Below are 57,671 nucleotides of genomic sequence, written 5' to 3' on the forward strand. Positions count from 1 at the left end.
GATGGCGCGGGCATCCTGACCCAGGTCCCGGACGCGTTCCTGCGCGCGAGCGTGGAGTTCGAGCTGCCCGCGGCCGGCGGCTACGCCGTCGGCATCGCGTTCCTGCCCTTGGACGATGAGGCCCGGTCCGAGGTGGTCCGGCAGATCGAGGCCATGGCGGACGACGAGGGGCTGACCGTTCTCGGCTGGCGCGACGTGCCCGTGGTGCCGGACCTCGTGGGGGAGGTGGCCCGGGACTGCATGCCGGCGTTCCGGCAGCTGTTCGTCGCCGCAGCCGGCAGTCGGCTGGTCGGACTGGGGCTGGAGCGGCTGGTCTACGCGCTGCGCAAGCGCGCCGAGCGTGAGCTCGAGGTCTACTTCCCCTCGCTGTCCTCGCGGACGCTGGTCTACAAAGGCATGCTGACCACCGGTCAGCTGGAGCCGTTCTTCCCCGACCTGTCGGACCGCCGGTTCGCCACCGAGCTGGCGCTCGTGCACTCGCGCTTCTCGACCAACACCTTCCCCTCCTGGCCGCTGGCCCACCCGTTCCGGATCATCGCCCACAACGGCGAGATCAACACCGTCCAGGGCAACCGGAACTGGATGGCCGCGCGGGAGAGCCAGGTGCGCAGCGACCTCATCCCCGGTGACATCTCGCGCCTGTTCCCGATCTGCACCCCGCAGGCCAGCGACTCGGCGTCCTTCGACGAGGTGCTCGAGCTGCTGCACCTGGCCGGCCGGTCGCTGCCGCACGCGGTGCTGATGATGATCCCTGAGGCGTGGGAGAACCACGCCGAGATGGACCCGGCCCGCCGGGCGTTCTACGAGTTCCACTCGGCATTCATGGAGCCGTGGGACGGGCCGGCCTGCGTCACGTTCACCGACGGCAAGCTGATCGGTGCCGTGCTGGACCGCAACGGCCTGCGTCCCGGCCGGTACTGGGTGACCGAGGACGGGCTGGTCGTGCTGGCCAGCGAGGTCGGCGTCCTCGACCTCGACCCGGCCACGGTGGTGCGCAAGGGCCGGCTGCAGCCGGGCCGGATGTTCCTGGTGGATACCGAGCACGGGCGGCTGGTCGGCGACGACGAGGTCAAGGCCGAGCTGGCGGCGCAGAACCCGTACGAGGAGTGGCTGCACGCCGGGCTGATCCACCTCGCCGACCTGCCCGAGCGCGAGCACATCGTGCACACGCCCGCCTCGGTCGCCCGACGTCAGCGCACGTTCGGGTACACCGAGGAGGAGCTGCGCGTCCTGGTGTCCCCGATGGCGTCGGCTGGTGCCGAGCCGATCGGTTCGATGGGCACCGACACCCCGGTGGCCGTGCTGTCGCAGCGGCCCCGGCTGCTCTTCGACTACTTCACCCAGCTGTTCGCCCAGGTCACCAACCCGCCGCTCGACGCGATCCGGGAGGAGCTCGTCACCTCGCTCGGCACCGTGATCGGGCCGGAGGTCAACGCGCTGGACGCCACCCCGGCGCACTGCCGGCAGCTGGTGCTGCCGTTCCCGGTGATCGACAACGACGAGCTGGCCAAGATCGTGCACGTCAACGCGGACGGCGACCTGCCGGGCTACGCGACGACGGTCGTCAAGGGTCTGTACGAGGTGGGCGGCGGTGGCGCCGCGCTGCGCATGCGGCTGCACGAGATCTTCGATGAGGTGTCGCAGGCGATCGAGGAGGGCGCACGGTTCGTCGTGCTGTCCGACCGCGACTCCGGGCGCGACCTGGCACCGATCCCGTCGCTGCTGCTCACCTCAGCCGTGCACCACCACCTGATCCGGGCGAAGACCCGGACCCAGGTCGGACTGCTGGTCGAGGCCGGCGACGTCCGCGAGGTGCACCACGTCGCCCTGCTGATCGGCTACGGCGCCGCCGCGGTCAACCCGTACCTGGCCATGGAGTCGGCGGAGGACCTGGCTCGCAAGGGCGTCCTGGGTGCGGTGTCGCCGGACACCGCGGTGCGCAACCTGATCAAGGCGCTCGGCAAGGGCGTGCTCAAGGTGATGAGCAAGATGGGCATCTCCACTGTCGCCTCCTACCGCGGGGCCCAGGTGTTCGAGGCCATCGGCCTGTCCAAGGAGCTGGTCGCGGAGTTCTTCACCGGCACAACCTCGCAGCTGGGCGGCATCGACCTGGACGTCATCGCCGCGGAGACCGCGCTCCGGCACGCCTCGGCGTACCCGGCGGACGGGGTCCGTCCCGCGCACCGCCGGCTCGAGGTGGGCGGCGAGTACCAGTGGCGGCGTGAGGGTGAGCCGCACCTGTTCGACCCCGAGACGGTGTTCCGGCTCCAGCACTCGACCAGGGCCCGGCGCTTCGACGTGTTCAGGCAGTACACCCAGCGGGTCAACGACCAGTCCGAGCGGCTGATGACGTTGCGCGGGCTGCTCGCCTTCCGCTCCGGCCAGGACGGCGTGCCCGGCCGAGCCATCCCGATCGACGAGGTCGAGCCGGTGAGCGAGATCGTCAAGCGGTTCTCCACCGGCGCGATGAGCTACGGCTCGATCAGCCAGGAGGCGCACGAGACCCTCGCCGTGGCGATGAACCGGCTCGGCGCGCGGTCCAACACCGGCGAGGGAGGCGAGGACGACGACCGGCTGCTGGACCCGGTGCGGCGCAGCGCCGTGAAGCAGGTGGCCTCCGGTCGGTTCGGGGTGACCAGCCTCTACCTGACCCACGCCGACGACATCCAGATCAAGATGGCCCAGGGCGCCAAGCCCGGCGAGGGCGGTCAGCTGCCGGCGCACAAGGTCTACCCGTGGGTCGCGCGCACCCGGCACTCGACGCCGGGCGTCGGTCTGATCTCTCCGCCGCCGCACCACGACATCTACTCGATCGAGGACCTCGCCCAGCTCATCCACGACCTGAAGAACGCCAACCCGCAGGCGCGGGTGCACGTCAAGCTGGTCGCCGAGGTCGGGGTCGGCACGGTGGCCGCTGGGGTCAGCAAGGCGCACGCCGACGTCGTCCTGATCTCCGGGCACGACGGCGGTACCGGTGCGTCCCCCTTGACCAGCCTCAAGCACGCCGGTGCGCCGTGGGAGCTGGGCCTCGCCGAAGCGCAGCAGACGTTGCTGCTGAACGGGTTGCGCGACCGGATCGTCGTGCAGGTCGACGGGCAGCTCAAGACCGGTCGCGACGTCTTGGTCGCCGCGCTGCTCGGTGGTGAGGAGTTCGGCTTCGCCACCGCGCCGCTGGTGGTCAGCGGCTGCATCATGATGCGGGTCTGCCACCTGGACACCTGTCCGGTCGGGATCGCCACCCAGAACCCGGAGCTGCGCGCGCGCTTCACCGGCAAGCCCGAGTTCGTGCAGACGTTCTTCGAGTACATCGCCGAAGAGGTCCGTGAGCTGCTGGCCGAGCTGGGGCTGCGCAGCCTGGACGAGGCGATCGGCCGGGTCGACCTGCTGGACACCCGCCGGGCGGTCCGGCACTGGAAGGCGTCCGGGCTCGACCTGACGCCGGTGCTGACGTCCGTCGAGCTGCCGGACGGCGCATCTCGCCGGCACACCACCGCCCAGGACCACGGGCTGGAGAAGGCGCTGGACCACACGCTCATCTCGATGAGCGCCGACGCCCTGGAACGTCGCGACCCGGTCCGGATCACGCTGCCCGTCCGCAACGTCAACCGCACGGTCGCCACGATGCTCGGCCACGAGGTGACCAAGCGCTACCCCGAGGGGCTCGCGGACGACACGATCGACGTCACGCTGACCGGCTCGGCCGGTCAGTCGTTGGGCGCGTTCCTGCCGCGCGGGGTCACGGTGCGGCTGTTCGGCGACACCAACGACTACCTGGGCAAGGGACTGTCCGGTGGCCGGCTGGTCGTCCGCCCGGACCGTTCGTCAGTGCTCACCGCGGAGCTGAACGTGGTCGCCGGCAACGTCGTCGCGTACGGCGCGACGGCGGGCGAGATCTTCGTGCGCGGGCTTGCGGGTGAACGCTTCTGCGTGCGCAACTCCGGTGCGACGGCAGTCGTTGAGGGTGTCGGTGACCACGCGCTGGAGTACATGACCGGTGGCACCGTGGTGATCCTCGGGGCCACCGGGCGCAACGTCGCAGCCGGTATGTCGGGCGGCACCGCGTACGTACTCGACCTCGCACCCGAACGGATGAACCCCACGGCGCTGGCCGCCGGTGAGGTCGAGCTGTCGCCGGTCACCGGCGACGCTGACGACAGGCTGCTGCGCGACCTGGTCGGTAGACACCTGGACGAGACGGGCTCAGCGGTCGCCAAGGCGCTGCTGGCCGACTGGCCGGGCTCACGCACCCGATTCACGAAGGTGCTGCCGCGGGACTACCGGATCGTCGTGGAGGTGCGCAGGGGGGCCGAGGACGAGGGGCTCGACCCCGACAGCAGCGAGGTCTGGACCCGAATCACGGAGGCTTCCCGTGGCTGACCCCCGAGGCTTTCTGAAGACGCGCGAGCGCGAGCTACCTGAGCGACGTCCCGTTCCGATCCGTCTGCTCGACTGGCACGAGGTGTACGAGCAGCAGCCCGCCGGACAGCTCAAGCGACAGGCCGGCCGCTGCATGGACTGCGGCATCCCGTTCTGCCACCAGGGTTGCCCGCTCGGCAACCTGATCCCGGAGTGGAACGACCTGACCTGGCGCGAGGACTGGCGCGAAGCCATCGAGAGGCTGCACGCGACGAACAACTTCCCGGAGTTCACCGGGCGGCTCTGTCCGGCTCCATGCGAGAGCGCCTGTGTGCTGGGCATCAACCAGCCTGCGGTGACGATCAAGCAGATCGAGGTCTCGATCATCGAGCGTGCCTTCGAGGCCGGGGGAGTGCAGCCCCTCCCGCCGGACCGGTTGACCGGCAAGACCGTCGCGGTGGTCGGCAGCGGGCCGGCCGGCCTGGCGACCGCGCAGCAGCTGACCCGGGCCGGGCACACGGTGGCGGTGTACGAGCGGGCGGACAAGATCGGTGGCCTGCTCCGGTACGGCATCCCCGAGTTCAAGATGGAGAAGTCCGTCCTGGATCGCAGGCTCGCGCAGATGGAGGCCGAGGGCACCAGGTTCCGGCCGGGGGTCGCAGTGGGCGAGCAGATCACCGGCCGTCAGCTGCGCGACCGGTACGACGCCGTGGTGATCGCGGTCGGCGCCACAGTGCCGCGCGAGCTGCCAGTGCCCGGACGTGAGCTCGGCGGCATCCTGCAGGCCATGGACTACCTGCCGCCGGCCAACCGTGCCGCGCTCGGTGAGGACGCCGAGGGTCTGGTCAGCGCGGAAGGTCTGGACGTCGTGATCATCGGCGGCGGCGACACCGGCGCCGACTGCCTGGGCACCGCGCACCGGCAGAAGCCGCGCAGCGTCACGCAACTGGAGATCCTGCCGCAGCCGCCACAGGAACGCGCCGAGGCGCACCCCTGGCCGACCTACCCGATGATCTTCCGGGTGGCCAGCGCTCACGAGGAGGGCGGCGAGCGGGTGTACGCCGTCAGCACCAGTACGTTCCTCGGCGACGATGCGGGACGGGTCCGCGCGCTGCGGCTGCAGGAGGTCGCGCTGTCCGGCGGCAAGATCACACCGGTCCCGGGCAGCGAACGCGAGATCCCGGCCCAGCTGGTGTTGCTGGCGATGGGCTTCACCGGCCCGGAGCAGGACGGCGTCGTGGCCCAGCTCGAGGTCGAGCTGGACGAGCGCGGAAACGTGCGACGCGACGTCGACTACGCGACCACGACGTCGGGGGTCTTCGTGGCCGGCGACGCTGGCCGCGGCCAGTCGCTGATCGTCTGGGCCATTGCCGAGGGTCGGGCCTGCGCCGCCGCCGTGGACCGCTACCTGACCGGGGCCACCAGCTTGCCCAGCCCGATTCGACCGACCGACCGTCCACTGGTCGTGTAGCCGCTTGACACACGGCCGCCGGCCGAGACGGGGCAATCTCTTCCACCCACCACGAGGAATAGGCTCGACACCATGCGCCGCGCAAAGATCGTCTGCACCCTGGGACCCGCCGTCGACTCGCCGGAGCAGATCCGCGCTCTGGTCGAGGCAGGGATGGACGTCGCGAGACTCAATCTCAGCCACGGCTCCTATGCCGACCACGAGAAGGTCTACCGGATGGTGCGGGAGGCCAGCGACCTCGTCGGACGCAGCGTGGCAGTTCTCGTCGACCTGCAAGGGCCGAAGATCCGGCTGGGCAACTTCGCCAGCGGTCCGCAGCTGCTTGCCCCCGGTGACGTCTTCACCATCACGACCGAGGACGTGCCTGGCGACAAGGACCTGGTCTCCACGACGTACAAGGGCCTGCCCGGCGACGTCCACCCCGGCGACCGCATCCTGATCGACGACGGGAAGGTCGCCGTCGAGGTCACCGCCGTAGACGGGCCGCGGGTCACGACCCGGGTGGTCGAGGGTGGCACGGTGTCCAACCACAAGGGGCTGAACCTGCCTGGCGTCGCAGTGAGCGTGCCGGCGATGTCCGACAAGGACGAGCAGGACCTGCGCTGGGGGCTGAAGCTGCGCGCGGACTTCATCGCGCTGTCGTTCGTGCGCAGCGCCGCGGACGCCGAGGACGTCCGCAAGATCATGCAGGAAGAGGGGGTCATGCTCCCCGTCCTGGCCAAGATCGAGAAGCCGCAGGCGGTGGAGAACCTGGCCGAGATCGTCCGGGTGTTCGACGGCATCATGGTCGCCCGTGGCGACCTCGGGGTCGAGCTCCCGCTGGAGCAGGTCCCGCTGGTGCAGAAGATCGCGGTCGAGCTGGCGCGGCGCAACGCGAAGCCGGTGATCGTGGCTACCCAGGTGCTCGAGTCGATGATCGAGAACTCGCGGCCCACGCGGGCCGAGGCGTCCGACGCCGCGAACGCGGTGCTGGACGGGGCGGACGCGCTGATGCTGTCCGGCGAGACGAGCGTCGGCAAGCACCCGATCGAAGCCGTCCGCACGATGGCCCGGATCATCGAGAACACCGAGGACCACGGCATGGAGCGGATCGCCCCGCTCGGTACCCAGCCGCGAACCAAGGGCGGCGCGATCACGCTCGCTGCCGCCACGGTCGGCGAGCAGCTCGGGGTGAAGTACCTGGTCACCTTCACCCAGGGCGGCGACTCGGCTCGCCGGATGGCCAGGCTCCGCTCGAAGATCAAGCACCTCGTCTTCACGCCCGAGCCGATCGTGCGCTCCCAGCTGTCGCTGACCTGGGGCACCGAGACGTTCCTGACGCCGTTCGTCACGCACACCGACGAGATGGTGCGCCAGGTGGACACGTTGCTGCTCTCGAACGGGCGCGCGCAGAAGGGCGACATGGTGGTCATCGTGGCCGGTTCGCCGCCCGGGATCCCCGGGTCCACCAATGCGCTCCGGGTGCACCGGATCGGCGACGCGGAGGACGGCGCGGCGCCCGCGTACCGCACCTGAAGGCCAGACCCTACCGGGATGATCTTGGTGGGAGCACACTGTGCCCCAGGCTGCGACTGAGCTCGACGACGCACGACGTCCACTCACTGCGCATCACCGGGGGCATCATGAGGTCTTGCACGTCATCGCGACACCGAGGGCGCAGAGCTCCAACACCCTCCAGGTCTCGGACGCCTTTCTCTCCTCGCTGTCGGCGGGCCACGAGGACCTGACGGTCGACACCATCGACCTGTTCCGCGTCGACCTGCCGCCCTTGATCGGCGACAACATCGAGGCGAAGTACATGTTGATGAGCGGTCAGTCGCTCGACCCGAGGCTGCAACGGTCCTGGCGGCGGATCGAGGAGCTGATCGACCAGTTCCTGGCCGCCGACCTGTACGTGCTCTCGACACCGATGTGGAACTTCGGGATCCTCCACGTCCTGAAGCACTACATCGACTGCCTGGTTCAACCCGGCTACGCCTTTGGCTTCAACGAGATAGGCATCCCGGTGCGGCCCTTCGACTACCAGCAGCCCTACCTGCGCGCGATCTTCGGCTTCATCGGGATCAGCGACCTGACGTTCGTCGACTTCCAGCCGACGGACCGGCACGCGTTTCGGGAAGCGGCTTACGCCCAGGCGATCGCGCAGGCCGAAGAGCTTGCGAAATCCAGCCGCTGGCGAGTGCCCGCCCAGCGGACCCCATAGGACCTTCCGGACGTCGACCTGGCTGCTGTTGAGCGCACGGCAACATCCGCCGGCGTCGAGCCCGAGCTGGCCTGACCGGGCACGTCGACGCCGGTCGGCTATGACTTGGGCCCGACCTGCTGGTCGAGCACCGCGACCGAGTCGGCCCGAGCGACCGAGATGTTCCTGGCGGTGGGGCGCCGGTGCTGGACGCCGAGCAGGTCGAGCGCCCAGGCGGCCAGCTCGAGGATGTCCTCCGAGGCGTTGGTGAAGAAGTACCGCGGGTACTCGTACCTGCGCCGCTGTCCACCTACGACGCGTGCTACCCGGTTGGTCACCCGGCAGCCGTCCGAGTGGATCAGGCCGCGAACGAATCGGCCTGGGTGCTGCTCGACGATCTCGCGCTGCCACGGCTCCAGGACGATCGGACGTTCGTGCTTGTGGCCCGGGCCGTGCTGAGGGAACAGGCACGGCCAGTGCTTGGAGTACGCCGTGACCTGGACGCACCCTGGCGCGGTCACCAGGCACACTCGCCGAGCCAGCACCGAGAGCATCGATCCTCTGCACTCGTCGATGAGGTTGGGATACCTGGCGTCGCACGAGATGCGCAAGGCGTAGACGTCACGTGGGTGTGCGGTCAGCCACCCGTCGCCGAGATACAACCCCAACAGGTGCGCGTAGTCCTTCTCGTCGAGCGGACGGCTCCGCGGGCACAGAGTCCGCGCGAGCTGACCCGGCGCGTACCCTCCCTGACGGGCTCTCCACTCGCGCAGCGTGGCCCGCGACACCAGCAGCTCGCGACCGACGTCGCTGAGCGTTCGTCCCTGTGCGAGCGCGGTGAGCGCCGCCTGCCGAGTGTCGGGTCCATACATTCGGACACCGTGTCAGGAGCATCCGACATTTGGGCGGATCCGTGCCCCGAGTGGGATTCGAACCCACACTGTCGGTGGTTTGAGCACCGTGTCTCTGCCGTTGGACTATCGGGGCGGCGACACCGAGCAGGTGCGCAACACCAGCGTAACGGGCCATCCGTAGACTGTCGTGCATGGCCTCAACCCCCCACCCTGCCGCTGCGAGTGGTCGTCGTGTCGTCGTCGCCGAGGACGAGTCGTTGATCCGTCTCGACCTCGTCGAGATGCTGCGGGAGGAGGGATTCGATGTCGTCGGTGAGGCAGGTGACGGCGAGAAGGCCGTCGAGCTGGCTCGCGAGCTGCTGCCCGACCTCGTCGTGCTCGACGTCAAGATGCCGGTGATGGATGGGCTCTCGGCTGCGGAGCAGATCGGCAAAGAGAGGCTCGGAGCGACCGTGATGCTCACCGCGTTCTCGCAGACCGAGCTGGTGGAGCGGGCCAGGGACGCCGGCGCGATGGCGTACGTGGTCAAGCCGTTCAGCAAGGCCGACCTGCTGCCGGCCATCGAGCTCGCGGTGTCCCGGTACGCTGAGTTGCGGGCCCTCGAGGCCGAGGTGGCTGACCTTGGGGAGCGGTTCGAGACCCGCAAGCGCACGGACCGCGCCAAGGGCGTCCTGATGAAGAAGCTCGGGCTGAGCGAGCCCGAGGCGTTCCGCTGGATACAGAAGACGTCGATGGACCGGCGGTTGAGCATGCGCGAGGTCGCCGACGCCGTCGTGTCGGGGATGGCCGACTAGTCCCGTCGCCGGCGGCGAGCGGCGCGGCCACTCACCTTCGTGACGGTCGTCAATGCATCACGAGACGGTTACGCGTGGCGTGGAGTGCTGGGTTCTGCTGGATCTAGGGTCTAGGGTCGTGACACCCCGTTGGGGGAACACCCACTGGCCGGTGCACGCCCGCACCCGCCCCTGGAACAGGAGGACCACGTGCGTTCCATCCTCAAGCTCGGCGTCCCGGTGGCCGTCGCGGCCCTCGCGCTGACCGCCTGCGGCGGCACGTCCAGTTCGGACAACGCCAGCAGCGCGCCGAAGGAGGTCAAGATCGGCTTCTTCGGTGCTCTGACCGGTGATGCTGCCAACCTCGGCCAGAACATCAAGAAGGGCGCTCAGCTGGCGATCGACCAGTACAACGCCACGAGCCCGAAGACAAAGATCACCCTGGTCGACTTCGACTCCCAGGGCGACCCGGCGCAGGCCCCGGCACTGGCCAAGAAGGCAGTCGACGACAAGAGCGTCATCGGCATCGTTGGGCCGGCGTTCTCGGGCGAGTCCAAGGCTGCGGACCCTCTGTTCAACGAGGCCGGTCTGGTGACCATCTCCGCCTCCGCGACCAACCCCGCACTGTCGACCAACGGCTGGAAGACCTTCTTCCGCGTGCTGGGCAACGACGCCTCGCAGGGCCCGGCCGCCGCCAAGTACATCCAGAACGTGCTGCAGGCCAAGAAGGTCGTCGTCGTGGACGACGCCTCCGAGTACGGCAAGGGCCTGGCCAACATCGTGAAGAGCACCCTCGGTTCGACCGTGGTGGCCACCGACACGATCCAGCAGAAGCAGACGGACTTCGGTCCGACCGTGACCAAGATCAAGAGCGCCAACGCTGACGCGGTGTTCTTCGGCGGCTACTACGCCGAGGCCGGCCTGATCAAGAAGCAGATGACGGACGCCGGCATCACCGCCAAGTTCGTCGTCGGTGACGGTGTCAAGGACGACGGCTACATCACCGCCGCCGGCGCCAAGGCCGCTGAGGGCACGATCATGACCTGCCCGTGCCTGCCCCCGGACAAGGCCGGTGGCACGTTCTACACGGACTACAAGAAGGCCTTCAACGCCGACCCCGCCACCTACGGCGCAGAGGCGTACGACGCAGCGTCGATCATCATCGCCGCGGTCAAGGCCGGCAAGACCAGCCGTGCGGACGTGGTCGCCTTCACCAAGGCCTACGACCAGCCGGGTGTCACGAAGCAGCTCAAGTTCGACGACAAGGGCGAGCCGACCAACGTGACGGTCTGGGCCTACAAGGTCGAGGGTGGCAAGATCGTCCCCGACCAGGAAGTCAAGTAACACCAGGCCCAACACGCACTGATCTGTGAGGTCCACGCGGCCGGGAGCGGTAGGCTCCCGGCCGCGTGGGGTGTCCAGGCTTCTGGAGGTCGGATGTCGTACCTGATCCACAACTTCGCCGCGTTGACCGGCACGGGCCTGATCAAGGGCGCGGTGTACGGGCTGGTGGCCCTGGGCTACACGTTGGTCTACGGCGTCCTGCGCCTGATCAACTTCGCCCACTCCGAGGTGTTCATGTGGGGGAGCTTCGCCGCGGTCTGGGCACTCACCGCGATCGGCGCCGGGCCGAACCCCTCTCCACTGGAGATTGCGATCCTCCTGCTGGTCGCTCTCATCGCCGCCATGGCGGTGAGCGGGGGGGTGGCCCTGGTCGTCGAGCGGGTCGCCTACCGGCGCCTGATCCGGCTGAAGGCGCCACCGCTGACGGCCCTGATCAGCGCCATCGGCATGTCGTTCGTGCTGGGCGAGATCATGGGCCTACGCGACAAGATCACGGGCTGGATCGGCCTGGACGGCACGCTGCATCTCTACGTGAACGGCGCCCGGGACAACACCCGGTTCGCCAACCCGCTCGAGTCCAGGATCCTGTTCAACATCGGCAACTACGGGGTCAGCAACATCGACCTCCTGGTGCTCGGCAGCGCGCTCGTGATGATGATCGCGCTCGACCAGTTCATCCGGCGAGCGCGACTGGGTCGCGGTATCCGCGCCGTGGCGCAGGACTCCGACGCCGCTGCACTGATGGGGGTCAACAAGCAGCAGGTCATCCGGGTGACGTTCCTGATCGGCGGCCTGATGGCTGGTTCCGCCGCGCTGCTCTACCTGATGAAGTTCGGCGTGACCCGCTGGAACGCGGGCTTCCTGCTCGGCGTCAAGGCGTTCACGGCCGCCGTCCTCGGTGGGATCGGTAACGTCCGCGGTGCGCTGCTCGGCGGTTTCGTCCTCGGGCTGGCCGAGAACTACGGCTCGGCGATCGTCGGCTCCCAGTGGCAGGACGTCGTCGCGTTCGTGCTCCTGATCGTCATCCTGCTGTTCCGACCTACCGGCCTGCTCGGTGAGTCCCTGGGGAGGGCACGCGCATGAGTACCACCACGGCCGCCCGCGGCCGCCCGCGGCAGCGCAACCCTCTGGTCACGGTGGCCGACGTGATCCGTCGCCAACCCAAGCCGGTACGCGTGCTGCTGGGTGCGCTGGGCATCCTCCTGCTGTACTTGCTGCCACTGATCAACCCGCCGCTGATCTCACCGAGCCAGAGCGACTTCGGCGCCGTGCTGTTCAACGTCTCGACCTACGTCCTGGTGGCGTTGGGCCTGAACATCGTCCTCGGTTACGCCGGCCTGCTCGACCTCGGCTACGTCGGCTTCTACGCGATCGGTGCGTACACGGTCGGTGTGCTCGGTTCGCTGCACGCGCACGTGCCGCTGCTGCTGCTTCTGCCGCTGGGTGCTCTGGTCGCCACGGTGTCCGGCATCCTGCTCGGCGCGCCGACGCTGCGGGTCCGCGGTGACTACCTGGCGATCGTGACGCTGGGCTTCGGCGAGATCATCCGGCTGACGGCCGTCAACCTGCAGTGGGTCGGCGCAGCCGCGGGCATCAGCAACATCCCACGCCCGCCGAGCATCGTGATCTTCAAGCTGCCGCACGTGAGCTGGAGCGGCTTCGTCGCCACGATCGACCTGGAGAACACGACCTCGTTCATCAAGTTCGGGGTGCTCGACCAGATCCCGTACTACTGGCTCGCGCTGACGGTCATCTTCATCATCCTGGCCGGTGAGAAGCGGCTCGTGCAGAGCCGGGTCGGCCGAGCCTGGGAGGCCACCCGCGAGGACGAGGACGCCGCCGAGCTGATGGGCGTGCCGACGTTCAAGTTCAAGCTGCTCGCGTTCTCCTGCGGCGCCTTCATCGGCGGTCTCTCCGGTGGGCTGTTCGCCACCCGGCAGGCGTTCATCAACCCCGAGTCCTTCCCGCTGCTGCTGTCCATCCTCTTCCTGGCCGCGGTCGTGGTCGGCGGCGCGGGCAACCGCTGGGGCGTGATCGTGGGCGCGATCATCGTGTCCTACCTGCCGGAGATCTTCCGGCCGTTCGCCGAGTACCGCGTTCTGGTCTTCGGGATCCTGCTGATCGTGCTGGCCAACTTCCGCCCACAGGGACTCCTGCCACCGAAGCGAACAGTTCGAGCCAGGCAGGCCGACGAGGAGCTAGAGGAGCTCGAGGAGGGGGCGGCACATGTCTGACACCCAGACGAGCGGTACCGCGGCCGCGCCGTCCTCGACCGGGGACGTGCTGCTCTCCCTCGAGGACGTCACGCTGCGGTTCGGCGGTGTGGTCGCGCTGGACGGCGTGTCCTTCGACATCCGCCGTGGCGAGATCCTCGGCCTGATCGGGCCGAACGGCGCCGGCAAGACGACCTGCTTCAACGCCATGACCGGTGTTTACCAGGTCACGTCCGGCCAGGTGCGCTTCAACGGCGACTCTCTCGCCGGTCTGCACAAGTTCGCGATCACCAAGCTCGGCATCGCCCGGACGTTCCAGAACATCCGGCTGTTCGGCAACATGACGGCCCTGGAGAACATCCTGGTTGGCGCTGACGCCCAGCACAGCACCGGGCTGTTCACCTCGTTGCTCAAGCTGCCCAAGCACCGCCGCGAAGAGGACCAGGGTCACGAGAAGGCGCGCGAGCTGCTCAAGTTCATGGGCTTGAGCAAGCGTGCGGACGAGCTGGCCCGCAACCTCCCGTACGGCGACCAGCGTCGGTTGGAGATCGCCCGCGCGCTGGCGACGAACCCGCAGCTGCTGTGTCTGGACGAGCCGGCGGCCGGCTTCAACCCGGCAGAGAAGCGCGACCTGATGGACCTGATCCGGCGCATCCGGGACCAGGGGTACACAGTCCTGCTGATCGAGCACGACATGCGCCTGGTCATGGGTGTCACGGACCGCATCGTGGTCCTGGAGTTCGGTCGCAAGATCGCTGAGGGGCTCCCGGCTGACATCCGTGACAACCCCGCTGTCATCGCCGCCTACCTGGGAGTTGACGAAGAAGATGCTTCTTGAGGTCGAGGGCCTGTGCGTCAACTACGGACGCATCGAGGCCATCCGCGACATCTCCTTCGGCGTACCCGAGAACAGCGTCGTCACCCTGATCGGGGCGAACGGCGCCGGCAAGACGACGACGATGAAGACGGTGTCCGGCCTGCACCCGGCGCGGGCCGGCAAGATCACGTTCGACGGCCAGGACATCACCACGCTGCCAGCACACCGGCGGGTCGAGCTCGGTATCGGGCAGTCGCCCGAGGGTCGAGGCGTGTTCCCGGGGATGTCCGTGATGGAGAACCTCGAGATGGGCGCCTACTTCCGCAAGGACCGCAAGGTGACGGTCCCGAAGGACCTCGAGCGGGTGTACGAACTGTTCCCGCGGTTGAAGGAACGGGCGACCCAGGCAGCAGGAACCATGTCCGGCGGCGAGCAGCAGATGCTGGCCATCGGTCGAGCCCTGATGGGCCGACCGAAGCTTCTGCTTCTGGACGAGCCTTCGATGGGTCTCGCGCCCAAGCTCATCGCTCAGATCTTCGCGATCATCCGGGAGATCCACGGCCAGGGCGTCACGATCCTGCTGGTCGAGCAGAACGCGGCGCAGGCGCTGAAGACCGCCGACCACGCCTACATCCTGGAGACCGGCGAGATCGTCCGGGACGGGTCGGGCAGCGAGCTGGCTGCCGATGACAGCATCCGTGCCGCCTACCTGGGCGGCGACGTCTAGGTACTGAAAGCGCAGCACACCCCCCGCCGGTGGTGTCGAGATCGACAGACACTACCGTCAGGGGGTGCAGAGGTCGTATGGTCTGCAACGGAATCAGTCGCCGTGCAGGCAGCCGGGTGGGGGCCCCGCCAAGAAGTCGTCAGGAGGACTTGTGGCCCCGTGTCAGGTCAGCGTTCGGGTGATTGACGCCGAGGAGTCAGTGGACATCGAGTCGCTGGCCGAGTTGTGGGTCGAATCCCGCCCGGTCGGGCGGGTGTCAGCGGTCGGTCGGGTTGAACGCAGCGGCTTGGCCCAGTCCCTCGGACGCGCCATCGCACGCGACGGCGTCAAGGCCTTCCTTGCGGCCCTGGACGGTCAGGACGTCGGTTTCGTGGTGCTCTCCCGCGGGCCCCTGCTGCCGTTGCTGGATGAGCCGAGCGTGGCCATCGAGCACCTGTTCGTGCACGAGGAAGCCCGCCGTCAGGGTGTGGGACGCGCACTGATCGCCCGCGCCACCACCTTCGCCGAGCAGGGTGGCGCGAGCCAGATCTCGACCAGCGTCCCGGCGGCCGGGCGTGACGGCCAGCGCTTCTTCGCCCGGCTCGGCTTCACGCCGTTCGTGGTGCGTCGGGTGGCGTCGGTGGCGGCCGTGCGTCGCCGGCTCGTGCCCGAGCCGTGCCTGGCCCGAGACGCGACGGTGCTGCGCCGCCGCTCCTTGCGGGCTCGGAGCATGGCCGGCGCGTTGCGCGCGCGCAGCAGCGCCTGACGCCGGGGACGGAGCTGTCGGCGGGCGGCCCTAGGGTGATCCCGTGAGCTCAGCCAACACCGCCGTCGACCGTCCTCGCCTGTTGCTGCTCGACGGGCACTCGCTGGCCTACCGCGCCTTCTTCGCCCTCCCGCCGGAGAACTTCTCCACCTCGACGGGCCAGACGACGAACGCCGTGTACGGCTTCACGTCGATGCTGATCAACCTGCTGCGAGACGAGCTCCCGACCCACATCGCCGTCGCGTTCGACGTGTCGCGACAGACCTTCCGCAGCGAGCAGTACGCCGAGTACAAGGCCGGGCGCGCCAAGACGCCGGACGAGTTCCGCGGTCAGATCTCCTTGCTGCACGAGGTTCTCGCCGCTCTGCGCATCCCGGTGATCGAGAAGGAGGGTTACGAGGCGGACGACGTCATCGCCACGCTCACCACGCAGGCCGCCGAGGCCGGCATCGAGGTCCTGATCTGCTCCGGCGACCGCGACAACTTCCAGCTCGTCTCCGACTCCACCACCGTGCTCTACCCGGTTCGGGGTGTCTCCGAGCTGTGGCGGATGAACCCGCAGGCGGTTCTCGACAAGTACGGCGTCCCACCCGAGCTCTACCCGGACCTGGCCGCGCTGGTGGGGGAGACAAGCGACAACCTGCCGGGGGTGCCGGGCGTCGGTCCGAAGACGGCAGCCAAGTGGATCACGACCTACGGTGACCTGCACGGCGTCGTGGCCAACGTCGACCAGATCAAGGGCAAGGCCGGCGAGAGCCTGCGCGAGCACTTGGACGGCGTGCTCCGCAACCGCAGGCTCAACGCGCTCGTCCGTGACCTCGAGCTGCCGCTCGGTCCGGCCGACCTCGCGCGCCGGCAGTGGGATCGCGACGAGGTCCACCAGGTTTTCGACGGGCTGGAGTTCAGGGTTCTTCGCGAGCGGTTGTTCGACTCGGTGGACGCACCGGAGCCCGAGGCGGAGTCCGGCTTCGACCTGGCCACCTCGCGATTGGGCTCGACCGACGTCGCGGCCTGGCTCACCGAGCACGCCGGGCCGGGGGTGCGCACTGGGGTGCACGTGGCCGGCAGCTGGGCCCGGGGCACCGGTGACGCCTGGGGGATCGCGGTCGCGGCGGCCGACGAGTCCGCCGGCTACGTCGACCTCACCGAGCTCGGCGAAGCCGGGCTGGCCGCCGTCGCCGACTGGCTGGCCGACTCGGCCCGCCCGAAGGCGCTGCACGACGCGAAGGGTCCAGCTCACGCGCTTCGTGAGCGGGGAATGCCGTTGCGGGGGGTGGTCAGCGACACGGCCCTGGCCGCCTACCTGGTGCGTCCGGACCAGCGCTCCTACGACCTGGCCGACCTCGTGCTGCGCCATCTGGGCCGCGAGTTGCGCCTGGAGGCGGAGGACGCGAGCGGGCAGCTGACGCTGGACACCGGTGACGGTCCCGGGGACGACGAGACCGCGATGGTGCGGGCCCGCGCGGTGCTCGACCTGGCCGATGCGCTGGACGCCGAGCTGCAGGCCCGGGGCGGGGCTGAGCTGCTGCGTGACGTCGAGCTCCCGCTCGTGTGGGTGCTGTCCGACATGGAGCGCCGCGGCATCGGCGTCGACGACGACCAGCTCGCCGATCTCGAGGCCGGCTTCGCGGGTGAGGTCAAGCGGGCCGCGGACGAGGCGTTCGCCGCGCTGCCCCAGCATCCGGACGGCTCGGCACGCACGCTGAACCTCGGATCGCCCAAGCAGCTGCAGGCCGTGCTGTTCGACGAGCTCGGCATGCCGAAGACCAAGCGCACCAAGACGGGCTACACCACCGACGCCGAGGCGCTCACGGATCTGTTCGTGAAGAGTCCGCACCCGTTCCTCGAAGCGTTGCTGCGCCACCGCGACGTCTCGCGGCTGCGGCAGACGGTCGAGGGGCTGCGAAAGACGGTCTCGGACGACGGCCGGATCCATACGACGTACAACCAGACCATCGCCGCGACCGGGCGGCTCAGCTCGACGGACCCCAACCTGCAGAACATCCCGATCCGCACCGACGAGGGACGGCGGATCCGTGAGGCCTTCGTGGTCGGGGCGGGGTTCGAGACGTTGTTGACGGCGGACTACAGCCAGATCGAGATGCGCATCATGGCCCACCTGTCCGGCGATGCCGGCCTGATCGAGGCGTTCAACACCGGCGAGGACCTGCACCGCTACGTGGGGGCGCGGGTGTTCGGGGTGGAGCCGGTCGACGTCACGCCGGCGATGCGTAGCAAGGTCAAGGCGATGAGCTACGGGCTCGCCTACGGGCTGTCGGCCTTCGGGCTCAGCCGCCAGCTGCGGATCGAGGTGGACGAGGCCCGTGGGTTGATGGATGAGTACTTCGAACGCTTCGGTGGCGTCCGGGTGTACCTCGACTCGGTCGTCGACGAGGCCCGTCGAAGTGGCTACACCCAGACCATGCTCGGCCGTCGCCGGTACCTGCCCGACCTGACCAGTGACAACCGTCAGCGCCGTGAGGCCGCCGAGCGAATGGCGCTCAACGCGCCCATCCAGGGTTCGGCGGCCGACATCATCAAGGTGGCCATGCTGCGCGTCGCAGCGGCACTGGAGGAGCACGGCCTGCGCTCGCAGATGCTGCTCCAGGTGCACGACGAGCTGATCTTCGACGTCGCGCCGGGGGAGCAGGACGCGCTCGAGCAGCTGGTGCGCGAGGCAATGGGGCATGCCGTCGAGCTGTCGGTACCGCTTGACGTGTCGGTGGGGGTGGGCGCCTCGTGGGAGGCCGCCGGTCACTGACCGGGGGCCGCGTCGCAGCGATAGCCGTGGCGGCCGCCGTCGTCCTGCTCGCGGCGTGCACGGGTTCCAGCAGCGCGCAGTCATCGGCTGCGAAGAGCGAGCATCCCGCCGCCTTCAAGCCCTGCACCCAGGTGGCGTGCGAAGGCGTGCTGGGTGGCGCGCGCTATCGCATCGTGTTGCCCACCACCTGGAACGGCACCTTGCTGCTGTACTCGCACGGCTACCGGTTCGCGCACCCGGTGCCGCCGCAGTTCGCTCCGCCCGCCACGGACGCCGTCCCGGCGCCGGGTGAGGACGTCGCTGACGACCTGCTCGAGCAGGGCTACGCGCTGGCCGGTTCGTCATGGTCCCAGAACGGCTGGGCGGTCCCCGAGGGGGTGGCCGCGGACGAGGCGCTGTACGCCTACTTCGCCAGGACCGTCGGGACTCCGCGCCGGGTGTACGTGTGGGGCGACTCGCTGGGTGGTCTGGTCAGCCAGACGCTCGCCGAGCAGGGGAACGCCTGGGTCAGTGGTGCGGCGCCGCTGTGCGGGGTTCTGGGCGGGACTAACGACAACCTCGACCTGGCACTGGACGTCGCCTACGCGGTTCGCGAGCTGCTCGTGCCGGGGCTCCAGCTCACCGGGTTCCGCAGCCACACGGCCGCGGTGCATCAGTGGCAGAGCGCCGAGCGTGTCGTGGTGACCGCGGCGGCAACCGGGGGGACGGCCGCCGCGCCCCTGGCCCTGGTCTCCGCCCTGGTGGACGCGCCGCAGCAGACCGCGCAGTTCGACGGCTCCACGCAGTCGTCGAGGACAGGCGCTGCCGCGGAGTCCGTTCTGACCGGACTGGGCTACGGCACCTACGGCCGCTACGACATCGAGCAGCGGGTCGGTGGCAACCCCTCGTCCAACCGCTCGGTCGACTATGGCAGCCGGGTCAGCATGCAGGAGCGGGCCCGCGTGGACGAGCTCGGCGGCCCCGGCACGACGGACCGGCTGCTCGCCGGGCTTGCGCGGGGGCGCCGGGTCTCGGCTAAGGCGTCCGCCCGGGCGGCGGCGGACCGGCTGGGCAGCCCCAGCGGTGGCCTGCGGGTGCCGACCGTGACCTTGCACACGACGGCCGACCCGCTGGTGCTCGTGCAGAACGAGCGGTTGTTCTCCGACCGTGTCACGCACGCGGGCCGTGCCGGGGACCTGCTCCAGCTGTACGTGAAGCCTCCGGCGAGCTATGCCGCGCCGGCGCCGTACGGAGGCGGGCACTGCGCGTTCACCGCGGCCCAGCGGGAGGCGGCCGTGGCCGTGCTGGACGCCTGGGTTCGCACGGGCCGACGTCCGGATTCGGCCCGGCTGGCCGACCTGCTGTATAACTCTCGAGGCGTCACGACGGACTATGTGGCCCCGGTGTGGCCTTCGTGACGATTTCGTAACGAGGGTGTTTGGCGAACGTTAGTGACCCGACAAGTTACTCCGTGGTATTAATTCGCAGCCGTGGTCACTCACCCGACGTGACTTCCAAACGGCATGCCCAGTCAGAGGTGGACATGAGGAAGAACGTCGTCGGTGGATTCATCCTCGCCGTGATGACAGCAGTTGTGATCGGACTCGGCAACCTGTTCGGTCTGGACCTCCAGCACGTCGCCCTCCTGGGCACCGCGCTGGGTGCCGTGATCGGCCTGGTGCCGGACCGCGCCCCGTGGGAGCGCGTGGTCGGCTTCCTGGCCGGCTTCGCGTTCGCGTGGATCGGGTTCGCGCTGCGGGCGGCGCTGCTCCCCGACACGGACGCCGGGGTCGCCGTTGCGGCGATCATCGTGCTGGTGGCCTGCATGGCGGTCTCGGTCGCAACCGCGACGCGGCTGCCGCTGTGGGCGATGCTCGTCGGGGTCGCCGCGATCGTCGGCGCCTACGAGGACACCTACTCCAATGCACCCTCGTTGTTCCTGCACGAGTCGCCGACCGCGGCGACGAACGTGCTGCTCGCCGTTGCCCTCGGCTACCTGGCCACCGCGTTCCTGGGCGCCTCCGTCTTCGCCAACCGCGCGCACGAGACGGCGGCGAACGGGACGAGCGCCAGCGAGCTCGACCCCGCCCAAGACGACCTCGTTTCGGAGAAGACCCTGTGATCCGTCAGCGCACCGCCTTCCGTATCGCCCTGATGGGCGCAGCCGTCCCCGCGGCACTCATGCTCTCGGCGGGCTCCGCGCTCGCCGCCTCCGACGTCACGGTGTCCAACACCGAGACGATCGAGGCGCACCTGGACGCGACCGGCAAGGTGCAGGACAAGCGCGTCTACGAGCAGCTCGCCTTCACTGGCAAGGGCAAGGTCGACGTGTCCAACCCCGTCTCCACGGATGGGCTGCGCAACCTTGACGGCTTCAAGGGCTACGACGTCAAGGACGGCAAGATGGTTGCCTCCGTGGACGTCGACGGTGACAAGCGCATGCGAACCGTCAGCAACTTCACCAAGGACCTGCCGCTGAACATCGCAGTCACCTACACCCTCGACGGCAAGCAGGTGCAGCCCGGCGACGTGGTCGGCAAGAACGGCATCCTCGAGGTGCACTACAAGGTCACCAACAACACCGGCAAGACCGGGACGGTGTCCTATGACGACGGCACCGGCAAGCAGGTCACCAAGGACGAGCAGATCACCATCCCGATGGTCGGTTCGCTGTCCACGACGCTGCCCTCCAGCTTCACCGAGGTCAGCTCGGACGAGGCCAACATGGCCGGCGACGGTCACGGCGGCACCTTGCTGTCGTTCACGATGACGCTGTTCGCGCCGATCGGGTCCGAGACCGCTGAGTTCGGCTACAAGGCTCGGATCAAGGACGGCGTCGTGCCGACCGCGTCGGTCTCGGCCCTGCCGGTCGACCCGCTGGCCAGCCCGTCCTTCAGCGGCGGTGCAGCCAGCTACAAGGGCGGCGCCGAGACCGGCGCCCAGCTCACCAGCGGCGCCATCCAGATCGACGAGAACCTGCTCAAGCTGCGCGACGGTTCGGCCAAGCTGCTGGCCGGACTGATCAAGCTCCAGGGTGGCGCGCACCAGCTGAGCGACGGCCTGAACAACGACGCCGCCCCCGGCGCCGCGTTGCTGGCCGACGGCGCTACCAAGCTCAACGCTGGCGTCGGTGTCCTGGCCAAGGGCACCAAGGACGCCAAGAAGGGTTCCAGCCAGCTGGCCGACGGTGCCGCCGAGCTGGACTTCCAGCTCGCCGTATTCCAGGGCGGCCTGACCGACCTCGCGGATGGCATCAAGGCGATCCCGAGCAACGCGGACTACAAGAAGCTGCTGGCGGGGATCGACAGCATCCAGGCCGCGATCGGTAACCCCGCGGATCCGACCACACTCCGTGGCGGTCTGACGTTGCTCAAGTCCGGCGTCACGGGCCAGCTCCAGCCTGGTGTCTCCGCCTTGATCAGCGGGATAACCACCCTGAAGGGCAAGATCGACGATTCGATCAGCTCGGACGTGCCGCAGTTGACGGCGCTGGCGACGACTGCCAAGTCGAACGTCCAGACCCTCGCCGTGGGCAAGGGCTGCATCGACGGAAGCGGACCGCACCCGGCCGCCAACGCCGACTGCCCCAATCTCCTGGCGGCGCTCCAGGCCGCAGGCACGCTCGTCGTAGCCATGGACACCCCGGTCGGCACGACGGGTGCTCCCGACGGCGGGCTCAAGCAGAAGCTGCAGGCTGCCTCGGTGGCGCTGGACAGCCACCTGCCCAAGACGTATGGCGCATCCGATCCCGGTGGAGTCCTCTACGGCCTTGGTTCCATCAGCGCGGGTATCGACAACCACGCGCCTGGCACCCACGGTCCGACCGACCCGGGCGGGCTGGAGTACGGCCTGAACAAGCTCATCGTCGGCACGGACACCCACACGCCCGGGACCTACGGCGCGACCGACCCGGGCGGACTGGCCTATGGCATGGGTGCGGTCAACGCCGGCGTCCAGCAGCTGGTGGACACGATCGTCGCCTCCCTGCTCGACAGCCTGGGCACGCCGTCCACCGACCCTGAGTCGACGGCGCGCGGCGCGGCCGCTGCGCTCAACGACGGTGCAGGCCAGATCGCCGATGGCGCGGACCAGCTCGACTCTGGTCTCGGCAAGATCAATTCGGGTGCGGGTCAGCTCGGCGACGGTGCTGGTCAGCTGTCGGACGGTGCGAACAAGCTGAGCAGCGGTCTCGGCGACGCCGCCAGCGGCTCGAGCCAGCTCGCAGCCGGTACGGACACCGCGGCCGAGGGCGCCCCAGCGATCACCGAGGGTGCGCAGCAGCTGTCCGACCAGGGCACCAAGGTGCTCATCGGCAAGGGCAAGGACACCGCCCAGACGTTCGGCGAGAAGTACGCGCTGATCGACGCGGGCGCCAAGCGCGCCCAGACGGAGTCCATGGCCTACGGGGCCCCGGAGGGTGCCACCGGCCAGACCGCCTACACGATGGAACTGGCGGGTGCGGACGGCGAGAGCGGCCGCAACTGGGGCCGCGGCCTCGGTGCCCTAGCCATCTTCGCCATCGCCGGCGGTGCGGCCGCGGCCCTCCGTCAGCGGTTGGTCTGAGGTCGGTGCCGCGCTAGCCAAGTAGTGACCCGTCGAGGTGGTCGTCCTTTGGGGGGGCCACCTCGACGGCGTTCAGGCCAGGTGGCTGACGAAGATCGCAGTACCGGGCACCAGCCGGCCGCGCAGCGGGCTCCAGCCACCCCAGGTCGCCTCGTTGTCGTCCGGCCACGCCGGCTCCACCAGGTCGTCCAGGACGAAGCCGGCGGCCACCAGCTCACGGACCCGGTCGCCCAACGTCCGATGGTGCTCGACGTACACCGCGTCGCCGTTCAGGCCCTCCTCGACGTACGGCGTGCGGTCGAAGTAGGAGCTGCGCACCACCAGCCCAGCCTCGCCGGGGTCGTCCGGCAGCGCCCAGCGCACCGGATGGCTGGCTGAGAAGACCCACCGCCCGCCCGGGCGCAGCACGCGGGCGACCTCCTGCATCAGCGCCGCCGAGTCCGCCACGAACGGCACCGCCCCGTACGCGGAGCAGGCCAGGTCCACGCTGCTGTCGCCCAGCGGGAGCCGGCAGGCGTCCGCCTGCACCATCGGCACCGGCGCGTCGGTCTCGATGGCCCGGCCCTGCCGGAGCATCCCGATGGACAGGTCCACGGCGACCGGGCGGGCACCCTGCCCGGCCAGCCAGCGCGAGCACTGGGCGGCCCCGGCACCCACCTCGAGCACGAGCCGCCCGGACACGTCGCCGAGCAGGTGCACGCCGGCTTCGTCCAGGCCCTCCGGTCCCCACACGAACCGTGCGTCGCCGAGGAACGCACCGTGCTCGGCGTAGTACTCCGGCGCCTCGGCGTCCCACCAACGACGGTTGGCCTCGGCGGTCTCCGCCAGGTCCGCGGCTCGGCGGCGGACGTCGCCCACCGGTTCGTGCGTCATCACCCCATCCTGCCCTGCCGGTGGACCAAGAGGCCTGGCTACTGCGTGTCACCACTGCACTCGATTACCGCAGAGAATTGTCAAGCTGGGGCCGGCATCTGCTCAAGACGGTGATTCTGTGTCACCATCCTCCGGGGCCCGCGTACTTGCAGGCCCCCTTCTGCGCACCGAAAGTGACCGAGGGCGACCGTCATGACAACCGACACGCTGACCCGCGCGCAGCTGCGATCGCGCCACCGGGCCCGCAAGTCCCGCCACCGGGCCCGCACCGTCGCGGGTCTCGCCACCCTGCTGATCATCGTGGTCGGCACCTCGGGCCTGGCCTGGTGGGGCTACCAGGCGCGCGGCGCAGCCAGCTGCGGCGCGAGCCCGGTCATCCTCCGGGTGGCTGCCTCGTCCTCTGTGGCGGACGAGGTCGTCGAGGAGGCGAGGGCTTTCGAGCGGGGCAAGCCCCAGGTGGGCGACGCCTGCGTCACCGTGGACGTCACGGCGATGGACGTGCCCAAGGTCAACGAGGCCCTTGTGTCGGCCGCGGCGCTGCGTCGCGACCCCGGTTTCGACGTGTGGATCCCCGAGTCGGCGACCTGGGCCAAGGTGCTCTCGCGCCGCCCCGAGGTGGACCGGCTGCTCCCCGACGTGTTCTCCGTGCTGGCCAGCTCTCCGGTCGTGGCCGCGATCCCCGAGCCGATGGCCAAGGCGCTGGGCTGGCCCAAGCGGCAGGCCGAGCTGGACGACCTCGTCGCGCTCGCCCAGGACCCGGCCGGCTGGGCCAGGTTCGGCCACCCCGAGTGGGGTCGGGTGCGCGTGGCCTGGCCGGACCCGCAGAAGTCCACGGCCGGCCTGGACGGTCTGATGACCCTGTTCGCCAAGCTGGACACCGGCAACGCCGAGCAGCTGCGCGGCGGCATGCTGCGCGTGCAGAACGCCCTCACCTCGCTGAACCTGGACGACAGCAAGGCGGTCGCGTCGCTGTCCGATGCGCAGCTGACCCCGGCCCAGGCACTCAAACAGTCCATGATCACGCCGTCCACCGAGCGTGAGGTGCGAGCCTTCAACGCGGCCAACCCGGTCGAGAAGCTCGCCCCGGTCACCGTCGGTGTCAGCGGCGCGTCGTCCAAGGTGGGCTACCTGCCGCTGTACGGCACCTCGCTGGACCGGGTGCGGGCGATGACGGCCGCGGAGTCCTTCGGGCAGTTCCTGACCTCGCAGGACGGCAGCAGGGCGTTCGCCCGGGCCGGCTGGCGGATCCCGACCGGGGAGTCCGGTACCGAGACCGGGCCGGCCACAGTTGGCTCGGGCGCCTCGGTGCACGAGGTGAAGCTGGCCACGCTCGAACTGTCTCAGCCGACGCTGCAGTCGATCACCCGCGCGCTGCAGTCCTGGTCCGCGCTGGAGCGCACCGGTTCCGTCCTGCTGGCGGTCGACGTGTCCGGTTCGATGAAGGAGCAGGTCCCGCGGCTCGGCCTGACCCGGCTCGAGCTCGCCCAGAAGGCGCTGACCTCGGCGATCGTGTCGACGTCCGACCGCTCGTCCATCGGGTTGTGGGAGTTCTCCCGCCGCTTGAAGGGCGACAAGGACTACCAGGTGGTGGTCCCGCTCGGTGCGGCGTCGGACGCCGTCGGCGCAGGCACCCGGCGCGATGCCGTCCGGGTCGGCATCGGCAGGCTCACCGCCCGTGGTGACACCGGCCTGTACGACACCACGCTGGCCGCCGTCCGCGACGTGCGCAGCAAGTGGCGTGCGGACCAGGACGTCGTGGTGATCCTGAGCGACGGCAAGAACGAGGACCCGGGCAGCATCTCGCTCAAGGGTCTCGTGGCGGCCCTCAAGAAGGAGCAGGACCCGGACAGGCCGGTGCGGGTCTACACCGTGGCGTACGGCGCCCAGGCCGACGCGGCGGCGCTGTCAGCCATCGCCAAAGCCACCGGCGGCCAGAGCTTCGTGGCCGCCAGCCCGGCCGACATCGAGCGCGTCCTGCTGGCTTCTTTGTCGGAGTGAGGCGAACGACACGGCTCTAGCACCTGACAACCACCCGGGCCCTGTGCTCGGATGTGCGGGTGTCGAAGTCCGATCCGCTGTCACTGGCAGCAAAGGTGCTCCACGAGCCGAAGCTTGCGACCGGCGGGTTCAGCGGCGAGACCTTCTCGGGAACGTGGTTCCGCGAGCGGGCCTTCGTCCGGCTCTACCTGGCCTCGCCGGGCCAGGCCACGCTCGACCTGGCGATCATGCGCCGGCTGTCCGGCGTGGTGCCGCTGCCGAAGATCCTGGCCGCCGAGCCGCGCGGGGTCGGCGCCTTGCCCCCGCACATCGTCACGGCCGGGGTGGACGGCAAGCGGGCGGACCACCTGCTGGACCGCGGCCTGCCGCTGCCCGCATCGAACGCGCTCGGCCGCCAGTGCGCGCGGCTGGTCACCCGGCTGCGGGCCGTGCGCTGCGATGGCCACGGGCCGTTCGTGGACGCCGACCTGCGGGTCGGCCAGTGGCCGGCCTACCAGGCTGACCTGGTTGCCTGGTACAGCCACCTCGAAGCCGGTCTGGCTGCCGGCGGTCTGGGCCGACGCAGCACCCCTGGCCTGCGGGCCGCGGTGGATGCAGCGGCGCAGCGGCTGGCGATGGGTCCGACTCGGCCGGCGTCCCTGGTGCACGGCGACCTGAACGGCAAGAACCTCATCGTGGACCCGAACACCGGCCGGCTGCGCGCGGTGCTGGACTGGGAGTTCGCGCACGCGGGGGAGTGGACGGAGGACGTGGGCAACCTGCTGCGGGCCGGTGACCAGGGAGCGGGCAGCGGCGACGTCGGTGCGGCCTCCTGGTCCGCCTTCCGGCGCGGACTCGTGGACGCCCTGCACACCGGCATCTACGAGGACGGCACGATGACCAGCGCGGGCCTGGGCGGCCTGGACGACGACTGGCTCCAGCGGGCGGCCGACTTGGACATGTTCTCGCTGCTCGAGCTGGGGGCCAGGCCGGAGCGCGGCGCCTCAGCACCGGCTCCGATCACGGTGGCCCGGACGGCGCTGCGCGGCCTGGCGGCGGTGCGCGGGCGTCGCTGAGGGGCCGCGTTGACCGGCCATAGACCTGGTCGATAGGGTGGGGCGTCGCACACGTGTGCGACAAAGCACTCAACACTGTCCACCACTCGACTCATCTGTCCGCATCGGAGCCCCCACTACATGACTGCCAGCACCACCGAGACGCGCGCCCCGCAGGTTGCCGTCAACGACATCGGCTCGGCTGAGGACTTCCTCGCCGCCATCGACGAGACCATCAAGTACTTCAACGACGGAGACATCGTCGAAGGGGTCATCGTCAAGGTCGACCGGGACGAGGTCCTGCTCGACATCGGTTACAAGACCGAGGGTGTCATCCCCTCCCGCGAGCTCTCCATCAAGCACGACGTCGACCCCAACGAGGTCGTCAGCGTGGGCGACGAGGTCGAGGCCCTGGTCCTCCAGAAGGAGGACAAGGAGGGCCGGCTCATCCTGTCCAAGAAGCGCGCCCAGTACGAGCGCGCCTGGGGCACGATCGAGAAGGTCAAGGAGGAGGACGGCATCGTCACCGGCACGGTGATCGAGGTCGTCAAGGGTGGTCTGATCCTGGACATCGGGCTGCGCGGCTTCCTGCCGGCGTCGCTCGTCGAGATGCGCCGCGTCCGCGACCTGCAGCCCTACGTGGGCAAGGAGCTCGAGGCGAAGATCATCGAGCTCGACAAGAACCGCAACAACGTGGTCCTGTCCCGTCGCGCCTGGCTCGAGCAGACCCAGTCGGAGGTGCGCCAGACCTTCCTGCAGACCCTGCAGAAGGGCCAGGTCCGCTCCGGTGTGGTCTCCTCGATCGTCAACTTCGGTGCGTTCGTGGACCTCGGCGGCGTCGACGGTCTGGTGCACGTGTCCGAGCTGTCCTGGAAGCACATCGACCACCCGTCCGAGGTCGTCGAGGTCGGCCAGGAGGTCACGGTCGAGGTCCTGGACGTCGACATGGACCGCGAGCGGGTCTCGCTGTCGCTCAAGGCGACGCAGGAGGACCCCTGGCAGCAGTTCGCGCGCACGCACGCGATCGGCCAGGTCGTCCCAGGCAAGGTCACCAAGCTCGTCCCGTTCGGTGCGTTCGTGCGCGTCGACGAGGGCATCGAGGGCCTGGTGCACATCTCCGAGCTGGCCGAGCGCCACGTGGAGATTCCCGAGCAGGTCGTGCAGGTCGGGGACTCGATCTTCGTCAAGGTGATCGACATCGACCTCGAGCGTCGGCGCATCTCGCTGTCGCTCAAGCAGGCCAACGACTCCACCTCGGCGCAGGTCACCGAGTTCGACCCCACGCTCTACGGCATGGCGGCCGAGTACGACGAGGCGGGCAACTACAAGTACCCCGAGGGCTTCGACCCCGAGACCAACGAGTGGCTCGAGGGCTACGAGGCGCAGCGCGAGGTCTGGGAGAAGCAGTACGCCGAGGCGCACACCCGCTGGGAGGCCCACAAGACGCAGATCGAGGAGGCGGCGAAGGCCGACTCCGAGGCTCGCGCCGAAGGTGACGCCCCGACGTCCTACTCCTCGGAGTCGACGGCCGACGACACCACCAGCGTCACCCCGGCCGACGCCGCCCAGGCGCAGGGCGAGGGCACGCTGGCCTCTGACGAGGCACTTGCCGCGCTTCGCGAGAAGCTCACCGGCGCCTGATCCACCGCTCGAGAACGCAGGAGCCCCGCACCGTACGGTGCGGGGCTCCTGCGCGTTCCGGCCCAGGTGCCGACGGCGCAGATGCTCAGTGCAACCGGACGCGCGGATCGAGCACGGCGTAGGCCAGATCCACCGCGATGTTGGCCAGCACGACCGCCACCGCGGCGACCAGGACGATGCCGACGATCACCGGCAGGTCCTGCTGGGTGATCGCGTCCACCGCGGTCTTGCCCAACCCGGGCATGCTGAACACCGTCTCCGTGACGACGGCGCCGCCCAGCAGCACGCCCACGTCGATGCCGAGCTGGGTCACGACGGGGGTCATCGCACTGCGGAGCGCGTGAACGCCGACCACCCGGCGTTCGTTGAGTCCCTTGGCGCGCGCGGTCCGGATGTAGTCCTGGCCCAGCACCTCGAGCATCGATGCCCGGGTCAGCCGGGTGTACGTCGCTGCGGAGACCAGGGCGAGGGTGAGCCAGGGCAGGATCATGTGCTGCAGCCACGCCGCCGGCCCCTGCAGGAAGGGCGAGTACCCGCCCGGCGGGAACGCCGGACGACCGGCCAGCGTGAGCCGGTAGTACAGGAAGTACAGCAGCAGCAGGCCGAGCAGGAACGACGGCATCGAGTAGAAGAACAGCGAGAAGATCGTCAGGCCGCGGTCGACCGCCGATCGCGGCCGCACCGCGGAGACGACGCCGTTGAAGACGCCGATGAGCAGCCAGAGCACGGCGGCACCAATCACCAGTGACGCCGTGATGGGCAGGGCGGCCGCGACGATGTGGGTTACCGGAACCTCGTGGTAGTAGTCGTAGCCCAGGTTGCCGCGGGCAGCGTTCCCCACGAACCGCAGGTACTGCCGCCACAGCGGTTCATCGAGGCCGAGCCGGTGACTGATCAGGGCCACGGTCTGCGGGGTTGCCTGCCGGCCGGCGAGCGTTCGAGCGACGTTGTTGGGCAGCACGTAGAACAGCGAGAACACCGCCATCGTGATGATCCACAGCACGAGCAAGCCAAGCGCCAGACGGCGGATCATGAAGCGCACCATCGGGGCCCTCCGGAGGTTGCTAGCGCGGACGGCGCGCGGCGCCCGGGTCGAAGGCGTCGGCCACGCCGTCGCCGAAGAGGTTGAACGCGATCGTGGTGAGCAGCAGCGCTGCACCCGGGAACACCAGGAACCACCACGCGGTGGTGTAGTAGCTCTGGGCCTCGCTGATCATCCCGCCCCAGTCCGCCGTGGGCGGCGTCAGCCCGAGCCCCAGGAACGACAGGGTCGCCTCGACGACGATCACCACCGGGACGAGCAGGGACGCGTAGACGATGACCGGGGCGAGCACGTTGGGCAGGATCTCGACGAACATCACTCGCGAGTTGCTCGCGCCGATGGACCTGGCTGCCTCGACGAACTCGGTCTCGCGCAACGACAGCACCTGACCGCGTACGATCCGGGCCACCGACGCCCAGCTGAAGAAGCCGATGACGACGATGGTCAGCAGCAGGCTGGGACCGACGATCGAGACCAGTGCGATCGCGACGAGCAGGAACGGCACGGACAGGATCACGTCGATGAGCCGGGCCAGCACGGTGTCGACCCACCCGCCGAAGAAGCCCGCGGCCAGGCCCATCACCACGCCGACGACCACCGTCAGGCCGGTGGCCAGCACGCCTACCAGCAGCGAGATTCTGGCGCCGTACGCGATCCTGACCAGGATGTCGCGGCCGAGGTCGTCGGTACCGAGCCAGAAGGTGGCGTTCGGGGGCCGGGGCAGGCCGTCCGCGGTGAGGCCGTCCACCCGGTACTGCTCGTTGGGCGGGTGGCCCGTCACCGCGGCGAACACTGGCGCGAAGACCGCCATCAGGACGATGAGCAGGATGACGCTCAGCGAGATCATCGCGACCCGGTCGCGCCGCAAGCGGTTCCAGGCGAGCGACCACGGGCTACGTCCCTCGATCCGTACGACGACGTCGTCCGTCGGGGCGGCACCGCCCGTGGTCTGCCGCGCCTGGAGTGGGCTAGTGCTCACGGGTCACCCTCGCCGACCTTGTCGGCACTGTCACCTCGTCAGCCACCTTGCTTGCCGCTGGACAGCCAGACGTTGGTGGGATCGAAGTTCTGGATGGCCGGCACGTACACCGCGCCGTGCACCTGGCTGGCGTGGTAGTTGGGGTTCAGCGGGTCGGTGATCGGGTAGAAGGCCGCATCCTTCATGACCTGCTGGTCGGCCTGTTGCCACAGGGTGACGGCGGCGGCCTCGGTCTGCGCGGCGGCCGCCTGGTTGATCAGCTCGGTCGTGGTCGGGTCCGAGTACAGCCCGAAGTTGCTGCCGACTGGCGGGAACGACGGCGAGCCGGCGAACAGCGGGCTGAAGAAGGACAGTGCCGCGTTGCTGTACCAGTCCGCGCCCCAGCCGGCCAGTGACACGTCCCAGACACCGCGCTTGGCCACCGACGGCACCTCGAGGTACTTGGTATAGAAGTCGGCGTTGGGTGACGGGACGCCGACAACCTTCACACCGACCTGTCCGAGGTCCTGCTGGATCGTCTGAAAGGCCTTGCTACTGCCCTCAGCGGCGTTGCGGTAAAGGAACTTCAGCGTCAGGCCATGCGGGTATCCCGCTGCGGCCAGCATGGACTTCGCCTTGCTGACGTCATTGGGGTAGAGGTCGAAGTCCTTGGAACCGACGATCTCGGGGGGCAGGACGTGCGTCAGTGCCGGGTTCAGCGTGGGACCGCCGAGGACCTGCTGGATGTGTGCTCGGTTGATCGCGTAGGACAACGCTTGCCGGACCGGCACCTTGCTCAGTGCGGCACTGTTGTTGGGAGACACCGTGTTGAACACGACATAGGGGTTGCTCGATGAGGTCGCGCCGAGGTTGAGGTTCGAGTCCTTCTTGCTGACCAGGCCGGGCAGCTGAGACGGCGGCGGTCCGGCATCGAACTCCATGTCGGCGCTCGGGGTGCCGGTCTGCAGCTGCTGCTGGATCGAGTCCTGGGTGGAGGTCTCGGTGATCTTGATCGTGTCCACGTACGCCTTGCGCACCGGATCGGTCGCCGGGTCCCAGGCGGGGTTGCGGCTGAACGTGATCGACTTGGTGGGGACGTAGGAGTCGACCCGGTACGGGCCGTCCGAGACCGTGTGCTGGGCGAGCGCGGAGCTGGCCGGTAGGTACTTCATGAACTCGACCGGCGCCGGTGAGAATGCCGGAAGGGTCAGCATGTCGAGGAAGTAACTGGCCGGTCGGGTGAGGTGGAAGACGACCGTGCTGGCGTCCTGGGCGACGACGCCCGCCAGGGGGTGGCCGTTGACGTAGGCGGCGATGGCGGTCGGGGTGTGTGCGACCTTCGCGAACCCGTTGCAATAGCTCTGCATGCCCTGGATCAGGCTCTCGTAGTCGGGCAGGCCGCCGAACGGCTGCACCGGGTTGCAGGTGCGCTTGACCCCGCGGACGACGTCCGCTGCGGTCACCGCGCGGGTCGGCGTGGTGTCCCACTTGACGCCGGGTCGCAGGGTCAGGGTGTACGTCTTGCCGTCGGCGCTGATCCCGTTGCCGGACGTGGGAACCACGGTCGCCAGGTCGGGTACCGCCGTGGTGGTCTTGCCCTGGACGGCGGGGTAGGTGAACAGCTGCCGGCTCCACATCCGCAGGCCCTGGTAACCGATGCTGTAGTAGCTGATGTTGGGGTCCATGTAGTCCACGTCCCCAGTGCCGAGCATGTTGAGCGTGCCGCCGGTGACGGCTGTTTCACTGCTGCTGCCAGCCGACGAGCTGGACGTCCCGGACGAGCCGCCGCAGCCGGTCAGGACCAGTGCCGACGTCGCACCGACCACGACCACCAGCGGAGTCTTGTTGCGCATGCCGCCTCCTCACGACGAGCTGGAACCTCGGCCACCAGCGGCGGCCGCCCGGTGACGGTAGGCACGTTCCGGCGGCCGGCACGGCATGGACGGCGGTACGTCACGGCACTGTCACATGGACGTCGCAGACGCGTCATCAGGTGACCTGCCGCCCGGTCTCGTGGTCGTCAGGTGAAGATTCGAGTCATCAGATGAAATCCCGGCCGAGGTCGGCGTCACGCCCGGCGAACGGGGTGACACTGGAGCCGTGGCCAGGAGTGTCCTGCTCGTCGAGGACGACGCTCGAGTACGTCGCGTGCTCCGCCTCGCCCTGGCCGACGAGGGCTACGACGTCACGGTGGCGGCCGACGGGCAGCAGGGCCTGGAGGCGCTCGAGCGGGAGGCACCGGACGTCGTCCTGCTCGACCTGATGCTGCCGGACACCGACGGGTTCTCCGTCTGTCGTCAGATCCGGCGGGTGTCCGCGGTTCCGGTGATCATGGTGACAGCACGCGCGGACAGCCACGACGTCGTCGCCGGCCTGGAGTCGGGCGCCGATGACTACGTCACGAAGCCGCTGGTGGCCAAGGAGCTCGCCGCCCGGATCCGCGCCCTGCTGCGTCGCACGGAGCCGGTGCGCGAGCCGGCGCACGCCGTGGTGCGCTCCGGCGACCTGTGCATCGGCCAGAGCGACGGACTGGTGACCCGAGGCGGCGAGCCGATCCCGTTGACCCGCACCGAGTTCCGGTTGATCGCCGAGCTCGCCTCGGCCGGTGGCGCGGTCTGCAGTCGTGAGCACCTCCTCGATCGCGTCTGGGGCTACGGCTACTTCGGCGACAGCCGGATCGTCGACGTACACATCCGCCGGCTCAGGGCCAAGGTGGAGCCGGACCCGGCCAGCCCGGTGCTCGTCGTCACCGCCCGGGGCATGGGCTACCGCTTGGTGCTGTAGTGCTGCTGCGACGCAAACCACTGACACGGCGCGGCGTGCGCGTGATGGCACCGGTCGCGCAGTGGCACCGGCTGGGCGTGCGTCGGCGGGTCACCCTCACCTTCGGCCTGCTCGCGCTGGCGCTCTCGGCGCTGCTCGCGACGCTCTGCTGGGTCGTGGTGTCCCGCAGCCTGCTCGACGGCAGAGCGACCAGCGCGTTGCGCGAGACCAGCGTCGACGCCGACGCGCTCTCTGTCGCCGTCACCCGGGAGCAGGCTCAGCTGCCCCAGCTGCTCGACGGTCTGGCCGACCCGCACGTGACCTCGTCGGTGCTGGACCTGCGCGGACGCTGGTACGCGACGTCCCCCTCGCTCGGCCCCGCCGAGCTGCCCGCGCCGCTGGTGGCCGCCGTGCGCAACGGCGGGGTGGCCCGCCAGTGGTTCGACGTCGCCGGCACGCCGTACCTGGCCGTCGGCACCCCGCTGAGCCAGTCCGGCGACCTGTACTTCGAGGTCTTCGACGGCAGCGACGTCGACCACACGCTGCACGTGCTGTCCGGCGCCCTGGTCCTCGCCGCGGCGACCACCGCGCTGCTCGGTCTCGTCGTCGGAAGGACCGCCAGTCGGCTGGCGCTGCGCCCGCTGGGGCGGCTGACGTCGGTGGCCGGCGCGGTCGCCGGTGGCGACTTGTCCGCCCGGCTGCCGGATGACGGCGACCCGGACCTGCGCGAGATCGCCCAAGGCTTCAACCGCACCGCCAGCGCGCTCGAGCAGCGGGTCATCGGCGACGCCCGCTTCGCCGGTGACGTCAGCCACGAGCTGCGTACCCCCTTGACCACGATGCTGAACTCGATGGAGCTGGTGCGAAACCGCGAGCAGGAGCTGCCGCACGCCGTCCGCGAACCGCTGTCGCTGCTGGCCGAGGAGGTGCAGCGGTTCCGCACGCTGGTGCTGGACACCCTGGAGATCGCCCGGCACGACGCGGGGGAGGCGATCGAGCGGGAGCCCGCGGTGCTTGGTGACCTCGTCCGCGCGGCCGCCGACCACGCCACGGGCAGAGCGGTCACCGTCGTCGACCCCGCCGTTGCAGCCTGCGTCGTCGCACTGGACAAGCGGCGCTTCGAGCAGGTCGTGGTGAACCTCGTGCGGAACGCGGACGTGCACGGGCGTGGCTGCACCCTCGTCCATGTCACCGGAACGCCCGCGGAGCTGCGGATCGAGGTGGACGACGAGGGGCCGGGAGTGCCGCCCGCACTGCGCGCACGGATCTTCGAACGCTTCTACCGGTCGGGTCAGGACGCCGGCGGAGTCGGTCTCGGGCTGGCCATCGTGCAACGTCACGTCCGCGGGCAGGGTGGCGACGTCGTCGTCCAGGAACGGCCCGGTGGCGGTGCGCGTTTCGTCGTCCGGCTCCCGGGCACCGGTGGGTGACGGCGTGAACCAGCGTTCACTCGTCGCTCTCGTCCTGCTCCCGCTGCTGGGCAGCGCCCTGGCCGGGTGCTCGGTGCCGGTGCAGGCCAGCCCGGTTGTGGTGCGCTCGGTCCGGCCGGGATCCTCCCCACCGTCGCCGGCGGGCAGCCCGCAACCGTCCGTCCGCGTCCAGGCCTACTTCGTGCAGGACGGACACCTGGTCGCGTTGGACCGCTTCGTCCCGGCGGCGGACGGCCTGGCACCGTCGCTGAGCGCACTGGCGCAACCGCTCACGCCGGCGCAGAGCGCGGCGGGGGTGCGCAGCGCGCTACCGACCCGGCTGCAGGGCTGGACGGGCCGCCTGCGCGACACCGTTGCGCAGGTGGCGGTTCCGACCGGCTTCGACCGGCTCAGCGTCCCCGAGCAGGTCCTTGCGGTGGCGCAGGTGGTGTTCACGGTGACGGCGAACAGCTATGCGAGCGGCGTGGAGCTGCTGCTGGGCGACCGCGTGGTGGCGATGCCCGACGAGGACGGTCAGCTCGTCACCGGTCCGCTGATGCGGGCCGACTTCGCGCGGCTCTCGCCGCCCTGAGGCGCCGGGTGGGTAAGGTCCATCCGTGCTGAGAGTGGGGCTGACCGGCGGAATCGGTGCCGGCAAGTCGGCGGTCGCGGCCCGCCTGCGTGAGCTCGGGGCCGTCGTCATCGACTCGGACGTCGTGGCCCGCGAGGTGGTCGCGCCGGGCACGCCGGGGCTCGCCGCGGTTGCCGAGGCGTTCGGTGCCGACGTGCTGCGAGCCGACGGCTCGCTGGACCGCGCGCGGCTGGGCGCGCTCGTCTTCGCCGACGACGCCTACCGCAGGCGGCTCGAGCAGATCACCCATCCGCTGATCGCCGAGCGCGCCGCCCAGCTCGCCCATGGGGCGGCGGCCGACGCCGTGGTCGTCCAGGACGTCCCGCTGCTGGTGGAGAAGGACATGGCCGGGCGGTTCGACGTGGTCGTCGTGGTCCAGGCTCCTCGGCAGGTCCGCCTGGAACGGCTGCGTGAACGCGGTCTGCCCGAGGCCGAGGCGACCGCCCGGATGGCCGCCCAGGCCAGCGACGACGACCGGCGGGCGGTCGCGGACGTGGTGATCGACAACGGGGGCACCCGCGAGTCGCTGCACGAGCAGGTCGACCGCTTGTGGGCGCGGCTGCGTAAGCGGTCGCAGGGCTGAACCGCCGGCGTTCGGGTGCTGGCTCGCACGTTGTCGGTGCCCGCGCCTACGGTTGACCCCATGAGGCCGACGACTGACCTGCAACGGCGGGTCGCCCCCTTCGAGGTGATCTCCGAGTTCACCCCGTCCGGCGACCAGCCCACGGCTATCAAGGACCTCACGGCCCGGATCGGGTCCGGCGAGCAGGACGTCGTGCTGCTGGGTGCGACCGGCACCGGCAAGTCGGCCACCACGGCCTGGCTGGTCGAGCAGCTGCAGCGACCGACGCTGGTGATGGCACCAAACAAGACGCTGGCGGCGCAGCTGGCCAACGAGTTCCGCGAGCTCCTGCCCAACAACGCCGTCGAGTACTTCGTCTCGTACTACGACTACTACCAGCCCGAGGCGTACATCGCGCAGACGGACACCTACATCGAGAAGGACTCGTCGATCAACGACGAGGTCGAGCGGCTGCGGCACTCGGCGACCAACTCGTTGCTCACCCGCCGCGACGTGATCGTGGTCGCCTCGGTGTCCTGCATCTACGGCCTCGGCACGCCGCAGGAGTACGTGGACCGGATGACCCGCCTGAAGGTGGGCGACGTGATCGAGCGGGACAACCTGCTGCGCCGGTTCGTCCAGATGCAGTACACCCGCAACGACCTGGCCTTCACCCGCGGCACGTTCCGGGTGCGCGGCGACACCGTCGAGATCATCCCGGTGTACGAGGAGCTCGCCCTCCGGATCGAGTTCTTCGGCGACGAGATCGAGCGGCTGTACACGCTGCACCCGCTGACCGGCGAGGTCGTGCACGAGGAGGACGAGATGTACGTCTTCCCGGCGACCCACTACGTGGCCGGACCGGAGCGGATGGAGCGGGCGATCGGTGGCATCGAGACCGAGCTGGCCGACCGGCTCGCCGAGCTCGAGCGGCAGGGCAAGCTGCTGGAGGCTCAGCGGCTGCGCATGCGCACCACTTACGACATCGAGATGATGCGCCAGGTCGGCTCCTGCTCCGGAATCGAGAACTACAGCCGGCACATCGACGGCCGCGGCCCCGGCACCGCGCCGAACACGCTCCTCGACTACTTCCCCGAGGACTTCCTGCTGGTGATCGACGAGTCGCACGTCACCGTCCCGCAGATCGGGGCGATGTACGAGGGCGACATGTCCCGCAAGCGAGCGCTGGTCGACCACGGCTTCCGGCTGCCGAGCGCGATGGACAACCGACCGCTGCGGTGGGAGGAGTTCCTCGAGCGGATCGGGCAGACCGTCTACCTGTCGGCCACCCCCGGCCAGTACGAGCTGGCCAAGGGCGACGGGGTCGTCGAGCAGATCATCCGCCCGACGGGCCTGGTGGACCCAGAGGTCGTCCTCAAGCCGACGAAGGGTCAGATCGACGACCTGCTGCACGAGATCCGGGAGCGCGCAGCGCGCAACGAGCGCGTCCTGGTCACCACGCTGACCAAGAAGATGTCCGAGGACCTCACCGACTACCTGCTCGAGCAGGGGGTCCAGGTGCGCTACCTGCACTCCGAGGTCGACACCCTCCGCCGGGTCGAGCTGCTGCGCGAGCTGCGGCTGGGCGAGTTCGACGTCCTGGTCGGCATCAACCTGCTGCGTGAAGGCCTGGACCTGCCCGAGGTCTCGCTGGTCAGCATCCTGGACGCCGACAAGGAGGGGTTCCTGCGGTCCGGCACCTCCCTGATCCAGACCATCGGCCGCGCCGCCCGCAACGTCTCCGGCCAGGTACACATGTACGCCGACCGGGTCACCCCGTCCATGCAGCTCGCGATCGACGAGACGAACCGACGTCGGGCCAAGCAGGTCGCCTACAACAAGGAGCGCGGCGTGGATCCGACCCCGCTGCGCAAGAAGATCGCGGACATCACCGACCTGATCAGCCGGGAGGACGCGGACACTGCAGCGCTGCTCGGCGGGTCCGGGCGCAACCAGTCCCGCGGCAAGGCGCCGGTTCCTGGGCAGGCCTCGCGCGGGGCCGGCGAGGGCCGAGCCCTCGCGGCGTTGCCGGCGGCCGACCTGGCCGATCTGATCCAGCAGCTGTCCGACCAGATGCACTCCGCGGCTGCGGAGCTGCAGTTCGAGCTGGCCGCCCGGCTGCGTGACGAGATCGGTGACCTGAAGAAGGAGCTCCGCGCCATGCAGGGTGCCGGGCACGCCTGACACGATGACGACAGAGCGCGCAGAGCTGACGGCCCCAACCGCCAGGGTCGGTATCGCCGGCTGGACGTATCCCGCTTGGCGCGGTGACTTCTACCCGGCCGGGTTGGCGCACCGCCGAGAGCTGGAGTACGCCTCGAGCAAGCTGTCCACCATCGAGGTGAACGGGACGTTCTACGCCATGCAGAAACCGGCCAGCTTCCGCTCGTGGGCTGAGCAGACGCCGGACGACTTCGTCTTCTCGCTCAAGGGCGGTCGCTTCATCACCCACATGAAGCGGCTGCGTGATGTCGAGGTGGCGGTGGCGAACTACTTCGCGACCGGACCTCTCGCCCTGGGTCCCAAGCTCGGCGCGGTGCTGTGGCAGCTGCCGCCGAACTTCGCGTTCGACGCCGACCTCGTCCGCGCCTTCCTGCGCCTGCTACCGCAGGACACCGTCCAGGCCGAGGCCCTGGCGGCGCGGCACGACGAGCGGGTGCCGGAGCCGGCGTCCGCGGTCGGCCCGCCGCGCCGGGTCCGGCACGCGGTCGAGGCGCGGCACCCCAGCTTCGGCAGCGCGGAGTCGGTCCGGCTGATGCGCGAGCACGGCGTGGCGTTGGTCGTCGCGGACTCCGCAAAGCACTGGCCGATGCTCGAGGAGGCCACCGCCGACTTCGTCTACGCCCGGCTGCACGGCGACATCGAGCTCTATGCCAGCGGGTACTCCGCGTCCGCGCTGGACGTCTGGGCGCAGCGGGTCCGTGGGTGGCTCGCCGAGGGTCTGGACGTGCTGCTCTACTTCGACAACGACGCGAAGGGCTACGCCCCGCATGACGCCATGGCGCTGGCGGAGCGGCTGTCGCCGACCGGGTAGGCTTGTCCCGTTCGACGGAGGGGAGTATCCCCTGACGGCGTCCTCGTCATCACGGTCCAGCGCAGACGCGCTCCGGGCCCGGGGAGCCGGCCCGCTCACGGGTGGGAGAGACCTCCGGCAGCAGCGCGTTCCCGACATCGGGGCCGCGTCTCGACTGACCGGAGGACTGTACCCGTGAACGTTCCCACCTGGGTCTGGCTAACCACCGTCGGCGCAGCGATGCTCTTCCTGCTGGTCGACGTCCTCGTGATCGGACGCCGCCCGCACGAGCCGTCGACCGGCGAGTCCGCCCGCCACCTTGCGTTCTTCATCGGCTTGGCGGTCCTGTTCGGCATCGGGGTCTGGGTTTTCGCTGGCGCGCAGTTCGGTGCCGAGTTCTTCGCGGGCTGGCTGACCGAGTACAGCCTGTCCGTGGACAACCTCTTCATCTTCATCATCATCATGTCCAAGTTCGCCGTGCCGAGGCAGTACCAGCAGACGGCGCTGCTGATCGGGATCATCTTGGCCCTGGTGTTCCGCGGCATCTTCATCGCGGTGGGAGCGGCCGCTATCAACAACTTCAGCTGGGTGTTCTACCTCTTCGGTGCGTTCCTGGTCTACACCGCGATCCACCTGGCCCGGGAGGGGCAGACGGGCGACGAGGACTACCACGAGAACGCGCTGATCCGCTGGACTCGCAACCACCTGCCCGCGACCGACCAGTACAACGGGGTCAAGCTGACGGTCGTCGAGAACGGCAAGCGGCTGATCACGCCGATGGCGATCGTGCTGGTCGCGCTGGGGACGACCGACCTGCTGTTCGCGCTCGACTCGATCCCGGCGATCTACGGGCTCACCAACGAGCCCTACCTGGTGCTGATGGCGAACGTGTTCGCACTGATGGGGCTGCGCCAGCTGTACTTCCTGATCGGTGGGCTGCTGCTGCGGCTGGTCTACCTCGGGATCGGACTGTCCGTGCTGCTCTTCTTCATCGGCGTCAAGCTGATTCTGCATGCCCTGCACGAGAACGAGGTCCCGTTCATCAATGGCGGCCAGCCCGTCCAGTGGGCGCCGGACATCCCGATCTGGCTCTCGCTGGTGGTCATCGTCGGCACCCTCGCGGTGACCGCCGCGGCGAGCCTGCTCAAGACCAGGAGGGACGAGCGGCGGTCGGCCGCGTAGTCCTGCGCCTGCGTCCGGTAGCGTCTCGAGATGCATCCGGTTGAGCTGACCGCACTGTCCACCCCCGAGCTGACCGCCCGTGCCCGCGAGTTGCGCGACGGCGCGCACGGCGTGCGGATCACGTTCTCGCCCAAGGTCTTCATCCCACTGACCCGGCTCTGCGGGGACCGCTGCGGGTACTGCACGTTCGCCACCTCGCCGCGTTCGCTGGAGGCTCCCTACCTCGACGAGGCACAGGTGCTCGCCGTCGCCGAGCAGGGTGCCGCAGCCGGCTGTCACGAGGCGCTCTTCACGCTCGGCGAGGACCCCGAGCGCCGGTATCCGCAAGCAGCGCAGTGGCTGCGCTCGCGCGGGTACGCCTCGACGGTCGACTACCTGCGGGCCATGTGCGAGCTCGTCCTCACCGAGACCGGGCTGCTGCCGCACGCGAACGCCGGCGCCATCTCGGCTGCGCAGCTCGCGGCGCTGCGGCCGGTCGCGCCGTCCCAGGGGATGATGGTCGAGAGCCTTCGCGACGACCTGGCCGCCCACCGCGGCGCGCCGGACAAGGCCCCAGCACGGCGGCTCGCGACGCTGGAGGCTGCTGGCGAGCTGTCGATCCCGTTCACGACCGGCGTCCTCGTCGGGATCGGCGAGAGCGAGCACGACCGCGTGGTCGCGTTGCAGGCCATCGCGGACAGCCACCGCCGGCACGGCCACGTGCAGGAGGTGATCGTGCAGAACTTCCTGCCCAAGGCCGGCACCGAGATGCGCGACGCCGCACCCTGCCAGGCGCAGGACCACCAGCGGGCGATCGCGATCGCCCGACTCGTCCTCGATCCGAGCGTGCACGTGCAGGCACCGCCGAACCTGACAGATGTCGACGGGTTGGCCGCCCTGGTCGCCGCCGGGGTGGACGACTGGGGCGGGGTCTCTCCCGTCACCGTGGATCACGTGAACCCCGAGCGGCCCTGGCCCGGTCTGGATCGGCTTCGTGCAGCGACCGAGGCGGCGGGGCACGCCCTGGCACCGCGTCTGACGGTCTACCCGGAGTTCGCACTCGAGCCTGAACGCTGGCTCGATCCAGCGACCCGGTTCCCTGTGCTGGACCGCTCGGACGCCCAAGGGCTCGGCCGCGACGACCCGGGCGCAACCTGGCCTGAGCGGCACGAGGCCGCAGCGAACGTCGGGACCGGCGCCGAGGTCGTGCAGATCGGACGTCGGTCCACGGCCTGGTACTCCGGGGCCGACGTCCATGCCCCCCAGCTCCTGCCCGCGCCGGCGCATGCGCGTGGAGCTGTCAAAGACGTGCTCGACGCCGTGGCGTCCGGCGAAGAGCTTGGCGAGGACGAGCTGGTCACCCTGTTCGGCGCGAGGGGGACACAGGTCGCGGCTGTCGCCGAGCAGGCCGACGAGCTGCGCCGGCAGGCCGTCGGCGATGACGTCACGTTCGTGGTGAACCGGAACATCAACTACACCAACGTGTGCACGTTCCGATGCACCTTCTGCGGCTTCTCCAAGGGTCCGCTGTCGCTCAACCTGCGGGGCAAGCCGTACCTGCTCTCGCTGGACGACGTTGCCGAACGGGCGCGCGAGGCCTGGCAGCTCGGCGCGACCGAGGTCTGCCTGCAGGGCGGCATCCATCCGAGCTTCGACGGCGACTTCTACGTGGACGTCGCGCGTGCAGTGCACGAGGCCGTGCCCGACCTGCACCTGCACGGCTTCACCGCGCTGGAGGTGACCGAGGGCGCCCGCCGGCTCGACGAACCGCTGGAGCGGTACCTGCTGCGACTCAAGGACGCTGGCCTGCGCACCCTGCCCGGGACAGCCGCCGAGATCCTGGACGACGAGATCCGCGCGATCCTGTGCCCGGACAAGATCGACACCGAGCAGTGGCTGCAGGCGCACCGGGCAGCGCACTCGGTCGGGCTGCGCAGCAACGTGACGATCATGTTCGGCTCGGTGGAGCAGCCTCGGCACTGGGCCCGCCACCTGGTGCGCACCCGTGCCCTGCAGCAGGAGACCCGTGGTTTCACCGAGTTCGTCGCACTCCCGTTCGTGCACATGGCCGCACCCGTGTACCTCAAGCGTGGCGCGCGACGAGGTCCGACCTGGCGTGAGGTGGTGCTCATGCACGCGGTGGCGCGGATCGCATACCACGGCTGGATCGACAACATCCAGGCGTCCTGGGTCAAGCTCGGCCGCAGCGGAGCGGGTCAGCTGCTGCGCGCCGGGGTCAACGACCTCGGCGGAACGCTGATGGACGAGAACATCAGCCGGGCGGCCGGCGCGGCCCATGGCCAGGGACTGGACGTCGCGGCGTTCGCCGAGGTCGCTGCCGGGGCCGGTCGCCCCGCGGCCCAACGCACCACGCTCTACGAGCGAATGCCGCTACCAGCCGCGCTCGCGCCACTCGGGTAGGTGCGGGCGCTCTGCTCCGAGCGTCGAGTCGGCCCCGTGGCCGGGGTAGAACCACGTCTCGTCCGGCAGCTCGTCGAAGATCCGCAGCTCCACGTCGTCGATCAGGCTGGCGAAGCGTTCGGCGTCCCCCTGGGTGTTCCCGACGCCGCCGGGGAAGAGCGAGTCGCCGGTGAACAGGTGCGGTGACCCCTCTGGGTCGCGGTAGAGCAGGGCCACCGAGCCCGGCGTGTGCCCGCGCAGGTGGATCACCTCGAGAACGACGTGACCGAAGGTGACCCGGTCCCCGTGGTGCAGCAGCTCGCCTACGGGCACCGGTAGGGCGTCCGCGTCGTCCGCTCCGGCAGCGACCCGCGCTCCGGTATGCCCGACGACGTCCGGCAGCGCGCGGTGGTGGTCCCAGTGCTGGTGGGTGGTCACCACAGCGTCCAGCCAACCCGTGCCCTCGTTCATCAGCGCGGTCAGCCGCGGCGCGTCGTCCGCCGCGTCCACCAGAAGCTGCTCGCCGGTGTCCCGGCAGGTCAGCAGGTAGGCGTTGTTGTCCTGCTCGCTGACGCTCGCCTTGCGGATCACGAGGTGGGCCAGCTCGCGCACGGCGGTCGGCCCGCCCGGGACGACCTCGCCGGTGTAGTCGCTCATGGGGCGACGCTAGCGCGCCTTGCGGTACGCCGACACTGCCCCGACGAGCGCGAGGTGACTGAGCGCCTGCGGAAAGTTGCCGAGCATCCGCCCGTCTCGCGGGTCGTACTCCTCGCTCAGCAGTCCGACGTCGTTGGCCAGCCCGCACAACCTGTCGAGCATGGCCTTCGCGTCGTCCTTGCGACCGCACCTCGCGTAGGCCTCGGCCAGCCAGAACGAGCACGCCAGGAACGGCGCCTCGCCGGGCGGCAGACCGTCCACGTCGTGCTCGGTGCGGTACCGCAGCAGGTAGCCGTCCACGAGCAGCTCGCGCTCGATCGCGGCGATGGTGGCGAGCACGCGGCTGTCGTCGGCCGGCAGGAAGCCGACCCGCACCAGCTGCAGCAGCGAGGCGTCGGTGTGCTTGGCGCCGTAGAACTGCACGAAGCTGCCCAGCTCGTCGTCCCAGCCGCGCTCCAGCACCTGCGCGTGCACCTCGTCGCGCAGCTGGCGCCACTCGTCCATCGGGCCGGGCAGCCCGTAGTGCTCCATGGCACGCACGGCTCGGTCCAACGCCGCCCAGACCATGATCTTGGAGTGGGTGAAGTGCTGCGGCTCGCCGCGGATCTCCCAGATCCCGTTGTCCGGCTGCTCCCAGGTCTTCGTCTGGGCCGCAACGAGCTTGCGCTGCAGGGCCCAGCTGTCCAGCGACTCGTCCAGGCCGCGCTCACGAGCCACGTGCAGCGCGGACATGACCTCGCCGAGAACGTCGCTCTGCCGCTGGTCGACCGCCGCGTTGCCGACCCGGACGGGCAGCGAGCCCTCATAGCCCGGCAGGTGAGCCAGCACCCGCTCGGGCAGCTCGCGACCACCGTCCACCCGGTACATGATCTGCAGATCCTCCGGGTCACCGGCGACCGCACGCAGCAGCCACCGACGCCACTCCTCGGCCTCCTCGGTGAACCCCGCCTCCAGCAGGGCCTCCAGAGTCAGCGACGCGTCACGGAGCCAGCAGAACCGGTAGTCCCAGTTGCGCTCGCCCCCGAGCGCCTCCGGCAGCGACGTGGTCGGTGCCGCGACGATCCCGCCGGTCTCCGCGTCGGTCAGCAGCCGCAGCACCAGCAGGGAACGCAGGTACTCCTCCTGGTAGGCACCGTCCTCCTGGCAGGTCGAGGCCCACTGGTTCCAGCGGATCCGGGTCGCCTCGATCCGTTCGTCGATGTCCAGCGGCTCCGGGACTGCCTGCCAGCCGGGGAACCAGGTGGTCGACCAGGCCATCACCTCCCCCTCGCCGACGTCGAACACGTCGCTGTGCCGGCCGTCGCCGGCCGTCGGCAGGCGGGCGCCGCGCAGCACGAGCATGTCCGGACCCGCGATGGCGTGCAGCGCGGGGTGCCCGTGCGGGTCGACGATGCGGTGCACCCACGGTCGCACCTTCCCGTAGCCGAAGCGCACGACCCACTCGTGACGCATCCGGACACTCCCACTGACCCCTTCGACGCGCCGCACGATGTCCGCGCGTTCGTCGCCGATGGGCATCGCGTCGACGATCCGGACGACGCCCTCCTCGGTGGTGTGCGTCGTCTCTAGCACGAACGAGTGGTCGAGGTAGCGCCGGGTGGTGGTGTGCGGCCGATCCGGGGTCAGCAGCCACCGTCCGTGCTGGGGATCGCCGAGCAGCGCGGCGAAGCAGGCGTGCGAGTCCGACCGGGGCAGGCAGGCCCAGTCCACCGAGCCGTCGGCCGAGACCAGGGCGGACGTCGTGGTGTCGCCGATGATCGCGTACTCCTCGATCCGTGCGGGCACGTCAGCCCCAGCTCGGCAAGGTCGGCAGCGCTTCCTCGGGTGCGTCGACCCGTTCCACCCCGGCACCGTCGGAGCGGCCGGTCAGCCACGCCAGGACGGCGTGCGCCGGGCCGGCCAGCGACCTGGCCCCGTCGCCGATCACAACGTCCTCGACGCTCCCGTCCGGGTGGGTGACGGCGATCCGGGCACCGGGCCCAGCGTCGACCAGCCGCCCGGGGCACTCGCCCAGCCCGCCACGCAGCACCACCTGCGGGGCATCCGCGAACGTGTAGCCGAGGGCGAGGTCGACGTGGTGGTAGACGACCTCGCGCAGCCGCAGCCAGGGCAGCGTGGCGACCTGGATGGTCGGGCCGCGTCCGCTGGGCACCTCGAGGTCCAGCTGGGCCGGGGGGACGTCGGCCAGCAGAGCGAGAAAGCGCTCGGCGGAGCTCTCCACGTCGGACTCCAGCTCGGACGCCGACCGGCCGGCTCCGGCCTCGATGCCCGCGTCGCGCGCCTGCGCGGACTCGTACATCGGGGTCACCTGGCCGGTGACGGCCGACCGGGCCACGTTGCCCAGGCCGTCGGCGTTGCGGGCCAGATGGCTGAGGACGTGCCCGCGGGTCCAGCCCGGCAGCAGCGACGGGCGGTGCACGTCGTCGTCGGTGAGCTCGTTGACCGACTGCAGGAGGTGGTCGGTCTGGTCGCACAGCTGGGCCAGTATGGGGTCGTCCGCGAACGCCGTCATGGAGCGAACCTACTCCGGGTCACAACGCCGAGTCGGCCGTTGTCGGTGGTGCCACCTAGCATGGTCGGGACCCGTCCGGCGGGTGCCTGCACGCATTCCCGGACCCGCACCACACCGCAGGAGCGAGCCCACCGTGGCTGACAGCCTCATCGTGCGCGGCGCGCGCGAGCACAACCTCAAGGACGTCTCGATCGACCTGCCACGAGACGCCATGATCGTCTTCACCGGCCTGTCCGGTTCGGGCAAGTCGTCCCTGGCGTTCGACACGATCTTCGCCGAGGGGCAGCGCCGCTACGTGGAGTCGCTGTCGGCGTACGCGCGCCAGTTCCTGGGTCAGATGGACAAGCCAGACGTCGACTTCATCGAGGGCCTGTCACCGGCGGTGTCCATCGACCAGAAGTCCACCTCCCGTAACCCGCGGTCCACGGTCGGCACGATCACCGAGGTCTACGACTACCTACGGCTGCTGTTCGCCCGTGCCGGCCGTCCGCACTGCCCGGTCTGCGGCGAGGCGGTCACCCGGCAGACGCCCCAGCAGATCGTCGACCGGCTGCTCGAGCTCCCCGAGGGCACCCGGTTCCAGGTGCTGGCCCCTGTGGTGCGGGCCCGCAAGGGCGAGTACGCCGACTTGTTCCGCGAACTCCAGTCGAAGGGCTTCTCACGGGCGCGGGTGGACGGTGAGGTCGTCACGCTGGCCGAGCCCCCCGCTCTGGAGAAGAAGCTCAAGCACACGATCGACGTCGTGGTCGACCGGCTGGTCGCCAAGGCATCGGCGAAGCGTCGGCTGACCGACTCGGTGGAGACCGCACTCGGGCTGGCCGGCGGGCTCGTGGTTGTCGAGCTGGTCGACCTCGACCCCAAGGCGAAGGACCGCGAGCGCCGCTTCTCCGAGAAGATGGCCTGTCCGAACGAGCACCCACTGGCAATGGACGAGATCGAACCGCGGTCGTTCTCGTTCAACAGCCCGTTCGGTGCGTGCCCGGAGTGCACGGGCCTGGGCACCAGGCTCGAGGTGGACCCTGACCTGCTGGTTCCGGACGACGAGCTCAGCCTGGCTGAGGGTGCCATAGCGCCGTGGACGCAGGGCTCCGCCGAGTACTTCCAGCGGCTGGTCTCCGCGCTGGGCGACCAGCTCGGGTTCTCGACCGACGTCCCGTGGCGTGCTCTGCCCGAGCGGGCGAAGGAGGCGCTGCTGCTCGGTGAGAACTACGAGGTGCACGTTCGCTACCGCAACCGCTTCGGTCGCGAGCGTTCGTACACCACGGGGTTCGAGGGGGCCATCCCGTTCGTCCAACGCCGCCACTCTGAGACCGAGTCGGAGTGGAGCCGTGAGCGCTACGAGGGCTACATGCGTGAGGTGCCGTGTCCAGTCTGCGGGGGCGCCCGGCTCAAGCCGGAGTCGCTGGCCGTGCTGCTGGGCGGGCTGTCCATCTCGGCGGTCTGCGCCAAGCCGATCCGCGACTGCGCCCAGTTCCTCGACACGCTGAAGCTGACGGCTCGCGAGAAGCAGATCGCCGAGCGGGTGCTCAAGGAGATCCAGGCGCGGCTGGGCTTCCTGCTGGACGTCGGGCTGGACTACCTCTCGCTCGACCGCGCCTCCGGCACCTTGTCCGGCGGCGAGGCGCAGCGGATCCGGCTGGCCACGCAGATCGGTTCGGGCCTGGTCGGTGTGCTCTACGTGCTGGACGAGCCAAGCATCGGCCTGCACCAGCGCGACAACCACCGCCTGATCGGGACGTTGACCCGGTTGCGCGACCTGGGCAACACGCTCATCGTGGTCGAGCACGACGAGGACACCATCAGACACGCGGACTGGGTGGTCGACATCGGTCCTGGGGCGGGGGAGCACGGCGGCCACGTGGTCCACTCCGGAACGGTCGCCAAGCTCCTCTCGCACCCGAAGTCGATCACCGGGCAGTACCTGTCCGGCCGGCGCGAGATCACGCTGCCGACCGAGCGCCGGCGGGTGGACGGCGACCGGGAGATCACCGTGGTGGGTGCTCGCGAGCACAACCTGCAGGGGATCGACGTGTCGTTCCCGGTCGGCTGCTTCGTCGCGGTGACCGGCGTCTCCGGCTCGGGTAAGTCGACGCTGGTCAACGACATTCTCTACAACGTGATGGCCAACAAGCTGAACGGCGCGCGGCATGTCCCGGGCCGGCACCGCACCGTGCGCGGGCTGGACCACCTCGACAAGGTGGTGCACGTCGACCAGAGCCCGATCGGCCGCACCCCCCGCAGCAACCCCGCCACCTACACCGGGGTGTTCGACCACGTGCGCCGGTTGTTCGCCGAGACGACCGAGGCGAAGATCCGTGGCTACCTGCCGGGTCGGTTCTCGTTCAACGTCAAGGGCGGCCGCTGCGAGAACTGCTCGGGCGACGGCACGATCAAGATCGAGATGAACTTCCTGCCGGACGTCTACGTTCCCTGCGAGGTCTGCCACGGCGCGCGGTACAACCGCGAGACGCTCGAGGTGCACTTCAAGGGCAAGACGATCTCGGACGTGCTGGACATGCCGATCGAGGAGGCCGCTGGCTTCTTCGCCGCCGTGCCGGCGATCAGCCGGCACCTGACGACGCTGGTGGAAGTCGGTCTCGGCTATGTCCGGCTGGGCCAGCCTGCGACCACCCTGTCCGGCGGCGAGGCGCAGCGCGTCAAGCTCGCTAGCGAGCTGCAGAAGCGCTCGACCGGACGCACGGTCTACGTGCTGGACGAGCCCACCACCGGCCTGCACTTCGAGGACATCCGCAAGCTCCTGCTGGTGCTGCAGGGGCTGGTGGACAAGGGAAACACCGTGATCGTCATCGAGCACAACCTCGACGTGATCAAGAGCGCCGACTGGATCGTCGACATGGGCCCGGAGGGTGGCTCCGGTGGCGGCCTGGTGGTTGCGGAGGGCACCCCGGAGCAGGTTGCCGTTCACCCTGCCAGCTACACCGGACAGTTCCTCAAGCCGGTGCTCGACGGTCGTCGCCCCGTCCCGGTGGCCGCGTCCAGGCCGGTCGCGGCGGCGTTGCTGAGCCGGCCGGCGACGACGGCGAGGGCGAGCAAGGCGACCGCGAAGAAGGCCGCGACCAAGAGGGCGACAGCGAAGACGACCTCCACGCAGGCGGTCAACAAGACAGTGGTCAAGAAGACGACCGCGAAGAAGACCCCAGCGAAGAAGACGGCCGCGACGAAGAAGACGGCGAAGACCGCGGCCTCGCCCCGCAGGTCTGCGGGGTAGGTCCAGAAGGCACTCGGCTGACTCCCAGGTTCGCGGGGCAGTCTGACCGGCAGCGACCCTGGGGCCTGGCCCCGCGACGAACGGAGCCGTCACATGAAGCACGCCGAGCCATCGCGTCGAGCCCTGCTCCAGGGTGTCGGAGCGGTCGCCGTCGTTGGGGCTGCCGTTACGGCCTGCAGCGACGACGGCGGATCGGGCCCCGCCGGGTCGGGCTCGAGCGCGGCGGCCGGCTCGGTGGTCGGGGCCACGAGCACGGTCCCGGTCGGTGGCGGTTCGGTCTTCCCGGATGCCCGCGTGGTCGTGACGCAGCCATCGGCAGGGGAGTTCAAGGGCTACTCGACCCGCTGTACCCACCAGGGCTGCGCGGTGACCAGCGTGAGCGACGGCTTCATCGTGTGCCCTTGTCACAACAGCCGTTTCGCGATCTCGGACGGTGCGCCGACGTCCGACAGCCTGGCCAAGGAGCCCCTCGCGCCCGTCGCCGTCTCGGTGTCAGGTTCGGACGTCGTCCTGGGGTGACGCCCGCGCCCGCCGATGTCGGCGGACGAACGTAGGGTTGGCGTCGTGGCCGACCCGTCGACGTACCGCCCCGCACCGGGCGAGATCCCGGTCGAGCCGGGCGTCTACCGGTTCCGTGACGAGCACGGCCGCGTCATCTACGTGGGCAAGGCCAAGAGCCTGCGGCAGCGGCTCAGCTCGTACTTCCAGGACGTGTCCGCGCTGCATCCGCGGACGCACACCATGGTCACCACGGCAGCCAGTGTCGAGTGGACGGTGGTGGCCAACGAGGTCGAGGCCCTGCAGTTGGAGTACTCCTGGATCAAGGAGTATGACCCTCGTTTCAACGTCAAGTACCGCGACGACAAGTCCTACCCCTACCTAGCGGTCACCATGGGCGAGGACTTCCCACGCGTGCAGGTCATGCGCGGGGCCAAGCGCAAGGGCACCCGGTACTTCGGCCCGTACGCGCACGCCTGGGCGATCCGAGAGACCGTCGACCTGCTGCTGCGGGTGTTTCCTGTGCGCACCTGCAGCAGCGGCGTGTTCCGCCGCGCCGGGCAGGTCGGCCGACCGTGTCTGCTCGGCTACATCGGCAAGTGCTCGGCCCCGTGCGTCGGGCGGGTCAGCGAGCAGGAGCACCGCGAGCTCGCCGAGGACTTCTGCGACTTCATGGCGGGCAACACCGGGCGCTTCGTCCGGCGCCTCGAGCACGAGATGAAGCAGGCCGCGAACGAGCAGGAGTACGAGCGTGCGGCCCGGCTTCGCGACGACATCGGGGCGCTCAACCGCGCTCTGGAGAAGAGCGCGGTGGTGCTGGCCGACGCCACCGACGCCGACGTGTTCGCGCTGGCCGAGGACGAGCTGGAGGCGGCGGTCCAGGTCTTCCACGTGCGCGGTGGCCGGATCCGCGGACAGCGCGGCTGGGTCGTCGAGAAGGTCGAGGACGTCGGCACCGACGACCTGGTCGAGCACCTGCTGCAGCAGGTCTACGGCGCATCGCCGGAGGCCGTCCCGCGTGAGGTGCTGGTGCCCGCCCTGCCTCGAGACAGTGCTGAGGTGGCGGCCTGGTTGGAGGGCATGCGAGGTTCCCGGGTCGACCTGCGGGTGCCGCGCCGGGGCGACAAACGCGCCCTGCTGGAGACGGTGGAACGCAACGCCGGCCAAGCCCTCAACCTGCACAAGACCCGGCGCGGCGGCGACCTGACCACGCGGTCGCTCGCGCTGAAGGAGCTCCAGGACGCGCTGGACCTGCCCGACGCACCCCTGCGCATCGAGTGCTACGACGTCTCGAACCTGCAGGGCACCGAGGTGGTGGCGTCCATGGTGGTCTTCGAGGACGGGCTGCCTCGCAAGTCCGAGTACCGCAGGTTCTCGGTGCGCGGCACCGAGGGCCAGGACGACACCGCGTGGATGAACGAGGTGATCACCCGCAGGTTCCGGCGCTACCTGGACGAGCGTGCGGAGGCGAGCGACGTCGAGATCGCCCAGGGCATCGACCCGGAGACGGGCCGACCGCAGAAGTTCGCCTACCCGCCGCAGCTTGTCGTGGTCGATGGCGGCCCACCCCAGGTCGCCGCAGCGGCGCGGGCGCTGGATGCCCTCGGCATCGAGGAGGTGTCCCTGGTCGGCCTGGCGAAGCGGCTCGAGGAGGTCTGGCTGCCCGGCGACGACCACCCGGTGATCCTGCCCCGCTCCAGCGAAGGCCTCTACCTCCTGCAGCGGGTGCGCGACGAGGCACACCGGTTCGCGATCACGTTCCACCGGCAGCGGCGGTCGAAGGCCATGACCAGCAGCGCCCTCGACGCGGTCCCCGGCCTGGGGCCGACCAGGCGCAAGGCGCTGCTCAAGCAGTTCGGCTCGCTGAAGCGGATCCGCGCCGCCGAGGCGGCAGAGATCGCTGCGGTCCCGGGCATCGGGCCGGCCACCGCGCAGGCCGTCGTCGACGCACTGGCTGGTACGTCCGGGGCGACTCCGGCCGTCAACCTCACGACCGGTGAGGTGCTGGACGATTGACCAGGTGCAGGCTCGGTACGGTGGGGCGACGACGAGGCAGGAGCTCATGAGCGACGAGGGCACGCAGCAGCCACAGCTGGTCATCGTGACCGGCATGTCCAGCGCTGGCCGCTCCACGACGGCCAACGTGCTGGAGGATCTCGGCTGGTACGTCGTCGACAATCTGCCGCCGCAGATGCTCAACCCCCTGCTGGAGCTCGCACTGCGCGACAGCGGCTCCGACGACGAGGTGCACCTGTCTGGTTTGGCCGCCGTCGTCGACGTGCGCAGCCGCACCTTCTTCCAGGCGTTGCAGGACGCCCTGTTCGAGCTGCGAACCCGAGGCGCCGCACCGCGGGTGGTGTTCCTGGACGCCGCGGACGACGTGCTGGTCCGGCGGCAGGAGTCGGTGCGTCGTCCGCACCCTCTGCAGGGCAGCGGGCGCATCCTGGACGCCATTCACCGCGAACGCGCCATGCTCGAGTTCGTCCGGGAAAGCGCCGACGTGGTGATCGATACCAGCGGCCTGAACGTCACCCAGCTCAAGACCAAGGTCTCCCAGGTCTTCGAGTCCAGCGAGCTGCCCAGCCTGCGCGCCACCGTGATGTCGTTCGGCTTCAAGTACGGCGTCCCGCTGGACGCCGACTTCGTGCTGGACATGCGCTTCCTGCCCAACCCGTACTGGGTCGACGAGCTCCGTCCGCAGAACGGCAACGACGCCGCGGTGAGCAGCTACGTGATGGCGCAGGACGGCGCGGCCGTCTTCCTGGAGCGCTTCGTGTCCGCGCTCAAGCCGGTGCTGGTCGGGTACGAGAGCGAGAGCAAGCGCTACATGACCATCGCCCTGGGCTGCACCGGCGGCAAGCACCGTTCGGTGGCGATGGTCAACGCCCTGGCCGCCCGGCTGTCCGAGCTCGACGTCCAGGTGGGCACCTTGCACCGCGACCTGGGGCGGGAGTGACCCGCCCGGCGGTCGTGGCGTTGGGGGGTGGCCACGGGCTGGCCGCGTCGCTGGGCGCGTTGCGGCACATCACCGACCGGCTCAGTGCCGTCGTCACGGTCGCGGACGACGGCGGGTCCAGCGGCCGGCTGCGTCGCGAGCTGGGGGTCCTGCCGCCCGGTGACCTGAGGATGGCCCTGGCAGCGCTCTGCGAGGACGGCGAGTGGGGGAGCACCTGGCGGGACGTGCTGCAGCACCGCTTTGCCAGCCAGGGCGAGCTGCACCACCACTCCGTGGGGAACCTGCTGATCGTCGCGCTCTGGGAGCTGCTCGGTGACACCGTCGGCGGTCTGGACTGGGTCGGCCGACTGCTTGGTGCCCGCGGCCGGGTCCTGCCGATGAGCTCGGTGCCGCTCACCATCGAGGCCAGCGTGGTCGGACTCGACCCGGCCGACCCGCAGGCGGCCCGCACGGTGCGCGGGCAGTCCCAGGTCGCCGTGACGCCTGGCCGGGTCACCGCCGTGCGGTTGGTCCCGCAGGCGCCGCCGGCCTGCGCCGAGGCGGTGGAGGCCGTCCGTTCGGCCGACTGGGTGGTTCTCGGCCCTGGTTCCTGGTTCACCTCCGTCATGCCGCACCTGCTGGTGCCGGAGCTGGCCGACGCGATCTGCGAGACCAGTGCCAAGCGGGTGATCACCTTGAACCTGATCGACGAGGAAGAGACCGGCGGCTTCAGTGGCGCGGATCTGCTGGATGCGTTGCGGGAGCACGCTCCTGCGCTCCGGGCCGACGTCGTGCTCGCCGATCCCACGGTGGTTGCGGACCGTCGTCAGCTGGAGGAGGCAGCGCGGCGGCTGGGGGCAGCGCTCGCCGTGTTCTCGGTCGGCCAGACCGGCCGCACAGGGGTGCACGACCCGCTGCGGCTGGCGGCGGCGTACCGTGACGTGCTGCGCTGAGACGAACGGCGCTGGGTCCGTTCACTCGGGTCCGAGGTGGACGCCCCAAGGCCCGACGAGAATGGCAGGATGGCCCGCATGGCGATGACGGCAATGGTGAAGGACGAGCTGAGCCGCCTACCGGTGACCCGGACGTGTTGTCGCAAGGCCGAGGTGTCCGCCACGCTCCGGTTCGCCGGTGGGCTGCACATCGTCGCGGGCCGGATCGTGGTCGAGGCCGAGCTGGACACCGGTCAGGCGGCGCGCCGGCTGCGCCGGGACATCGCCGACGTCTACGGCCACGCCAGCGACATCGTGGTGCTCGCTCCCGGTGGGCTGCGTCGAGGTAGCCGGTACGTGGTCCGGGTGGTCAAGGACGGCGAGGCGCTGGCTCGGCAGACCGGTCTGATCGACGGCCGCGGTCGCCCGGTCCGCGGGTTGCCGCCGCAGGTCGTCTCGGGTGCCGTCTGCGACGCGGAGGCAGCCTGGCGCGGTGCGTTCCTCGCGCACGGGTCGCTCACCGAGCCCGGCCGCTCGTCGGCACTGGAGGTCACCTGCCCCGGCCCGGAGGCGGCGCTGGCCCTGGTGGGTGCGGCCCGTCGCCTTGGTATCTCCGCGAAGGCACGCGAGGTGCGCGGCGTCGACCGCGTGGTGATCCGCGACGGCGACGCGATCGGCGCGATGCTCACCCGGCTCGGCGCGCACGACGCGGTGCTGGCCTGGGAGGAGCGCCGGATGCGGCGTGAGGTCCGCGCCACCGCGAACCGGCTGGCCAACTTCGACGACGCCAACCTGCGCAGGTCCGCGCGGGCGGCGGTCGCCGCCGGCTCGCGGGTCGAGCGTGCGCTGCAGATCCTCGGGGACGATGTCCCGGACCACCTGCGCGAGGCCGGCCAGCTGAGGCTGGCGCACAAGCAGGCCAGCCTCGAGGAGCTCGGTCACCTGGCGGACCCGCCGATGACCAAGGACGCGGTCGCCGGTCGCATCCGCCGGCTGCTGGCCATGGCTGACAAGCGTGCCGAGGACGAGGGCGTGCCGGGCACGGACGCCAACCTCACCGCGGACATGCTCGAAGCCTGATACGCCCCGCGGCCCGCATCCCCGAGGGCGATAGGGTCGTCCGTGGATCGACAGCGTCGTCGACGTCCACCACCCTGACCGCGCCTGTAGGGCGCCACCGTCCCCAGGAGGCAGCGCAGTGACCGTCCGCGTAGGTATCAACGGCTTCGGCCGCATCGGCCGCAACTTCTTCCGCGCCGTGCTGGCGTCCGGCGCCGACATCGAGGTCGTCGCCGCGAACGACCTCACGGACAACGCGACCATCGCCCACCTGCTGAAGTACGACTCGATCCTGGGCCGGCTGCCAGCCGAGGTGACGGCGACCAGCGAGGGCATCACGGTCGACGGACGGCTGATCCGGGTGTTCGAGGAGCGCGACCCCGCCAGCCTGAAGTGGGGCGAGGTCGGCGCTGACGTCGTGATCGAGTCCACCGGCTTCTTCACCGACGCCACCAAGGCGAAGGCGCACGTCGACGGCGGCGCGAAGAAGGTCATCATCTCCGCGCCGGCGAAGAACGAGGACGTCACCGTCGTCATGGGGGTCAACCACGAGCAGTACGACCCCGCGGCGCACACGGTGATCTCCAACGCATCGTGCACCACCAACTGCCTGGCCCCGATGGCCAAGGCGATCCACGACGCCTTCACCATCGAGCGCGGGCTGATGACGACGGTGCACGCGTACACCGGCGACCAGAACCTGCAGGACGGCCCGCACCGAGACCTGCGACGGGCTCGTGCGGCGGCCGTGAACGTCGTCCCCACCTCGACCGGCGCGGCCAAGGCGATCGGCCTGGTCATGCCCGAGCTCAAGGGCAAGCTCGACGGCTACGCGCTGCGGGTGCCGATCCCCACCGGCTCGGCGACGGACCTGACGGTGACGCTGTCCCGTGAGGTCACCGCCGACGAGGTCAACGCCGCGGTCAAGGCTGCGGCCGAGGGGTCGCTGAAGGGCTACCTGCGCTACACCGAGGACGAGATCGTCTCCTCCGACATCGTCACCGACCCGGCCTCCTGCATCTTCGACGCCGGACTGACCAAGGCGATCGGCAACCAGGTCAAGGTCGTCGGCTGGTACGACAACGAGTGGGGCTACAGCAACCGGCTCGTGGACCTGATCACGTACGTCGGCGCCACCCTCTGAGCGGGGTCGTAGCCACGTGCTGACCATTGACGACCTGGGCGACCTGCGCGGCCGGAGAGTGCTCGTCCGGAGCGACCTCAACGTGCCACTGGACGGCACGAAGATCACCGACGATGGGCGCATCCGGGCCTCCGTCCCGACGATCCAGCGACTGTGTGAGGCCGGTGCCCGAGTCGTGGTCTGCGCCCACCTGGGCCGTCCCAAGGGCGCTCCGGAGGAGCGGTACTCCCTGCGACCCGTGGCGGCCCGGCTCGGCGAGCTGCTGGGTGCTTCGGTGGCCTTCGCGACCGACACCGTCGGCGAGAGCGCACAGAGCGCGGTCTCGGCGCTGCAGGACGGCGAGGTGGCGGTGCTGGAGAACCTTCGCTTCAACCCGGGCGAGACCAGCAAGGACGACGGCGAACGGGGGGCGTTCGCCGACCAGCTGGCCGGGCTGGCCGACGCCTTCGTCAGCGACGGGTTCGGCGTCGTGCACCGCAAGCAGGCGAGCGTGGTGGACGTCGCCGAGCGGCTGCCGCACGCTGCCGGCGGACTGGTGCTGGCCGAGGTCGAGGTGCTCAAGAAGCTGACCGAGGACCCGCAGCGCCCCTACGTGGTGGCGCTCGGCGGCTCCAAGGTGTCCGACAAGCTCGGGGTGATCGAGAACCTGCTCGACACCGCCGACCGGATCCTGGTCGGCGGTGGGATGGTCTTCACCTTCCTCAAGGCGCAGGGCCACGAGGTCGGCAAGAGCCTTCTTGAAGAGGACCAGCTCGGCACGGTTCGCGGGTACCTGGCGACCGCGCAGCAGCGCGGCGTGCAGCTCGTGCTGCCCACGGACGTCGTCGCGGCGACGGCCTTCGCCGCCGACGCCGAACACGACGTCGTGCCGGCCGACGCCATCCCCGCCGACCGGGTGGGGCTGGACATCGGGCCGGCCAGCGCCGAGCAGTTCGCAGCTGCGCTGGCCGACGCACGGACCGTCTTCTGGAACGGCCCGATGGGCGTGTTCGAGATGGACGCGTTCAGCAACGGCACCCGCGCTGTCGCCCAGGCGCTGGTCGACTCCGATGCCTTTACCGTGGTCGGTGGGGGAGACTCGGCCGCGGCTGTGCGTACCCTCGGTTTCGACGAGCGGGCGTTCGGCCACATCTCCACCGGTGGCGGCGCCAGCTTGGAGTACCTCGAGGGCAAGACCTTGCCCGGCCTGACCGTGCTCGACAGCTGACGAAAGGCACCAACCGATGGCTCGCGGCACCGTAACCGGTCGTGTCCCCCTGATGGCGGGCAACTGGAAGATGAACCTGGACCACCTGGCCGGCGCGCACCTGGTGCAGAAGCTGGACTGGACGCTGAAGGACGCCAAGCACGACTTCGCCGCAGTCGAGGTCGCCGTGCTGCCGCCCTTCACCGACCTGCGCACTGTTCAGACCCTGGTCGACGGCGACAAGCTGGACATCCGCTACGGCGGCCAGGACCTCTCGCCGCATCCGGAGGGCGCCTTCACCGGCGACGTCTCCGGGTCGATGCTCGCCAAGCTCGGGTGCGCCTACGTGGTCGTCGGGCACAGCGAGCGTCGTGAGATCCACGGCGAGGACGACAGCATCGTGAATGCCAAGGTCCGGGCTGCCTACCAGCACGGCCTGACCCCGATCCTTTGCGTGGGTGAGGGGCTGCAGGTCCGCCAGGCCGGCGAGCACTGCGCGCACACGCTGACGCAGCTGGACGCCGCGTTGGAGGGGGTGAGCGCGGCGCAGGGCAAGACGCTGGTCGTGGCCTACGAGCCGGTCTGGGCCATCGGTACCGGCGAGGTCGCCACCCCCGAGGACGCGCAGGAGGTCTGCGCGGCCATCCGCACCCGGCTCGCGGAGACGTGGTCCGGCGACGTGGCGGACGCCGTCCGAGTGCTCTACGGCGGATCTGTCAAGGCGGCCAACGTCGCGTCGATCATGGCGCAGCCCGATGTGGACGGTGCGCTCGTGGGTGGCGCGAGCCTCAAGGCCGACGAGTTCGCCAGCATCTGCCGCTACCGTGACCACGTGACAGGCTGACGCACGCGCCCGACGTCCTGTTTCCGGCCGGCACCGCGTACCCTGTGACGGTACGACCCGGCCCAGCGGCCCCGACCCACCTGACGGATGGAAGTTTCGTGACTGCAGTACGTATCAGCCTCAACGTGGTGCTGGTGATCACCAGCCTGTTCCAGATCCTGCTGATCCTGCTCCACAAGGGCAAGGGCGGCGGTCTGTCAGACATGTTCGGAGGCGGCGTCTCGTCCAGCCTGGGTGGCTCGTCGGTGGCCGAGAAGAACCTCGACCGGTTCACGATCGCCGTCGCGCTGGTCTGGACGGCCGCCATCGTCGGGATCGGCCTGATCGAGCGTTTCACCACCACCTGACCCACCCGACGCCGGGCGGCGTCGGCAGGGTCACCAGCGCACACGAGACACGGGAGAA

At 69.9% G+C, this 57,671-nt stretch carries 44 protein-coding genes and 1 tRNA gene (1 of these 45 only partly in view); 36 read left to right on the forward strand and 9 right to left on the reverse strand.

All coding sequences use genetic code 11. The annotated features are described in order from the left end of the window. From gltB to ACPPVT_RS10530, 4 genes are all read left to right on the forward strand, one after another. A protein-coding gene (gltB, locus tag ACPPVT_RS10515; RefSeq protein WP_426566933.1) for a glutamate synthase large subunit crosses the window boundary here: on the forward strand, positions 1-4,377 show its 3' portion. Its footprint begins 195 nt before the window's first position; 4,377 of the gene's 4,572 nt are visible here — the last part of the coding sequence; the start codon falls outside the window, past its left edge; it ends in the stop codon at positions 4,375-4,377. After that, the gene (locus ACPPVT_RS10520; protein ID WP_426566934.1) at positions 4,370-5,827 is read left to right on the forward strand and encodes a glutamate synthase subunit beta; all 1,458 of its coding nucleotides are present in this window, start codon (positions 4,370-4,372) and stop codon (positions 5,825-5,827) included. The genes gltB and ACPPVT_RS10520 overlap by 8 nt, the downstream gene beginning before the upstream one ends. Before the next feature lie 72 nt (positions 5,828-5,899). Next, positions 5,900-7,342 carry a pyruvate kinase gene (pyk, locus tag ACPPVT_RS10525; RefSeq protein WP_426566935.1) on the forward strand — a complete coding sequence of 481 codons (1,443 nt, stop codon included), beginning with the start codon at positions 5,900-5,902 and terminating at the stop codon, positions 7,340-7,342. 115 nt (positions 7,343-7,457) lie between these two features. After that, on the forward strand, positions 7,458-8,030 hold the full coding sequence (locus tag ACPPVT_RS10530; protein ID WP_426566936.1) for an FMN-dependent NADH-azoreductase: 573 nt from the start codon (positions 7,458-7,460) through the stop codon (positions 8,028-8,030). A gap of 98 nt (positions 8,031-8,128) precedes the next feature. Here the strand turns inward: ACPPVT_RS10530 and ACPPVT_RS10535 are convergent, their stop codons facing one another. Both ACPPVT_RS10535 and ACPPVT_RS10540 read right to left on the reverse strand, forming a co-directional pair. Then, positions 8,129-8,881, reverse strand: coding sequence for a hypothetical protein (locus ACPPVT_RS10535; RefSeq protein WP_426566937.1), 753 nt, complete (start codon positions 8,879-8,881; stop codon positions 8,129-8,131). 42 nt (positions 8,882-8,923) lie between these two features. Next, positions 8,924-8,996: transfer RNA gene (locus tag ACPPVT_RS10540), tRNA-Leu, on the reverse strand. Between the two features lie 58 nt (positions 8,997-9,054). On the opposite strand from ACPPVT_RS10540, the gene ACPPVT_RS10545 reads away from it, so the two are divergent. From ACPPVT_RS10545 to ACPPVT_RS10595, 11 genes are all read left to right on the forward strand, one after another. Continuing rightward, a complete protein-coding gene (locus ACPPVT_RS10545; protein ID WP_426566938.1) occupies positions 9,055-9,657 on the forward strand; it encodes an ANTAR domain-containing response regulator in 603 nt (200 codons plus the stop codon). A gap of 189 nt (positions 9,658-9,846) precedes the next feature. After that, the gene (locus ACPPVT_RS10550; protein WP_426566939.1) at positions 9,847-10,980 is read left to right on the forward strand and encodes a branched-chain amino acid ABC transporter substrate-binding protein; all 1,134 of its coding nucleotides are present in this window, start codon (positions 9,847-9,849) and stop codon (positions 10,978-10,980) included. 93 nt (positions 10,981-11,073) lie between these two features. Then, complete coding sequence (locus tag ACPPVT_RS10555) at positions 11,074-12,063, forward strand: branched-chain amino acid ABC transporter permease (protein WP_426566940.1); 990 nt, start codon at positions 11,074-11,076, stop codon at positions 12,061-12,063. Next, on the forward strand, positions 12,060-13,214 hold the full coding sequence (locus ACPPVT_RS10560; protein ID WP_426566941.1) for a branched-chain amino acid ABC transporter permease: 1,155 nt from the start codon (positions 12,060-12,062) through the stop codon (positions 13,212-13,214). The genes ACPPVT_RS10555 and ACPPVT_RS10560 overlap by 4 nt, the downstream gene beginning before the upstream one ends. Then, entirely contained in the window at positions 13,207-14,031 is an 825-nt protein-coding gene (locus ACPPVT_RS10565; RefSeq protein ID WP_426566942.1) for an ABC transporter ATP-binding protein, read from the forward strand. The genes ACPPVT_RS10560 and ACPPVT_RS10565 overlap by 8 nt, the downstream gene beginning before the upstream one ends. Next, entirely contained in the window at positions 14,021-14,737 is a 717-nt protein-coding gene (locus tag ACPPVT_RS10570) for an ABC transporter ATP-binding protein (protein WP_426566943.1), read from the forward strand. The genes ACPPVT_RS10565 and ACPPVT_RS10570 overlap by 11 nt, the downstream gene beginning before the upstream one ends. Before the next feature lie 178 nt (positions 14,738-14,915). Continuing rightward, complete coding sequence (locus tag ACPPVT_RS10575; RefSeq protein WP_426566944.1) at positions 14,916-15,482, forward strand: GNAT family N-acetyltransferase; 567 nt, start codon at positions 14,916-14,918, stop codon at positions 15,480-15,482. Positions 15,483-15,525: 43 nt separating this feature from the next. Then, positions 15,526-18,243, forward strand: coding sequence for a DNA polymerase I (gene polA, locus ACPPVT_RS10580; RefSeq protein ID WP_426566945.1), 2,718 nt, complete (start codon positions 15,526-15,528; stop codon positions 18,241-18,243). Next, complete coding sequence (locus ACPPVT_RS10585) at positions 18,222-19,640, forward strand: hypothetical protein (protein WP_426566946.1); 1,419 nt, start codon at positions 18,222-18,224, stop codon at positions 19,638-19,640. The genes polA and ACPPVT_RS10585 overlap by 22 nt, the downstream gene beginning before the upstream one ends. Before the next feature lie 125 nt (positions 19,641-19,765). Then, positions 19,766-20,344: a hypothetical protein gene (locus tag ACPPVT_RS10590; RefSeq protein ID WP_426566947.1), complete on the forward strand. Its 579-nt coding sequence runs from the start codon at positions 19,766-19,768 to the stop codon at positions 20,342-20,344. Continuing rightward, positions 20,341-22,785 carry a hypothetical protein gene (locus ACPPVT_RS10595; protein WP_426566948.1) on the forward strand — a complete coding sequence of 815 codons (2,445 nt, stop codon included), beginning with the start codon at positions 20,341-20,343 and terminating at the stop codon, positions 22,783-22,785. The genes ACPPVT_RS10590 and ACPPVT_RS10595 overlap by 4 nt, the downstream gene beginning before the upstream one ends. A 72-nt stretch (positions 22,786-22,857) precedes the next feature. On the opposite strand, the gene ACPPVT_RS10600 is transcribed toward ACPPVT_RS10595, so the two are convergent. Beyond that, a complete protein-coding gene (locus ACPPVT_RS10600) occupies positions 22,858-23,658 on the reverse strand; it encodes a class I SAM-dependent methyltransferase (protein WP_426566949.1) in 801 nt (266 codons plus the stop codon). A 192-nt stretch (positions 23,659-23,850) separates the two neighbouring features. Between ACPPVT_RS10600 and ACPPVT_RS10605 the strand changes: the two genes are divergently transcribed. From ACPPVT_RS10605 to rpsA, 3 genes are all read left to right on the forward strand, one after another. After that, a complete protein-coding gene (locus tag ACPPVT_RS10605) occupies positions 23,851-25,656 on the forward strand; it encodes a substrate-binding domain-containing protein (protein ID WP_426566950.1) in 1,806 nt (601 codons plus the stop codon). Positions 25,657-25,715: 59 nt separating this feature from the next. Next, positions 25,716-26,711: a phosphotransferase family protein gene (locus ACPPVT_RS10610; protein WP_426566951.1), complete on the forward strand. Its 996-nt coding sequence runs from the start codon at positions 25,716-25,718 to the stop codon at positions 26,709-26,711. A gap of 120 nt (positions 26,712-26,831) precedes the next feature. Further along, entirely contained in the window at positions 26,832-28,331 is a 1,500-nt protein-coding gene (gene rpsA, locus ACPPVT_RS10615; RefSeq protein ID WP_426566952.1) for a 30S ribosomal protein S1, read from the forward strand. 85 nt (positions 28,332-28,416) lie between these two features. On the opposite strand, the gene ACPPVT_RS10620 is transcribed toward rpsA, so the two are convergent. The 3 genes from ACPPVT_RS10620 to ACPPVT_RS10630 are packed head-to-tail and all read right to left on the reverse strand — an operon-like array spanning position 28,417 to position 32,184. Then, a complete protein-coding gene (locus ACPPVT_RS10620; RefSeq protein WP_426566953.1) occupies positions 28,417-29,364 on the reverse strand; it encodes an ABC transporter permease in 948 nt (315 codons plus the stop codon). A gap of 31 nt (positions 29,365-29,395) precedes the next feature. Beyond that, the gene (locus tag ACPPVT_RS10625) at positions 29,396-30,352 is read right to left on the reverse strand and encodes an ABC transporter permease (RefSeq protein ID WP_426566954.1); all 957 of its coding nucleotides are present in this window, start codon (positions 30,350-30,352) and stop codon (positions 29,396-29,398) included. Positions 30,353-30,390: 38 nt separating this feature from the next. Then, complete coding sequence (locus ACPPVT_RS10630; RefSeq protein ID WP_426566955.1) at positions 30,391-32,184, reverse strand: ABC transporter substrate-binding protein; 1,794 nt, start codon at positions 32,182-32,184, stop codon at positions 30,391-30,393. Positions 32,185-32,431: 247 nt separating this feature from the next. Between ACPPVT_RS10630 and ACPPVT_RS10635 the strand changes: the two genes are divergently transcribed. From ACPPVT_RS10635 to ACPPVT_RS10670, 8 genes are all read left to right on the forward strand, one after another. Then, positions 32,432-33,115 carry a response regulator gene (locus ACPPVT_RS10635; RefSeq protein WP_426566956.1) on the forward strand — a complete coding sequence of 228 codons (684 nt, stop codon included), beginning with the start codon at positions 32,432-32,434 and terminating at the stop codon, positions 33,113-33,115. A 44-nt stretch (positions 33,116-33,159) separates the two neighbouring features. Then, a complete protein-coding gene (locus tag ACPPVT_RS10640) occupies positions 33,160-34,524 on the forward strand; it encodes a HAMP domain-containing sensor histidine kinase (RefSeq protein ID WP_426567120.1) in 1,365 nt (454 codons plus the stop codon). A 4-nt stretch (positions 34,525-34,528) separates the two neighbouring features. Then, positions 34,529-35,095, forward strand: coding sequence for a hypothetical protein (locus ACPPVT_RS10645; protein ID WP_426566957.1), 567 nt, complete (start codon positions 34,529-34,531; stop codon positions 35,093-35,095). A 25-nt stretch (positions 35,096-35,120) separates the two neighbouring features. Continuing rightward, positions 35,121-35,717, forward strand: a complete 597-nt coding sequence (gene coaE, locus ACPPVT_RS10650) for a dephospho-CoA kinase (protein WP_426566958.1) — start codon at positions 35,121-35,123, stop codon at positions 35,715-35,717. A gap of 60 nt (positions 35,718-35,777) precedes the next feature. Next, a complete protein-coding gene (uvrB, locus tag ACPPVT_RS10655) occupies positions 35,778-37,880 on the forward strand; it encodes an excinuclease ABC subunit UvrB (RefSeq protein WP_426566959.1) in 2,103 nt (700 codons plus the stop codon). A gap of 4 nt (positions 37,881-37,884) precedes the next feature. Beyond that, positions 37,885-38,730 carry a DUF72 domain-containing protein gene (locus ACPPVT_RS10660; protein ID WP_426566960.1) on the forward strand — a complete coding sequence of 282 codons (846 nt, stop codon included), beginning with the start codon at positions 37,885-37,887 and terminating at the stop codon, positions 38,728-38,730. A 174-nt stretch (positions 38,731-38,904) separates the two neighbouring features. Continuing rightward, positions 38,905-39,891 (forward strand): TerC family protein, encoded by a 987-nt coding sequence (locus ACPPVT_RS10665; protein WP_426566961.1) that lies wholly within the window; start codon positions 38,905-38,907, stop codon positions 39,889-39,891. A 30-nt stretch (positions 39,892-39,921) separates the two neighbouring features. Continuing rightward, a complete protein-coding gene (locus tag ACPPVT_RS10670; RefSeq protein WP_426566962.1) occupies positions 39,922-42,291 on the forward strand; it encodes a bifunctional FO biosynthesis protein CofGH in 2,370 nt (789 codons plus the stop codon). Here ACPPVT_RS10670 and ACPPVT_RS10675 read toward each other — a convergent pair. The 3 genes from ACPPVT_RS10675 to ACPPVT_RS10685 are packed head-to-tail and all read right to left on the reverse strand — an operon-like array spanning position 42,262 to position 45,439. Then, positions 42,262-42,927, reverse strand: a complete 666-nt coding sequence (locus tag ACPPVT_RS10675) for an MBL fold metallo-hydrolase (protein WP_426566963.1) — start codon at positions 42,925-42,927, stop codon at positions 42,262-42,264. The two genes, ACPPVT_RS10670 and ACPPVT_RS10675, sit on opposite strands and share 30 nt — an antisense overlap. A 9-nt stretch (positions 42,928-42,936) precedes the next feature. Then, positions 42,937-44,712: a glycoside hydrolase family 15 protein gene (locus ACPPVT_RS10680; protein ID WP_426566964.1), complete on the reverse strand. Its 1,776-nt coding sequence runs from the start codon at positions 44,710-44,712 to the stop codon at positions 42,937-42,939. A 1-nt stretch (position 44,713) separates the two neighbouring features. After that, positions 44,714-45,439, reverse strand: coding sequence for a maleylpyruvate isomerase family mycothiol-dependent enzyme (locus tag ACPPVT_RS10685; protein WP_426566965.1), 726 nt, complete (start codon positions 45,437-45,439; stop codon positions 44,714-44,716). Positions 45,440-45,572: 133 nt separating this feature from the next. Here ACPPVT_RS10685 and uvrA point away from each other — a divergent pair, with 133 nt between their 5' ends. The 10 genes from uvrA (at position 45,573) to secG (ending at position 57,613) form a co-directional block, all read left to right on the forward strand. Next, the gene (gene uvrA, locus ACPPVT_RS10690; protein ID WP_426566966.1) at positions 45,573-48,668 is read left to right on the forward strand and encodes an excinuclease ABC subunit UvrA; all 3,096 of its coding nucleotides are present in this window, start codon (positions 45,573-45,575) and stop codon (positions 48,666-48,668) included. 93 nt (positions 48,669-48,761) lie between these two features. Next, positions 48,762-49,187, forward strand: a complete 426-nt coding sequence (locus tag ACPPVT_RS10695) for a Rieske (2Fe-2S) protein (protein ID WP_426566967.1) — start codon at positions 48,762-48,764, stop codon at positions 49,185-49,187. Between the two features lie 45 nt (positions 49,188-49,232). After that, positions 49,233-51,182, forward strand: coding sequence for an excinuclease ABC subunit UvrC (uvrC, locus tag ACPPVT_RS10700; RefSeq protein ID WP_426566968.1), 1,950 nt, complete (start codon positions 49,233-49,235; stop codon positions 51,180-51,182). Between the two features lie 46 nt (positions 51,183-51,228). Next, positions 51,229-52,122 (forward strand): RNase adapter RapZ, encoded by an 894-nt coding sequence (gene rapZ / locus ACPPVT_RS10705; RefSeq protein ID WP_426566969.1) that lies wholly within the window; start codon positions 51,229-51,231, stop codon positions 52,120-52,122. Further along, positions 52,119-53,054 (forward strand): gluconeogenesis factor YvcK family protein, encoded by a 936-nt coding sequence (locus ACPPVT_RS10710; RefSeq protein ID WP_426566970.1) that lies wholly within the window; start codon positions 52,119-52,121, stop codon positions 53,052-53,054. Before rapZ ends, ACPPVT_RS10710 begins: the two co-directional genes overlap by 4 nt. A gap of 78 nt (positions 53,055-53,132) precedes the next feature. After that, positions 53,133-54,113, forward strand: a complete 981-nt coding sequence (gene whiA, locus ACPPVT_RS10715; protein ID WP_426566971.1) for a DNA-binding protein WhiA — start codon at positions 53,133-53,135, stop codon at positions 54,111-54,113. A 118-nt stretch (positions 54,114-54,231) separates the two neighbouring features. Beyond that, positions 54,232-55,236 carry a type I glyceraldehyde-3-phosphate dehydrogenase gene (gene gap, locus ACPPVT_RS10720; protein WP_426566972.1) on the forward strand — a complete coding sequence of 335 codons (1,005 nt, stop codon included), beginning with the start codon at positions 54,232-54,234 and terminating at the stop codon, positions 55,234-55,236. Positions 55,237-55,252: 16 nt separating this feature from the next. Next, positions 55,253-56,443: a phosphoglycerate kinase gene (locus ACPPVT_RS10725; protein ID WP_426566973.1), complete on the forward strand. Its 1,191-nt coding sequence runs from the start codon at positions 55,253-55,255 to the stop codon at positions 56,441-56,443. 16 nt (positions 56,444-56,459) lie between these two features. After that, positions 56,460-57,266 carry a triose-phosphate isomerase gene (tpiA, locus tag ACPPVT_RS10730; protein WP_426566974.1) on the forward strand — a complete coding sequence of 269 codons (807 nt, stop codon included), beginning with the start codon at positions 56,460-56,462 and terminating at the stop codon, positions 57,264-57,266. 98 nt (positions 57,267-57,364) lie between these two features. After that, a complete protein-coding gene (secG, locus tag ACPPVT_RS10735; protein WP_426566975.1) occupies positions 57,365-57,613 on the forward strand; it encodes a preprotein translocase subunit SecG in 249 nt (82 codons plus the stop codon). Positions 57,614-57,671 lie beyond the last annotated feature (58 nt).

Origin of the sequence: Angustibacter sp. McL0619 (genome assembly GCF_049994355.1) — a bacterium.
In the GTDB taxonomy this organism is placed as follows: Bacteria; Actinomycetota; Actinomycetes; order Actinomycetales; family Angustibacteraceae; genus Angustibacter.

Excerpts from the sequence above, each read along its gene's own strand:
- pyk (WP_426566935.1), top strand. The coding sequence starts at position 5,900 with ATGCGCCGCGCAAAGATCGTCTGCACCCTGGGACCCGCCGTCGACTCG.
- ACPPVT_RS10535 (WP_426566937.1), bottom strand. The coding sequence starts at position 8,881 with ATGTATGGACCCGACACTCGGCAGGCGGCGCTCACCGCGCTCGCACAG.
- ACPPVT_RS10545 (WP_426566938.1), top strand. The coding sequence starts at position 9,055 with ATGGCCTCAACCCCCCACCCTGCCGCTGCGAGTGGTCGTCGTGTCGTC.
- ACPPVT_RS10555 (WP_426566940.1), top strand. The coding sequence starts at position 11,074 with ATGTCGTACCTGATCCACAACTTCGCCGCGTTGACCGGCACGGGCCTG.
- ACPPVT_RS10560 (WP_426566941.1), top strand. The coding sequence starts at position 12,060 with ATGAGTACCACCACGGCCGCCCGCGGCCGCCCGCGGCAGCGCAACCCT.
- ACPPVT_RS10565 (WP_426566942.1), top strand. The coding sequence starts at position 13,207 with ATGTCTGACACCCAGACGAGCGGTACCGCGGCCGCGCCGTCCTCGACC.
- ACPPVT_RS10570 (WP_426566943.1), top strand. The coding sequence starts at position 14,021 with ATGCTTCTTGAGGTCGAGGGCCTGTGCGTCAACTACGGACGCATCGAG.
- ACPPVT_RS10590 (WP_426566947.1), top strand. The coding sequence starts at position 19,766 with ATGAGGAAGAACGTCGTCGGTGGATTCATCCTCGCCGTGATGACAGCA.
- ACPPVT_RS10600 (WP_426566949.1), bottom strand. The coding sequence starts at position 23,658 with ATGACGCACGAACCGGTGGGCGACGTCCGCCGCCGAGCCGCGGACCTG.
- ACPPVT_RS10605 (WP_426566950.1), top strand. The coding sequence starts at position 23,851 with ATGACAACCGACACGCTGACCCGCGCGCAGCTGCGATCGCGCCACCGG.
- rpsA (WP_426566952.1), top strand. The coding sequence starts at position 26,832 with ATGACTGCCAGCACCACCGAGACGCGCGCCCCGCAGGTTGCCGTCAAC.
- ACPPVT_RS10620 (WP_426566953.1), bottom strand. The coding sequence starts at position 29,364 with ATGATCCGCCGTCTGGCGCTTGGCTTGCTCGTGCTGTGGATCATCACG.
- ACPPVT_RS10630 (WP_426566955.1), bottom strand. The coding sequence starts at position 32,184 with ATGCGCAACAAGACTCCGCTGGTGGTCGTGGTCGGTGCGACGTCGGCA.
- ACPPVT_RS10640 (WP_426567120.1), top strand. The coding sequence starts at position 33,160 with ATGGCACCGGTCGCGCAGTGGCACCGGCTGGGCGTGCGTCGGCGGGTC.
- uvrB (WP_426566959.1), top strand. The coding sequence starts at position 35,778 with ATGAGGCCGACGACTGACCTGCAACGGCGGGTCGCCCCCTTCGAGGTG.
- ACPPVT_RS10660 (WP_426566960.1), top strand. The coding sequence starts at position 37,885 with ATGACGACAGAGCGCGCAGAGCTGACGGCCCCAACCGCCAGGGTCGGT.
- ACPPVT_RS10670 (WP_426566962.1), top strand. The coding sequence starts at position 39,922 with ATGCATCCGGTTGAGCTGACCGCACTGTCCACCCCCGAGCTGACCGCC.
- ACPPVT_RS10675 (WP_426566963.1), bottom strand. The coding sequence starts at position 42,927 with ATGAGCGACTACACCGGCGAGGTCGTCCCGGGCGGGCCGACCGCCGTG.
- ACPPVT_RS10685 (WP_426566965.1), bottom strand. The coding sequence starts at position 45,439 with ATGACGGCGTTCGCGGACGACCCCATACTGGCCCAGCTGTGCGACCAG.
- ACPPVT_RS10695 (WP_426566967.1), top strand. The coding sequence starts at position 48,762 with ATGAAGCACGCCGAGCCATCGCGTCGAGCCCTGCTCCAGGGTGTCGGA.
- rapZ (WP_426566969.1), top strand. The coding sequence starts at position 51,229 with ATGAGCGACGAGGGCACGCAGCAGCCACAGCTGGTCATCGTGACCGGC.
- whiA (WP_426566971.1), top strand. The coding sequence starts at position 53,133 with ATGGCGATGACGGCAATGGTGAAGGACGAGCTGAGCCGCCTACCGGTG.
- tpiA (WP_426566974.1), top strand. The coding sequence starts at position 56,460 with ATGGCTCGCGGCACCGTAACCGGTCGTGTCCCCCTGATGGCGGGCAAC.